Source organism: Bacillus sp. RC240, assembly GCF_044907945.1.
Lineage (GTDB): Bacteria > Bacillota > Bacilli > Bacillales > Bacillaceae_G > Bacillus_A > Bacillus_A mycoides.
Genome location: NZ_JBIYCT010000005.1, coordinates 115,344 through 173,014, shown reverse-complemented (window position 1 = coordinate 173,014; position 57,671 = coordinate 115,344). Strand labels below are relative to the sequence as shown.

General features: G+C 36.9%; 58 protein-coding genes and 1 pseudogene (2 of these 59 cut by a window edge). 21 read left to right on the top strand and 38 right to left on the bottom strand.

From position 1 onward, the window contains the following. From pyrG to ABH955_RS18180, 8 genes are all read right to left on the bottom strand, one after another. On the bottom strand, window positions 1-1,265 hold the 5' portion of the coding sequence (gene pyrG, locus ABH955_RS18215; protein ID WP_002016314.1) for a CTP synthase. 343 nt of this gene lie to the left of the window's left edge; the window shows 1,265 of its 1,608 coding nt (coding positions 1-1,265); the start codon lies at window positions 1,263-1,265; its stop codon lies beyond the left edge, outside the window. Between the two features lie 257 nt (window positions 1,266-1,522). Next, window positions 1,523-2,053: a DNA-directed RNA polymerase subunit delta gene (rpoE, locus tag ABH955_RS18210; RefSeq protein ID WP_002016316.1), complete on the bottom strand. Its 531-nt coding sequence runs from the start codon at window positions 2,051-2,053 to the stop codon at window positions 1,523-1,525. A 165-nt stretch (window positions 2,054-2,218) separates the two neighbouring features. Further along, window positions 2,219-2,848: a TetR/AcrR family transcriptional regulator gene (locus ABH955_RS18205; protein WP_002034889.1), complete on the bottom strand. Its 630-nt coding sequence runs from the start codon at window positions 2,846-2,848 to the stop codon at window positions 2,219-2,221. A 64-nt stretch (window positions 2,849-2,912) separates the two neighbouring features. Continuing rightward, entirely contained in the window at window positions 2,913-4,052 is a 1,140-nt protein-coding gene (gene acdA, locus ABH955_RS18200) for an acyl-CoA dehydrogenase AcdA (protein WP_002016320.1), read from the bottom strand. 22 nt (window positions 4,053-4,074) lie between these two features. Further along, window positions 4,075-5,205, bottom strand: coding sequence for an acyl-CoA dehydrogenase (locus ABH955_RS18195; RefSeq protein WP_215560122.1), 1,131 nt, complete (start codon window positions 5,203-5,205; stop codon window positions 4,075-4,077). A gap of 72 nt (window positions 5,206-5,277) precedes the next feature. After that, complete coding sequence (locus tag ABH955_RS18190; RefSeq protein ID WP_404454783.1) at window positions 5,278-6,129, bottom strand: 3-hydroxybutyryl-CoA dehydrogenase; 852 nt, start codon at window positions 6,127-6,129, stop codon at window positions 5,278-5,280. Window positions 6,130-6,178: 49 nt separating this feature from the next. Further along, window positions 6,179-7,462, bottom strand: coding sequence for an acetyl-CoA C-acetyltransferase (locus tag ABH955_RS18185; RefSeq protein ID WP_404442372.1), 1,284 nt, complete (start codon window positions 7,460-7,462; stop codon window positions 6,179-6,181). 9 nt (window positions 7,463-7,471) lie between these two features. Beyond that, window positions 7,472-9,583, bottom strand: coding sequence for a (Fe-S)-binding protein (locus ABH955_RS18180; RefSeq protein WP_219300812.1), 2,112 nt, complete (start codon window positions 9,581-9,583; stop codon window positions 7,472-7,474). 378 nt (window positions 9,584-9,961) lie between these two features. Here ABH955_RS18180 and cls point away from each other — a divergent pair, with 378 nt between their 5' ends. From cls to ABH955_RS18165, 3 genes are all read left to right on the top strand, one after another. Then, window positions 9,962-11,155 carry a cardiolipin synthase gene (gene cls, locus ABH955_RS18175; protein WP_215587108.1) on the top strand — a complete coding sequence of 398 codons (1,194 nt, stop codon included), beginning with the start codon at window positions 9,962-9,964 and terminating at the stop codon, window positions 11,153-11,155. 33 nt (window positions 11,156-11,188) lie between these two features. After that, window positions 11,189-12,142 carry a UV DNA damage repair endonuclease UvsE gene (uvsE, locus tag ABH955_RS18170; protein ID WP_404454789.1) on the top strand — a complete coding sequence of 318 codons (954 nt, stop codon included), beginning with the start codon at window positions 11,189-11,191 and terminating at the stop codon, window positions 12,140-12,142. Window positions 12,143-12,270: 128 nt separating this feature from the next. Beyond that, a complete protein-coding gene (locus ABH955_RS18165; protein WP_404491425.1) occupies window positions 12,271-14,949 on the top strand; it encodes a DUF4084 domain-containing protein in 2,679 nt (892 codons plus the stop codon). Between the two features lie 16 nt (window positions 14,950-14,965). On the opposite strand, the gene ABH955_RS18160 is transcribed toward ABH955_RS18165, so the two are convergent. Then, window positions 14,966-15,112: a quorum-sensing peptide PapR gene (locus tag ABH955_RS18160; RefSeq protein ID WP_002016329.1), complete on the bottom strand. Its 147-nt coding sequence runs from the start codon at window positions 15,110-15,112 to the stop codon at window positions 14,966-14,968. Between the two features lie 89 nt (window positions 15,113-15,201). Then, a complete protein-coding gene (locus tag ABH955_RS18155; RefSeq protein ID WP_002016331.1) occupies window positions 15,202-16,059 on the bottom strand; it encodes a helix-turn-helix domain-containing protein in 858 nt (285 codons plus the stop codon). A gap of 410 nt (window positions 16,060-16,469) precedes the next feature. Between ABH955_RS18155 and ABH955_RS18150 the strand changes: the two genes are divergently transcribed. Continuing rightward, complete coding sequence (locus ABH955_RS18150; protein ID WP_404491423.1) at window positions 16,470-16,793, top strand: bacillolysin; 324 nt, start codon at window positions 16,470-16,472, stop codon at window positions 16,791-16,793. Window positions 16,794-16,805: 12 nt separating this feature from the next. Here the strand turns inward: ABH955_RS18150 and ABH955_RS18145 are convergent, their stop codons facing one another. Genes ABH955_RS18145 through ABH955_RS18130 form a run of 4 tightly spaced genes read right to left on the bottom strand, consistent with a single transcriptional unit; the run spans window position 16,806 to window position 20,169 of the window. After that, entirely contained in the window at window positions 16,806-17,408 is a 603-nt protein-coding gene (locus tag ABH955_RS18145; RefSeq protein ID WP_404454796.1) for a response regulator transcription factor, read from the bottom strand. Beyond that, on the bottom strand, window positions 17,405-18,535 hold the full coding sequence (locus ABH955_RS18140; RefSeq protein ID WP_404491421.1) for a sensor histidine kinase: 1,131 nt from the start codon (window positions 18,533-18,535) through the stop codon (window positions 17,405-17,407). The genes ABH955_RS18145 and ABH955_RS18140 overlap by 4 nt, the downstream gene beginning before the upstream one ends. After that, complete coding sequence (locus ABH955_RS18135) at window positions 18,536-19,270, bottom strand: ABC transporter permease (RefSeq protein ID WP_016093649.1); 735 nt, start codon at window positions 19,268-19,270, stop codon at window positions 18,536-18,538. Continuing rightward, entirely contained in the window at window positions 19,267-20,169 is a 903-nt protein-coding gene (locus tag ABH955_RS18130; RefSeq protein ID WP_002034877.1) for an ABC transporter ATP-binding protein, read from the bottom strand. Before ABH955_RS18130 ends, ABH955_RS18135 begins: the two co-directional genes overlap by 4 nt. 157 nt (window positions 20,170-20,326) lie before the next feature. Between ABH955_RS18130 and map the strand changes: the two genes are divergently transcribed. The 3 genes from map to ABH955_RS18115 all read left to right on the top strand — a co-directional run bounded on the left by map (window position 20,327) and on the right by ABH955_RS18115 (window position 23,569). After that, complete coding sequence (gene map, locus ABH955_RS18125) at window positions 20,327-21,121, top strand: type I methionyl aminopeptidase (RefSeq protein ID WP_016121123.1); 795 nt, start codon at window positions 20,327-20,329, stop codon at window positions 21,119-21,121. Window positions 21,122-21,648: 527 nt separating this feature from the next. Then, entirely contained in the window at window positions 21,649-23,049 is a 1,401-nt protein-coding gene (locus tag ABH955_RS18120) for a M28 family metallopeptidase (protein ID WP_404491418.1), read from the top strand. Between the two features lie 145 nt (window positions 23,050-23,194). After that, window positions 23,195-23,569, top strand: coding sequence for a hypothetical protein (locus ABH955_RS18115; protein ID WP_404454806.1), 375 nt, complete (start codon window positions 23,195-23,197; stop codon window positions 23,567-23,569). A gap of 294 nt (window positions 23,570-23,863) precedes the next feature. On the opposite strand, the gene argS is transcribed toward ABH955_RS18115, so the two are convergent. Beyond that, the gene (argS, locus tag ABH955_RS18110; protein WP_002016342.1) at window positions 23,864-25,534 is read right to left on the bottom strand and encodes an arginine--tRNA ligase; all 1,671 of its coding nucleotides are present in this window, start codon (window positions 25,532-25,534) and stop codon (window positions 23,864-23,866) included. Beyond that, window positions 25,534-25,971, bottom strand: coding sequence for a YwiB family protein (locus ABH955_RS18105; protein WP_002089794.1), 438 nt, complete (start codon window positions 25,969-25,971; stop codon window positions 25,534-25,536). The genes argS and ABH955_RS18105 overlap by 1 nt, the downstream gene beginning before the upstream one ends. Window positions 25,972-26,119: 148 nt before the next feature. Between ABH955_RS18105 and ABH955_RS18100 the strand changes: the two genes are divergently transcribed. Continuing rightward, complete coding sequence (locus ABH955_RS18100; RefSeq protein WP_404491417.1) at window positions 26,120-27,160, top strand: S66 family peptidase; 1,041 nt, start codon at window positions 26,120-26,122, stop codon at window positions 27,158-27,160. A 25-nt stretch (window positions 27,161-27,185) separates the two neighbouring features. Here the strand turns inward: ABH955_RS18100 and ABH955_RS18095 are convergent, their stop codons facing one another. After that, the gene (locus ABH955_RS18095) at window positions 27,186-27,548 is read right to left on the bottom strand and encodes a YxeA family protein (protein WP_002130097.1); all 363 of its coding nucleotides are present in this window, start codon (window positions 27,546-27,548) and stop codon (window positions 27,186-27,188) included. Window positions 27,549-27,782: 234 nt separating this feature from the next. Between ABH955_RS18095 and ABH955_RS18090 the strand changes: the two genes are divergently transcribed. Then, on the top strand, window positions 27,783-28,820 hold the full coding sequence (locus ABH955_RS18090; protein ID WP_002130098.1) for a PTS sugar transporter subunit IIC: 1,038 nt from the start codon (window positions 27,783-27,785) through the stop codon (window positions 28,818-28,820). A 319-nt stretch (window positions 28,821-29,139) separates the two neighbouring features. Here the strand turns inward: ABH955_RS18090 and speB are convergent, their stop codons facing one another. From speB to ABH955_RS18070, 4 genes are all read right to left on the bottom strand, one after another. Then, entirely contained in the window at window positions 29,140-30,012 is an 873-nt protein-coding gene (gene speB, locus ABH955_RS18085; RefSeq protein ID WP_404491415.1) for an agmatinase, read from the bottom strand. Between the two features lie 220 nt (window positions 30,013-30,232). Further along, window positions 30,233-31,060, bottom strand: coding sequence for a polyamine aminopropyltransferase (speE, locus tag ABH955_RS18080; protein ID WP_000424693.1), 828 nt, complete (start codon window positions 31,058-31,060; stop codon window positions 30,233-30,235). Window positions 31,061-31,246: 186 nt separating this feature from the next. Further along, window positions 31,247-32,410 (bottom strand): MFS transporter, encoded by a 1,164-nt coding sequence (locus ABH955_RS18075; RefSeq protein ID WP_404491413.1) that lies wholly within the window; start codon window positions 32,408-32,410, stop codon window positions 31,247-31,249. Between the two features lie 5 nt (window positions 32,411-32,415). Beyond that, on the bottom strand, window positions 32,416-32,823 hold the full coding sequence (locus ABH955_RS18070) for a MerR family transcriptional regulator (protein WP_002016353.1): 408 nt from the start codon (window positions 32,821-32,823) through the stop codon (window positions 32,416-32,418). Window positions 32,824-32,975: 152 nt separating this feature from the next. Here ABH955_RS18070 and ABH955_RS18065 point away from each other — a divergent pair, with 152 nt between their 5' ends. Together ABH955_RS18065 and ABH955_RS18060 are read left to right on the top strand one after the other, a co-directional pair. Then, window positions 32,976-33,701, top strand: coding sequence for a glycerophosphodiester phosphodiesterase (locus ABH955_RS18065; protein WP_219300794.1), 726 nt, complete (start codon window positions 32,976-32,978; stop codon window positions 33,699-33,701). 100 nt (window positions 33,702-33,801) lie between these two features. Then, window positions 33,802-35,853 carry a transglycosylase domain-containing protein gene (locus ABH955_RS18060; protein ID WP_002167313.1) on the top strand — a complete coding sequence of 684 codons (2,052 nt, stop codon included), beginning with the start codon at window positions 33,802-33,804 and terminating at the stop codon, window positions 35,851-35,853. A gap of 32 nt (window positions 35,854-35,885) precedes the next feature. Here the strand turns inward: ABH955_RS18060 and ABH955_RS18055 are convergent, their stop codons facing one another. Together ABH955_RS18055 and ABH955_RS18050 are read right to left on the bottom strand one after the other, a co-directional pair. After that, entirely contained in the window at window positions 35,886-36,395 is a 510-nt protein-coding gene (locus ABH955_RS18055) for a YwhD family protein (RefSeq protein ID WP_404491411.1), read from the bottom strand. 25 nt (window positions 36,396-36,420) lie between these two features. Further along, window positions 36,421-37,095: a site-2 protease family protein gene (locus ABH955_RS18050; protein WP_002016358.1), complete on the bottom strand. Its 675-nt coding sequence runs from the start codon at window positions 37,093-37,095 to the stop codon at window positions 36,421-36,423. Between the two features lie 112 nt (window positions 37,096-37,207). Between ABH955_RS18050 and ABH955_RS18045 the strand changes: the two genes are divergently transcribed. Beyond that, window positions 37,208-37,393, top strand: a complete 186-nt coding sequence (locus ABH955_RS18045; RefSeq protein WP_001147171.1) for a 2-hydroxymuconate tautomerase — start codon at window positions 37,208-37,210, stop codon at window positions 37,391-37,393. A 39-nt stretch (window positions 37,394-37,432) separates the two neighbouring features. On the opposite strand, the gene ABH955_RS18040 is transcribed toward ABH955_RS18045, so the two are convergent. The 6 genes from ABH955_RS18040 to ABH955_RS18015 form a co-directional block, all read right to left on the bottom strand. Beyond that, window positions 37,433-38,737: an HD domain-containing protein gene (locus ABH955_RS18040; RefSeq protein WP_002089804.1), complete on the bottom strand. Its 1,305-nt coding sequence runs from the start codon at window positions 38,735-38,737 to the stop codon at window positions 37,433-37,435. 145 nt (window positions 38,738-38,882) lie between these two features. Then, entirely contained in the window at window positions 38,883-39,821 is a 939-nt protein-coding gene (locus ABH955_RS18035) for an ABC transporter substrate-binding protein (RefSeq protein WP_404454816.1), read from the bottom strand. Between the two features lie 202 nt (window positions 39,822-40,023). Continuing rightward, on the bottom strand, window positions 40,024-40,836 hold the full coding sequence (locus ABH955_RS18030; protein WP_000212073.1) for an ABC transporter ATP-binding protein: 813 nt from the start codon (window positions 40,834-40,836) through the stop codon (window positions 40,024-40,026). 15 nt (window positions 40,837-40,851) lie between these two features. Further along, the gene (locus tag ABH955_RS18025) at window positions 40,852-41,868 is read right to left on the bottom strand and encodes a FecCD family ABC transporter permease (protein WP_404454819.1); all 1,017 of its coding nucleotides are present in this window, start codon (window positions 41,866-41,868) and stop codon (window positions 40,852-40,854) included. Then, complete coding sequence (locus tag ABH955_RS18020) at window positions 41,865-42,920, bottom strand: FecCD family ABC transporter permease (protein WP_000388282.1); 1,056 nt, start codon at window positions 42,918-42,920, stop codon at window positions 41,865-41,867. The genes ABH955_RS18025 and ABH955_RS18020 overlap by 4 nt, the downstream gene beginning before the upstream one ends. Before the next feature lie 236 nt (window positions 42,921-43,156). Continuing rightward, a complete protein-coding gene (locus tag ABH955_RS18015) occupies window positions 43,157-43,381 on the bottom strand; it encodes a YuzB family protein (protein WP_002089811.1) in 225 nt (74 codons plus the stop codon). A gap of 289 nt (window positions 43,382-43,670) precedes the next feature. On the opposite strand from ABH955_RS18015, the gene ABH955_RS18010 reads away from it, so the two are divergent. Beyond that, complete coding sequence (locus tag ABH955_RS18010) at window positions 43,671-44,366, top strand: RsfA family transcriptional regulator (RefSeq protein WP_002089813.1); 696 nt, start codon at window positions 43,671-43,673, stop codon at window positions 44,364-44,366. Window positions 44,367-44,494: 128 nt separating this feature from the next. After that, on the top strand, window positions 44,495-45,340 hold the full coding sequence (lipL, locus tag ABH955_RS18005; RefSeq protein WP_404454822.1) for an octanoyl-[GcvH]:protein N-octanoyltransferase: 846 nt from the start codon (window positions 44,495-44,497) through the stop codon (window positions 45,338-45,340). Between the two features lie 69 nt (window positions 45,341-45,409). Here lipL and pta read toward each other — a convergent pair whose 3' ends face one another. After that, complete coding sequence (pta, locus tag ABH955_RS18000; RefSeq protein WP_002016367.1) at window positions 45,410-46,381, bottom strand: phosphate acetyltransferase; 972 nt, start codon at window positions 46,379-46,381, stop codon at window positions 45,410-45,412. Window positions 46,382-46,658: 277 nt separating this feature from the next. Between pta and hemQ the strand changes: the two genes are divergently transcribed. The 4 genes from hemQ (at window position 46,659) to gerQ (ending at window position 49,928) form a co-directional block, all read left to right on the top strand. Continuing rightward, entirely contained in the window at window positions 46,659-47,402 is a 744-nt protein-coding gene (gene hemQ, locus ABH955_RS17995; RefSeq protein ID WP_001287592.1) for a hydrogen peroxide-dependent heme synthase, read from the top strand. 195 nt (window positions 47,403-47,597) lie between these two features. Next, complete coding sequence (locus tag ABH955_RS17990) at window positions 47,598-48,875, top strand: serine hydrolase (RefSeq protein ID WP_404454827.1); 1,278 nt, start codon at window positions 47,598-47,600, stop codon at window positions 48,873-48,875. A 174-nt stretch (window positions 48,876-49,049) separates the two neighbouring features. Next, window positions 49,050-49,472, top strand: a complete 423-nt coding sequence (gene cwlJ / locus ABH955_RS17985) for a cell wall hydrolase CwlJ (RefSeq protein ID WP_002089824.1) — start codon at window positions 49,050-49,052, stop codon at window positions 49,470-49,472. Window positions 49,473-49,499: 27 nt separating this feature from the next. After that, window positions 49,500-49,928 (top strand): spore coat protein GerQ, encoded by a 429-nt coding sequence (gerQ, locus tag ABH955_RS17980; protein WP_002184497.1) that lies wholly within the window; start codon window positions 49,500-49,502, stop codon window positions 49,926-49,928. Window positions 49,929-49,960: 32 nt separating this feature from the next. On the opposite strand, the gene ABH955_RS17975 is transcribed toward gerQ, so the two are convergent. From ABH955_RS17975 to ABH955_RS17960, 4 genes and pseudogenes are all read right to left on the bottom strand, one after another. Continuing rightward, window positions 49,961-50,329, bottom strand: a complete 369-nt coding sequence (locus ABH955_RS17975) for a DUF423 domain-containing protein (RefSeq protein ID WP_404491409.1) — start codon at window positions 50,327-50,329, stop codon at window positions 49,961-49,963. 63 nt (window positions 50,330-50,392) lie between these two features. Continuing rightward, window positions 50,393-50,680: a YwdI family protein gene (locus ABH955_RS17970; RefSeq protein ID WP_001198367.1), complete on the bottom strand. Its 288-nt coding sequence runs from the start codon at window positions 50,678-50,680 to the stop codon at window positions 50,393-50,395. A gap of 6 nt (window positions 50,681-50,686) precedes the next feature. Further along, window positions 50,687-50,980: pseudogene (locus tag ABH955_RS17965) on the bottom strand (cation:proton antiporter regulatory subunit); the annotation flags it as partial. Further along, window positions 50,949-51,050 (bottom strand): ion channel, encoded by a 102-nt coding sequence (locus tag ABH955_RS17960; protein WP_002130114.1) that lies wholly within the window; start codon window positions 51,048-51,050, stop codon window positions 50,949-50,951. The gene ABH955_RS17960 and the pseudogene ABH955_RS17965, both read right to left, overlap by 32 nt. Window positions 51,051-51,221: 171 nt before the next feature. Here ABH955_RS17960 and ABH955_RS17955 point away from each other — a divergent pair, with 171 nt between their 5' ends. From ABH955_RS17955 to ABH955_RS17945, 3 genes are all read left to right on the top strand, one after another. Then, a complete protein-coding gene (locus tag ABH955_RS17955) occupies window positions 51,222-52,502 on the top strand; it encodes a purine/pyrimidine permease (RefSeq protein ID WP_404442631.1) in 1,281 nt (426 codons plus the stop codon). Between the two features lie 357 nt (window positions 52,503-52,859). Continuing rightward, entirely contained in the window at window positions 52,860-53,681 is an 822-nt protein-coding gene (locus ABH955_RS17950; protein WP_002068608.1) for a Cof-type HAD-IIB family hydrolase, read from the top strand. A gap of 209 nt (window positions 53,682-53,890) precedes the next feature. Beyond that, window positions 53,891-54,181, top strand: coding sequence for a DUF3817 domain-containing protein (locus ABH955_RS17945; protein WP_002144657.1), 291 nt, complete (start codon window positions 53,891-53,893; stop codon window positions 54,179-54,181). Window positions 54,182-54,224: 43 nt separating this feature from the next. Here the strand turns inward: ABH955_RS17945 and ABH955_RS17940 are convergent, their stop codons facing one another. The 4 genes in view from ABH955_RS17940 to ABH955_RS17925 are tightly spaced (at most 19 nt apart) and all read right to left on the bottom strand, a layout consistent with a single transcriptional unit that may run on beyond the window. Further along, a complete protein-coding gene (locus ABH955_RS17940) occupies window positions 54,225-54,902 on the bottom strand; it encodes a uracil-DNA glycosylase (protein WP_404491407.1) in 678 nt (225 codons plus the stop codon). 19 nt (window positions 54,903-54,921) lie between these two features. After that, a complete protein-coding gene (locus tag ABH955_RS17935; protein ID WP_002089839.1) occupies window positions 54,922-55,914 on the bottom strand; it encodes an ABC transporter permease in 993 nt (330 codons plus the stop codon). Next, window positions 55,907-56,824, bottom strand: coding sequence for an ABC transporter ATP-binding protein (locus tag ABH955_RS17930; protein ID WP_113936156.1), 918 nt, complete (start codon window positions 56,822-56,824; stop codon window positions 55,907-55,909). The genes ABH955_RS17935 and ABH955_RS17930 overlap by 8 nt, the downstream gene beginning before the upstream one ends. Next, window positions 56,821-57,671: the 3' portion of an SGNH/GDSL hydrolase family protein gene (locus tag ABH955_RS17925; RefSeq protein WP_113936155.1), read on the bottom strand. 31 nt of this gene lie beyond the right edge of the window; the window shows 851 of its 882 coding nt (coding positions 32-882); the start codon falls outside the window, past its right edge — the gene reads right to left on this strand; its stop codon occupies window positions 56,821-56,823. Before ABH955_RS17925 ends, ABH955_RS17930 begins: the two co-directional genes overlap by 4 nt.

The window sequence follows — 57,671 nt, the reverse complement described above, 5'->3', positions numbered from 1 at the left end:
TTTTGTTCTGGTAATAAATCGATAATTGCATAAGGTGTGTCAGGATTAATTTCAGAAGAGTTAGCTCCTTCTAATCCTAATACGTTACGTGCAAATTCGATTGATGCAAGTTGCATACCTAGGCAAATTCCTAAGAATGGAACTTTGTTTTCACGAGCATATTGAATTGCAACGATTTTACCTTCTACACCACGATCGCCGAAGCCACCTGGTACAAGGATACCATCTGTGTCGCCAACTAATTCTTTTACGTTCTCTGCTGTTACGTGCTCAGCATTTACCCATTTTACTTCTACATCTGTGTCGAATGAATAACCTGCATGACGAAGCGCTTCTACAACAGAAATGTATGCATCTTGAAGCTCTACGTATTTACCAACAAGAGCGATTTTTGTTTTCTTAGAAAGGTTACGTACTTTATTAACTAGCGCAGTCCAATCTGTCATATCTGCAGCTGGATTGTCTAACTTCAAGTGATCACAAACGATTTGGTCCATGTTTTGTTCTTGAAGAGATAATGGAACCGCATATAAAGTATCTGCATCGCGTGCTTCGATAACTGCTTTTGTATCGATGTCACAGAATAATGCAAGCTTGTCTTTCATGTCCTGAGAAACAGGTAGTTCTGTACGAACAACGATAATATTTGGTTGAATACCTAAGCTGCGAAGCTCTTTAACGCTATGTTGCGTTGGTTTTGTTTTCATTTCACCCGCTGCTTTTAAGTACGGGATTAACGTACAGTGAATGTACATTACATTGTCACGACCGATGTCGCTCTTAATTTGACGAATTGCTTCTAAGAATGGTAAAGACTCGATATCACCAACAGTTCCACCGATTTCTGTAATAACAACGTCGGCATTTGTTTCGCGACCAGAACGATATACACGTTCTTTAATTTCGTTAGTAATGTGAGGAATAACTTGAACTGTTCCTCCTAAATATTCACCACGACGCTCTTTTTGAAGAACTGAAGAGTAAATTTTACCTGTTGTTACGTTGCTGTATTTGTTTAAGTTGATGTCGATAAAACGCTCATAGTGACCTAGGTCTAAGTCCGTTTCTGCACCATCATCTGTTACGAATACCTCACCGTGTTGGTAGGGGCTCATAGTCCCTGGGTCTACGTTAATGTATGGATCAAACTTTTGAATAGTTACGTTTAAACCACGATTCTTTAAAAGTCTTCCAAGAGATGCTGCTGTAATACCTTTACCTAAAGACGATACTACACCGCCTGTTACAAAAATATACTTAGTCATGAAAATACTCCCTTCTACTTCGTTGTTATATAATCACCGTTGCAAAGCGCAACGTATGTAGATAACACTGTATCTATCTTATTGTTAGGCTCTTTTTATTTTCTAAACAAAAAACAAAAAAGAAAATTGCTCCCCTCATCACATAAAGTAATAAGTAGGGAGCAATTTTCTTTTATATTTACACTTTAAAAGTATTATCGTCTTTTTTTAAAGAGCCCAAAAATGATTCTACATGGACGATAATGAAAAGTCAAGAACTACCGCTCTTCCTCTTCTTCTTCTTCAGTTTCATCATACTCAAGTTCTTCTTCTGCGAAGTCTTCATTATCTTCTTCTAAATCATCAAGATCATCATCTTCATCGTCTGCGTCTTCGTCTTCAAGAACTTTGTCCAAATCTACTACATCTTCTTCTACTTCTTCTGCTTCTTCTTCTTCTACATCATCTTCTTCAATGTAGTCGTCAAAACCGTCTTCTTCAACTTTGCGTTTCTTCTTCGGTTTTGGCTGAGGCAGAATTTCTTCATCAATTTGCTCATATGGGTACCAGCTACGTAGCCCCCAACGATTTTCTCCTAAATTAATGAAACGTCCATCGATGTTTAAATCTGTATAAAATTGTGCGAGTTTCGTATTAACTTGCCCTTGAGATAGTCCCAGCACTTGAGCGATTTCTTGAACCAACTCGTTGAATGTCGTTGCTTGTCTTTTATTCCCTAAAACACTATGTACAACTTCAATCATTGAACATTCTTTTAGCTCTTCTGGTGAATATTGCTTAAAACCCACTTATGCGGCACTTCCTTTCTTCAAATATAAGCTTATATATAACGGTCTGCTTAAAAAAATCCATACTATTCATTATAAACAAAAGTCGCACAAATATGCTACAAAAAAAACGGGAAACTTTTATCCCGCTATTTACGGGCAATAAAATTATAATTTGTCCATTCTTTATTTCGGAGACATATGTGCTCCTTGCAGTACATACCTAATTTGCATTTCTGTATATTCTTCGAGAGTATACAGTTTTTGCAGGGCCCAACGTCTAAATCCCCACATTTGTCCTTGTATGAAAATATTATGTGCAAGAAGCTGTATCTCCTTTTTATTTAGTGTAAATGTCCCATTTTCCGTACACTGCTCTAAAATATCCTCAAACATCCCGACCATTTGAAACTCTTTTTCTAATACATATGGGAGTGATTCTTTCGGTAAAAAACGTACCTCTTGATACATAATTAATACTTCTTCTTGCAATTCATCCATCACTTTAAAATAATTCATTATCGCTATCTTTAAGCTTTCTATACTTCCCTTCTCTGTACACACTACTTCCTCTAACCGCTCTTTTACATGTTCATAAATACTATCACAAACTAAATATAATACATCATCTTTTGTGCGAATATACTCATAAAGTGTTCCGATACTAAATCCAGCCGCTTTCGCAATTTCTCTCGTTGTTGTACGCGGGAATCCTTTTTGCTTAAACAGCTGCACCGCACCTTTAATCATTTGTTCACGTCTTAACGCAACTAATTTTTCATCTTTCACTGACGCATGTACATTATGTTTAACCATCCCTTCACCTCTCTCTATTATTTTTGGAAGTAAAAAGCGTAGGAAAATACCTACGCTTTCGTTCCTACTTCGTTAACATACGAGAAATTACAAGCCTTTGAATCTCTTGTGTTCCCTCATATATTTGTGTAATCTTTGCATCGCGCATATAACGCTCTACTGGATAATCTTTCGTATAACCATAACCACCAAATACTTGTACCGCTTCAGTCGTTACCTTCATCGCTGTATCACCTGCAAATACTTTTGACATCGCTGACTCTTTCCCATACGGAAGCCCTTCGGATTCAAGCCAAGCCGCTTGATATGTTAAAAGACGCGCTGCCTCTACATCCGTTGCCATATCCGCAAGTTTAAAGCCAATTCCTTGTTGCGCTGCAATTGGCTTCCCAAACTGATGACGTTCTCTTGCATATTCTACAGAAGCATCTAAAGCGGATTGTGCAATACCGACTGCTTGTGCCGCAATACCATTACGGCCGCCATCTAATGTCTGCATCGCAACTTTAAATCCTTGGCCCTCTTCCCCTAGTAAATTCTCTACAGGAATACGGCAGTCTTCAAATATAATTTCAGTTGTTGGCGAAGAACGAATCCCTAGCTTACTTTCCTTCTTCCCAACCGAAAATCCTAGCGTATCACTCTCCACAATAAATGCACTCGTGCCGCGCTGCTTCGAATCAGGATCTGTTAATGCAAAAACAACATAAATATCAGCAATACCGCCATTTGTAATAAAGATTTTCGAACCATTTAAAATGTAATGGTCTCCATCTCGTTTTGCAGTCGTCCTCATTCCACCAGCATCTGATCCAGAGCTTGGTTCTGTTAAGCCATATGCACCAATTTTCTTCCCTTCAGCCATTGGGCGCAAAAACTTTTGTTTTTGCTCTTCCGTTCCAAATTTAAAAATTGGCCATCCAGCAAGTGAAGTATGTGCAGACAACGTTACACCTGTAGAAGCACAAACGCGGGATAATTCTTCAACGGCAATTACATACGCCAAGTAATCGCTTCCAATTCCGCCGTATTCTTCAGGCCACGGAATACCGGTTAAACCAAGCTCTGCCATTTGATCAAATAAAGCGCGATCAAACCTTTCTTCCTCATCACGTTCAGCTGCTGTCGGTGCTACTTCATTCCTTGCAAAATCCCGAACCATTTTTCTTATCATTTCATGTTCTTCTGATAATTTAAAATGCATTCCCGTCTCCCCCTCTGCCTTTTTATAAAGCTCGACTAATTACAAGCTTTTGTATTTCGCTCGTTCCTTCGTATATTTGTGTGATCTTCGCATCACGGAAAAATCTTTCTACTGGATAATCTTTCGTATAACCATAACCACCAAATACTTGCACCGCTTCAATCGCAACTTCAACAGCCGTCTTAGAAGCAAATAATTTCGCGATAGAAGCCTCTTTACCGCATGGTAATCCTTGTGCTCTTAGCGATGCTGCTCTGTATACAAGTAATCGCGATGCTTCTACACTTGTTGCCATATCTGCAAGTTTGAATCCGAGTCCTTGCTGCGCCGCAATTGGCTTTCCGAATTGCTCACGCTCTTTCGCATAATCAATCGCACATGAAAGCGCCGCTTCCGCGATTCCTAATGCTTGCGCTCCGATTCCAATTCGCCCAACATCTAAATTCGCCATTGCCACCTTAAATCCTTGTCCTTCTTCGCCAAGTAAATTCTCGGCCGGCACTTTCATATCTTCAAACGTAAGTTGCACTGTACGAGAACCAAGAAGACCCATCTTATGCTCATCTTTTCCAATGATTAAGCCTGGTGTATCTTTCTCTACTATAAATGCTGAAATCCCGCTTTTCCCCGCATCTGGATTTGTAGACGCGAAGACGATATATGTACTTGCTTCACCACCATTTGTAATAAAGACTTTCGATCCATTAATGATGTAGTGATCGTCTTTCTTTACAGCTCTTGATTTCAAACTACCTGCATCTGATCCTGCATTCGGTTCTGTTAGAGCAAATGCGCCTAAATACTCACCAGTCGCCAATTTAGAAACATATTTCTGCTTCTGTTCTTCTGTTCCAAAGTATAAAATCGGATTCATTCCAACTGACGTATGTACAGCTAAAATTACACCAACCGTTGCACTTACCTTTGAAATTTCCTCAATTGCTAGAATGTAAGAAATAAAATCCATTTCTGCCCCGCCATATTTTGCAGGCGCTGGAATACCCATTAGTCCAAGCTCACCCATCTTTTGCAAAATCTCTTTCGGGAACACCCCTTGTTCCATACTAGGAACAAAGGGTGCTATTTCCTTCTGTGCAAAATCTCGAACCATTTTCCTCATCATTTGTTGCTCTTCAGTAAAATGAAAATTCATGTACTTCGCCTCCGTTTGCTATATATCTTTTTAACAATCTGGTAAGACCACTACTTCAATAAAGGGAGGCCTTTATTCGTAAACGTAGAAACCACGACCCGTTTTACGTCCTAACCATCCTGCATTCACATACTTACGTAATAATGGACATGGGCGATATTTACTATCTCCTAATCCTTCATGCAACACTTCCATAATGTATAAACACGTATCTAAACCGATAAAGTCAGCTAACGTAAGTGGTCCCATCGGATGGTTCATACCGAGCTTCATTACGTCATCAATCGCTTCTTTCGTCGCTACTCCTTCGTATAACGCATAAATCGCTTCGTTAATCATCGGTAATAAAATACGGTTCGATACAAACCCTGGGAAATCATTTACTTCAACTGGCACTTTCCCGATTTTTTTCGTAATATCCTCAATCGTTTCGTACACTGCATCATCTGTAGCTAAACCACGAATAATTTCAACGAGTTTCATAACTGGAACCGGATTCATAAAGTGCATGCCGATTACTTTCTCAGGACGTTTCGTTACCGCTGCAATTTCCGTAATTGGTAACGATGACGTATTCGTCGCTAAAATTGCGTGTTCTGGAGCGATTTCATCTAAATTCGCAAAAATTTTCTTTTTAATATCCATTTTTTCAACAGCTGCTTCAATAATAAGATCAGCTTCTTTGACACTATTTAAATCGAGCGTCCATGTAAGACGATTTAAAGTCGCATCTTTCTCTTCTTCCTTCATACGGCCTTTTTCTACTTGGCGGGCTAAATTTTTCGAAATAACAGCTAGCCCTCTATCTAATTGCTCTTGCTTTAAATCTTGCACTTTCACATCATAGCCTGCCATTGCACACACTTGTGCGATACCTGAACCCATTTGCCCTGCACCAATTACAACAATCTTTTGTACACTCATTTTTTCTTCCCCCTTAATTGTTAATAAACTATATATCTTCTAATCTTAATTAGTGAACTTCAATCATCACTGCATCACCTTGACCGCCACCGCTACAAATAGAAGCAATTCCAATTCCGCCGCCGCGCTGCTTTAGTGCATGGATAAGTGTAACGATAATACGTGCTCCGCTCGCTCCAATTGGATGCCCCATTGCTACAGCACCGCCATTTACATTCAATTTTTCCGGATCGATCCCTGCGATTTCTGTACTTGCAATTGCTACCGCTGCAAAAGCTTCATTAATCTCAAATAAATCGATTTCTTCAATTGTCTTACCTGTCTTTTTCAGCAATTCATTAATTGCATAACCTGGTGTTCTTGGGAAATCCTTCGATTCTACCGCAATCGCCGTATGCGCCAAAATTGTCGCTAATGGTTTTCTTCCTTCTTGCTTCGCTCTGTCCTCGCTCATTAATACAAGTGCAGCACCGCCATCATTTAGTCCCGGAGCATTACCTGCTGTCACCGCTGACGTCTTATCAAATACAGGCTTTAATTTCGCTAATTTTTCAATCGTTGTATCCGCGCGTGGCGCCTCATCCTTAGCCACGACGATAGGATCGCCTTTTCTTTGCTGAATTGTTACTGGTACAATCTCCTCTTCAAAACGCCCTTCTTTATGTGCCGAAACCGCACGTTGATGGCTACGATATGCCCATTCATCTTGTGCTTCGCGAGAGATTCCATCTTCCTTCGCAACTTCTCCGCCATAAACACCCATGTGTATACCTGAAAATGCGCACGTTAAACCGTCTGCAACGTTTAAATCGATAACTTCGTTGTTACCCATTCTGTATCCCCATCTTGCCCCTCGTAAAATGTAAGGGCTGTTACTCATCGATTCCATTCCACCAGCTACAATCAGTGATTGGTCACCAGTGCGAATAATTTGATCTGCTAACGTAACTGCGCGAAGCCCTGATGCACAAACTTTATTTACTGTTTCTGTCTGCACTTCCCAAGGAATGCCGGCCGCTCTTGCTGCTTGGCGTGATGGAATTTGTCCTTGCCCTCCTTGGATAACCGTTCCAAATATAACTTCTTCAACATCACTAGCGGAAACATTCGCCCTTTCAAGCGCTGCCTTAATTGCGATTCCTCCAAGCTCTGTTGCTTTCACGTCTTTTAAAGTTCCTCCAAATTTTCCAACCGGTGTTCTTGCAGCACTTAAAATAACTGTTTTACTCATGTTTCTTTCCCCCATTTCTTTTTTTAGCACCGAGCGCTCGCTCGGTATCCTTGCGCCTAGAAGAGGTGCAATTATTGCACCTCTTTCTAAATTTGAATGCATTCCTACAAACTACATTGCTTCTTTCTTCTGTCCGATAACTGAGCGTTCTAAAATCTCTGTTACGTCCAAAGTTTGAACTGTTTCTTCAACTTCTTTCGCTTTCGTGCCGTCACTAATCATCGTTAAGCAATACGGGCATCCTGTACCGATAATTGACGGCTGTACAGCTAGCGCTTGTTCTGTACGAGCAACGTTAATACGAGAACCTGTCGTTTCTTCCATCCACATTAGGCCGCCACCCGCACCACAGCACATTCCCGTTTCACGGTTACGCGCCATTTCTACAAGGTTTACACCTGGAATTGCTTTTAGAATATCGCGCGGTGCTTCGTATACTTCGTTGTATCTTCCTAAGTAACAGGAATCATGGTACGTAACTGTCTCTTCAATAGAATGGACAGGTTTTAAACGACCTTCCTTCACCCACTGGGCTAGTAATTCTGTATGATGATAGACTTCTGCTTGTAAGCCAAAGTCCGGGTACTCATTTTTAAAAGTGTTATAAGCATGAGGGTCAATCGTAACGATTTTCTTCACTCCTGCTTTTTCAAATTCTTCAATATTTTTAGTCGCCATTTCCTGGAATACAAATTCATTTCCAAGGCGGCGCGGTGTATCACCAGAGTTCTTTTCCTTATTACCAAGAATTGCGAATGAAATGCCTGCTTCGTTCATTAGCTTCGCAAATGATATCGCAATCTTCTGACTGCGATTGTCATACGAACCCATTGATCCAACCCAGAATAAGTATTCAAACTCTTCGCCAGCTTTTGATTTCTCCTTTACAGTTGGAACTGTTACTTCATCGTCACCTTGGCGCCATGTTTCACGCTCTTTACGGTTCAGTCCCCACGGATTACCTTGACGCTCAATGTTTGTCATTGCACGCTGCGCTTCCGCGTCCATTTTTCCTTCTGTTAAAACGAGATAGCGGCGTAAATCAATAATTTTGTCAACATGCTCATTCATAACTGGGCACTGGTCCTCACAGTTACGACACGTTGTACATGCCCAAATCTCTTCTTCTGTAATAACGTCTCCGATTAAACTTGGGTCGTACGCTAGCGCTGTAGCCGCTGATTCTTGTTGTCCTTTTCCAGCTGCCATCATCGCTAACTGATTTCCTTGTGTATTATTAAAAGCAACAACTGGAACCCACGGTGCTTTTGATGTTACCGCTGCTCCTTTATCAGTTAAATGATCACGAAGTTTTAAAATTAAATCCATCGGTGATAACATTTTCCCTGTTCCTGTTGCCGGACACATATTTGTACAACGACCACATTCGACGCAGGAATATAAGTCGATAAGTTGATTTTGTCTAAAGTCTTCAATTTTACCAACACCGAATGTTTCTTGCGTTTCATCTTCAAAATCGATTTTTTCAAGTTTTCCTGGATTTGAAAGACGACCAAAAAATACGTTAACTGGTCCAGCAATTAAATGCGCATGTTTTGATTGTGGAACATAAACTAAAAACGTTAACAAAATTAGTAAATGCACCCACCAAGAGAAATAGAACACTGAAATGGCTACGGTTTCATTTAATCCCGAGAAAACGTAAGCGATTGCAGAAGCGATAGGTTCACTCCATGAAAGCTCCTCGCCGTGCCATATAATTCCCATCCCATTACCAAGTAGCACAGAAATCATTAAGCCACCAATAAAGATAAGAACAAGACCTGATTTGAAATTACGTTTCAAACGAACAAGCTTTTCAACATAGCGTCTATGAAAAGCCCAAAAGACTGCAATTAAAATAACGAGTGTGACAATTTCCTGGAAGAATGTAAATGCAGGGTATAGTGGTCCAAGTGGAAGATGCGATCCTGGTGCAAGTCCTTTCCAAACGAAGTCAATTGCTCCAAATTGGACAAGAATAAATCCGTAAAAGAACATAACGTGAATGATGCCGCTCTTTTTATCTTTCAGCAGCTTTTTCTGACCGAAAACATTGACCTTAAGAAGATCCCAACGCTCTTTAAAACGACGGTCAAATTCGATCTTTTTTCCTAATTGTATGTAGGCCATCCTTGTTCGTATAAGATATACAAACAAATACCCCGCATAAGCAATAACAGCAATGGCAGCCAGCCAATTAATGATTAGTAAGCTATTCATTTTATGCTACCCCTCTCTTTGTAAGCTCTCTTTCTTTTTTAGAATCTTCGAAAATATATAATTTTCTGAATTATATCCCCTATTCCCATTATATAATGAGTGAGCATTCAGTCAACAGTTTTTTGTTATACAACAACACATTTTTTAATAAAGCTGTTTATTTCGGTGAAACTATAAAGTGAAACTTTAATCGGCGGAGAGCTATTCATCCCCACTAAGTATTAGCCCTAACCAATCGGGCTTTTACGGGCGGCCCGAATCCCAACCAACTTCTTTGCTTTAGGTGGGCGTCTTACTGCCCGCAAATAGCGGGATACAGTGAAATTTTGATTTGTAAAAAATTGATGGTGAAAAGACCGTGAAGGAGGGAATTTACTTATGTTTTTCTTATCTCTCTTGTTATTAGGCAGCGCTCTCTGGATTACAATCGACCTTTCATATGGGAGAATTGTTCATTTAAAGCGTGTACGTTCTCGTTCTTTCCCTTTACGTCAAAGTGATTTTCGCCTTTATACATATGGAAATGATCTATACGATGCTCTCTTTACTGATATAAAACAAGCTAAACACCATGTGCACGTTTTATTTTTTATTGTAAAAAACGATGATATAAGTCGTACGTTTTTAAAGTTACTTATCGATAAAGCACAAGAAGGAATTGAAGTAAGACTTTTACTCGACCGGTTTGGAAGTCATTATTTATCAAAAGAAGCGATTTACTCCCTACAAAAACATGGTGTCTCTTTTTCATTTTGTCATAAAGTGAAATTTCCTTTTCCTTTCTTTTCTGCAAATCAAAGAAACCATAGAAAAATTACAGTTATTGACGGGAAAATTGGTTATATTGGTGGATTTAACATTGGCGAGGAATATTTAGGGCATAATCAAAGGTTAGGGTTATGGCGAGATTATCATTTACGTCTTACAGGAGAAGGGATACAAGATTTACAAAAACAATTTTTACATGATTGGCTCGACGATACAGACCAAAATTTATTAGATTCATCTCTTTATTTTCCTACGCAACAGCCAGGGACCGTTCTACATCGTTTCATCCCTACTGATGGTGCCTATTTACAAAATACATTTTTACATTTAATCGAAAGCGCGAAAAAAGAACTCTTTATCGGTACACCATATTTTATTCCTGGAAAAAAAATTATGAATGCATTATTAAAAGCGCGAAAACGTGGGGTTCAAATAACTATTCTCGTTCCACAAAAGGCTGATCACGCCCTCGTTCGAGAAGCAAAATTCCCATATTGCCGAAAGTTAATACAAGCTGGTTGTAATATTTACGCTTTTCAGCAAGGATTTTTCCACGCAAAAATTATTATAGTAGACGATCATACTTGTGATATCGGAACTGCTAATTTCGATATGAGAAGTATATATATTAACCATGAAATCAATTGCCTTTTATACGATAAACATTTCATACAAGAAGTAAAACGTAAATTCGAGGAAGATTTGGGACGCTCCTCATTACTTTCCTTTGAAGATGTCAGCCCCCTCTCCATTATCGATAGAGGAAAGGAATGGATAGGAACGATACTCGCGTTCTTTTTATAGAGAAATTTCAAGAGCCAAAGAGGTGCATCACATATGATAATTCGATTTGGATATGTCTCACATGCTACGGCATTATGGGACTGTTCGCCTGCCAAAACAATGACATTTACAAGCTGGAAAAACCTAAAAAAACAAGAGCGTGAAGATAAATTATATAATGTTACACTGCAAAATCTAGAACACACAATACGCATCCTTCATTACAATATTGCACACGAAATTCCATTATATCGTTTATCATCTTCTATCGTCCCGCTTGCAACACATCCTGAAGTTGAATTTGATTACATTCAAATATTTGCTCCACTATGGCGTAAAATAGGAGCATTAATTCAAGAACACAATTTACGCGTAAGTTTTCATCCCAACCAATTCACACTATTTACAAGCGACAAACCACATATTACAACTAATGCTATTACAGATATGACCTATCATTATAATGTGTTAAATGCTATGGGAATTGCAGATTCTTCCTACATTAATATCCATGTAGGTGGTGCGTATGGAAATAAGGAGAAGGCAATCGAACGTTTTCATGAAAACATACAAAAACTCCCTTACCATATAAAAGGACAAATGACTCTTGAAAATGACGATAAAACGTATACAACTTCTGAAACTTTGGCCATTTGTCAAAAAGAAAAAATCCCTTTCGTTTTCGATTATCATCATCACATAGCGAACCTTTGTAATGAACCGCTAGAAGAATTGCTTCCTATGATATTTAAAACTTGGTCACATACAAATGTCCTTCCTAAAGTTCATATTTCTTCTCCTAGATCAGAAAAAGAATTTAGGGCCCACGCAGATTATATTGATTTAGAATTTATTAAACCCTTTTTACACATTACAAAAAAAATTGATCATGATTTCGATATTATGATTGAAAGTAAACAAAAGGATTTAGCACTTCTTCAGTTAATAGATGAAATCTCTTCTATAAGAGGGATAAAAAGAAAAAATGGCGCAACGTTACAATGGTAAATTGTAACGTTGCGCTATTTTTTTCAAAAAAAAGTAATTTTTATAGTAAAAAACATCCCCGTTTGTATGCTATTATTTAGATTAGCATTTTCCCCTGAGATTCAACCTTATTGAAACGGAGTCATAATATGATTAATCAAAAAAAATATGTACAATTTGTCATGATGTATATAATTATATTTTCTCTTTGGATATTCCTTATCCCTAAGGATTTAAATATAAAAGAAATTGGAATTCTCTTCTTATTTTGTTTTGCTGCACTCTTTTCTTGCTATTGCTTATATAAAGCAATTAAAAAAATGAAGCGCGGTGATAAACTATTTTGGGTTTTACTACTATGTACTTGCATATGTGGACTAATTATGGAAATAACTTTATTTCTTCATTCACTTTCTATTTATGATCAAGTTATATTCTCATATGAATCACTACCTTTTTTCATCATACAATATATTTTGCTTTTTTCTGGCTTTGCTATAAAGTTTATAAAACATTACTCCATTAGGGGTCTTGCTCAATTTTCATTCGATAGCATATTCATTATTATTATGAATATTTATTTTACCTTAACCTTTATTTTAGATATTTCAAGCTTTCGTATGTTAACAAAGGACACGTGGATTTTGATTGGGTATTTTATCGCACAATCATTAGTAATTTACGCCGTTATTAGCCTATATAGAAGAGAACGGTATTCTTCTAGTAGAATCTCATTAATTATTGGCTTTACTATCATACTTGCATACGGATATATACACCTATTCCAATTAAAAATGGGAATGGGAACTTCTTCTGAAGTCTCTTATTTAATACATACTGCTTCGATTTTACTAATCGGTTTATCGTCCATACTGTACATTTTGGATAAACCAATGCAACATGAAACGAAAACGAAATATTATCGATTCGATTATGTACGCTTTATATTACCTTATTTTAGTATAATCATTACTTTTTCCTTTGTTGTTATTCAACCTTGGGATGATAAGTTCATGCTAATCGGTCTAGTATTATCACTAGTATTATTATTCCTACGACAACTTTACATGTGGAAAGATAATCAAGTATTAATCGATACGTATGAACAGTTGACTACACAACTAGAAGATGAAGTTGAAGAAGGCGTATCTGCCCTATCAAAAAGTGAACAACGTTATAAATCTTTATTCGAAGATCATCCTGATGCTGTTTTTTCTTTAAATATGAACGGGATTTTTCAACAATCTAATAAGGCTTGTGAAAGTTTATTTACAGCCTATTATTGTGAAGTAACAAGCTATTCTCTTCAACACTTCATTGATCCACAAGATCATGAATTATTGAAGAAATCTTTACAAATTACAAAAGAAGGTAGACCACAAACTCTAGAAATTCGTACAAAAGAAAAAGAAGGCTATTATTATCACCTTCACATTACATTCATCCCTATTTTTATAAATAAAGAAGTTGTTGGGATGTTTGGTATAGCACGTGATATTACAACTTTATATGAAAAACAAAAGCAAGTAGAGCATATGGCTTTCCATGATGCACTTACAGGACTACCGAATCGACGGAAATTCGAAAAAGATTTAAAAACGATTTTAAATCTAGCTCAAAACAACACTAATGACGTTGCGGTTATGTTCCTCGACCTAGATCGATTTAAAAAAATTAACGATCGACTCGGCCATGATGTCGGGGATTTATTATTAATTGAAGTAGCAAAAAGATTACGTGGATGTTTACGTTCAAAAGATATCGTTGCCCGCCAAGGCGGAGATGAATTTACGATTCTATTACCAGATATGTACTCTGAAAAAAGTGCTTCTTTTATAGCTGAACAAATTTTAACTATCTTAAATAAGCCTTACTTTATTAAAGATGAAGAACTTTCTGTTACACCGAGTATCGGAATTGCAATGTACCCTGACTATGGAACCGATGTAACCGAATTAATGAAAAATGCAGATATGGCTATGTATCGAGCAAAAGCAAATGGAAAAAACAGATTCGTTTTCTTCTCAAAAGAAATGAGTATTGCGCAAAATGAAATACACTTCCTAGAAGGTGAGCTTTCAAAAGCACTACAACAAAATGAATTTTTCCTTGAATACCAGCCACAAGTAAACACAAAAACAAAACAAATTATCGGTTTCGAGGCGTTAATTCGTTGGAAACACCCAAAACTCGGAATTGTATCACCTGCCCAATTCATCCCTCTAGCAGAGGAGACAGGATTTATTATTGAACTTGGTAATTGGATCTTACGTACAGCCTGCTTAGAAGCAAAGAAGTGGCATAACCAAGGGTTTTCTCACTTAAAGGTTGGTGTGAATTTATCTGTTGTTCAATTTAACCGTTCAGATTTAATCCCAACTATTTCAAAAGTCTTGGAAGAAACCGAACTAAAACCGGAAGCACTAGATATTGAGATTACGGAAAGTATCGCGATTAATCAAAATCATTCTGTAATTGCTAAACTAGAAGAACTTCAAAATCTCGGTATTCAAATTTCAATTGATGATTTTGGAACTGGTTATAGTTCTTTAGCTTATTTAACGAAATATCCAATCAATACATTAAAAATTGCTCGAGAATTTATTTGTGGAATTACAAATAGCCCTTTAGAAGAAGCGATTATCGCTTCCATTATTAAGCTATCGAAAGAATTAAATTTAGAGGTTATTGCGGAAGGTGTAGAAACAGAAGAACAATGGAAGTTTTTACATGAACAAAACTGTGACCATATTCAAGGATTCCTCTTTAGCAAACCTGTTTCTAGTAAAGATGTTTGGATGTTACTCCACAAAAAAACAACCGTCTAAGTAAGACGGTTGTTTTTTAGTACTCAAAAGGTACATCTGAAGCTAATTGTATCTCTTGATCATTATAGGAAATCACTTGACTTTTCTCTAAAGCTGTATCTCCTAGTGAAATACCCCATGCCATCGCTAACGTTAATAGACTACCAATAAGTAGTTTTTTCATATTCCATCACCCACATTTTTTCTTTAAATATATCATGAAAATTTATCCATATCGTATGCAATTATGCATATTTGTTTTTTAGGTCTTTTTTATTTCTTCATTTTTTTTATAAGTGATTCTTTTAATGCATGGATTCCTAATATATCGAAAAAGAAGCACGCTTTTTCATAAGCATCTTCAATTTCTGCTCTATCACACTCTAGCTTTTCTAGGCATTCACCTTTTTGATAGTATAACTGTCCAATCAATGTCATACTATTAATTTGACACGATAGTTCAATGGCTTTATTTACGTGACAAAGCGCTTCTTCATATTGATTATCTAAGTATAATGCTTTTGCATGATTATGTCTCACCTTCACATCAAACTCTTTATTATCATGCAATGCCTCTAATTGTTTTAATATATTTTCAAATAACTCAATACTCTTCTTAAAATAGCCATTTTCAGCATAAATGTTTGCAATTGCGTTTTCAATATAAAGATTCTGATATACATCTATTCCTACCAATTGTTGATTGAGCAATTTCTTTAATTCTAAAATACAATAATCGTAATCGATTTTTTTCAATATGTAAGCAGCTACATGATATTGCCATTGAAGAAATTGCTCAAGCTCGGGATGATATTCTTCCTTCTTCAACTCATTCCATACCCTATTATAAATTTCTTTATATTTCTTTTGCTTACAAAGCATAATAATTTGATCTTTTAACTGCTTATTCCTCTCAATATCAGAATAAATGAGTACCTCATAAAAATGAATAATGGGAACTTGTAATTTCGCCGCAATACCTTGCAATATATCCATACTTGGGTATACCGCGCCCGATTCAATTCGGCTCACTTCCGATTGGTGACATATATTATCGGATAACCGTTTTTGTGTTAATCCTCTCATCACCCTAATTTTCTTTATTTCGCTTCCTAATTTTTCTGCGTGCATACTTACTCACCATCCCATTATAACAATCTAATTTTTTAAGTTGTCATACCACTACAATAATGTGAATTCGACAATTTTTGATATGAAATAATGCATAATATATATAAAATTCGGCAAATTTTTCATACAATCCATCTCACATAATATAATAGACTAGTAATTTTATAGATAAATTATAGAAAATTTGCCCGTGCTTTCGTTACATTCGGTCTTCTTTATCCTTTATCAGCAGAAGCTATTCACACCCAAGAATTAGATAAAAATGAAGTAAAAGTTGAAATTGCTCAGCCTAGTTTAACGATAAAAAAATTAACACAATCTCAAAATAATACGAAAAAAATATGGCAAAAAAGTATTTAAAAGATGAGATAAACGAGGCTAAAGCCCAACAAGAGTGAGTGACAACTGAAATGAATGTAGATTCCCGACCTACAAATAAAGATACAAAAGCAAATAAAACCGAAGTTCGCCTTGCACAAATTCACAAAAACTATAAAGTATATGGTCAAGATCTCATTGTAAAAGTAGATAAAAATGGAGTAATTACAACTGTTAGTGGCAAAGTTGTCCAAAATTTAGACCAACAACCTAATCTTACTATAACAAATTTTTTGTCGAAAAATGAAGCAAAATCTACATTACGTACTACACTTCAAATTCCAAGCGACTCAGCTGAGACGGAATTCTCTAGTGAAACCGTTGTTTATAAGAAAAAAGAAGTTTACCACTCATAGGTAAACTTCTTTTTATATCCATCCCTTTTCTTCCGCAATTGTAATTGCCTCAATTCTATTTTTTGCTTCCAGTTTCGCTAATACTTCAGAAATATAATTACGTACTGTACCAGGCGAAAGATAAAGCATCTTAGCAATTTCATTTGTAGTCTTTCCTTCTTTCGCAAGTAAAAGCACTTCTTTTTCACGTTCTGATAACGGATTTTTCTCCTGCCATAAGCCAAACATTAACTCCTGAGAAATCTCTCGCTTCCCTTTCATAACATTTCGAATTGCTGAAGCTAAATCTTCACTCGGGCTATCCTTTAATAAATACCCGTGAACACCAGCTTTCATTGCCCTTTCAAAATAACCAGGACGCGCAAATGTTGTTAAAATCATTACTTTACAAGATGATTTTTCTTTCTTTAAAATTTCAGCAACATCTAAACCACTTTGGATCGGCATTTCAATATCCATAATACTTATATCTGGCTTTAACGATTCAATTAATTTTAACGCTTCTTCACCATTCGCAGCTTGCCCAATTACTTCAATATCGTCTTCTAAATCAAGTAGGGCTCCTAATGCACCACGAAGCATTCGTTGATCTTCTGCAATAATAATTCGAATCATGCCCTCACCTCATCTTTTCCTGTTCTAATTACAATTGGAACTTTCACCGTTAACAGTGTCCCTGGATTGATCGTATCCAGTTCAACTATTCCATCAATAAGGGAAATCCGATCCTTCATACCTCGAATACCGTTTCCATCATGACTTTGATTTTCCAAACCTACGCCATTATCTTCTACTTTCAAAATTAACTCACCCTGTGATTCTAATATAGAAACTGTACATGCCTTTGCCTTACTATGCTTCACGACATTCGTAACAGCTTCACGTAAACACATACCTAAAATATTTTGCTCAATTGGCGATAGCGAACTAGAATTAGCCTCTTGCTTTACTTCCAATTCAATATTGGCTGCTTGCAAAATCGCTTTTATTTGCTCAAGTTCTTCTTCCACTGTAATCATACGCATATCAGAAATTAACTCTCGCAACTGTTTTAAAGCGGTACGAGATGTTTGTGTAATTTCCTTCGCTTCCATACTTGCACGATCTGGATTTTTCACAATTAACTTCTCCACGAGCTGACTTTTCAAAGTAATAAGAGATAATGTGTGTCCTAACGTGTCATGAAGATCTCTTGCAATTCGCTGGCGCTCTTCACGTTTTACTAAGTCTTTAATTTGCTCGTTCGCTTCATTTAATTGATTCTTTAACATCTTTTTTTGATTAAAATTACGCATTCCAAATGGTGTAAGTAGCATTAAAATAAACATCGGAACGATATTCACTAAACTCGGGATTGTTAGTTGATTAACATTTACAAATATAAAAGCTCCAAGCATTACAACTAATAAACATAACAACACACGAAATGCCTTCTTACTTGGCGCAAATCCCATCGCACTCGCCGTAAAATATCCGAACAATATCATGAAGGGATTATAAAATAAAGCAAATGAGAATGTGAGCACCATTTGAATACACGCCCACAAAATGAACGTTTTGTTAACAAAATAAAGTTGACGGTATGTGACGGTGAAGACTATCAACATACCGATCCCTATTACAAGCTTCCATCCTGATACTTGCGTTAAATTATAGATTGGAAATAATAAATACACGAGCCACATATATGGGAAGAAACCCATCTGTTTCGGAAAAACTTCAAACCTCTTCTTCTCTATCATTTATACCGCTTCCTGTCTTTTTCTTATATATATTGATACTACAACAAATATAAGGAAATAACCTCCTAGTACCGCGATATTTTCCCACCCAATCGATTTTCCAGCTACAATGTCCCATGCACCGCTTCCAAAGTGGTATGTTGGTGTCCATTCACCGATAGATCTTAATATTTTCGGGAACACTTCAATTGGCATCCATAACCCGCCAATTACAGCTAGACTCATATTTAAAATATTGGCTAAACCAGCTGCTGCATCCGCCTTCTTAATTGAACCTATTACTGTTCCAAGGGCTAAAAATGGTGTCACGCCTAGTAATAGCCATAATCCTGCACCAATCCATTGGCCTATCGTCAACTCAACATTATTAATTAATATTCCTGCCATAAAAATAACTAAGATTGAAAAAGCATTCACTACTGTTTGAGCAATAATTTTAGCTGCTAAATATGCTCCCTCTGGAAGTGGTGTAATTTTTAACAAATGTGTCCATCCTTGCCCTTTTTCCTGAGAAAGTCTCACACCGAAACTAAAAAGGGCAGTCCCTACAATACTGAAAGTCGCCATTGAAATTAAATAATGTGCTTTCCATGCATCTCCGTTTTGCGGGACTTGAACAACATTTGTAAAGATGTAGTAAAACATAACTGGCATTAATAATGAGAAAAAGATGAATAATTTATTGCGGAACGTACGTAAAACCTCTATTTTACATTGCATCCATAATGCTCTCATGCGATTTCCCCCTTCTGATTTGCGACAAACTGTTCAAATGCTTCATCGAGACTTCCACGTTCAACTGAAATATCTGTTACAGGTAAGTTCTTTTGATAAATTGCTTGTAACGTGGCATCGGTATCCTCCGTTGTTAAAATAATCCGCCCCTCATTTGACTGTACTCCTGTTACATTCGGCAATTCCTTTAGCAGGCCCGTAGGGATACTTTCTTTTGAATAAAACGAGATCGTTTTTCGAGAAATCGTCGCTTTCATTTCATCCGGCGTACCATCTGCGATAATTTTTCCGTTTGCGAATAATAAAATACGGTCCGCTAACGCATCTGCTTCTTCTAAATAGTGCGTCGTTAAAATAATCGTTTTCCCTTCACTTGCTAACTTTCGAATCGTTTCCCAAAACACTTTTCGAGACGTAATGTCCATCCCTACAGTTGGTTCATCTAAAAATAATAAATCTGGATTTCCCGCAAGTGCGAGTGCAAAATTCAACCTTCTCTTTTGACCACCTGATAACTTTTCACATCTTTGCTTTCGCTCTGATTCTAAATTCGATAGCTGAAGTAATGTTTCTTTCGCTACTGGATTCGTATAATAACTACGGAATAACTCAATTGCCTCTTCTACTGTGATGCTGTCAATAACGCTTACTTCTTGCAACATCGCACCGAGGCTATTACGAACATCTCTATGCTTCGGGCTCTTTCCAAATATCGAAACATTCCCTTCTGTCGGATCTTTTAATCCGAGCATCATTGAAATTGTCGTTGTTTTCCCCGCACCATTTGGGCCGAGTAATGCTACTATTTGCCCTTTATTTACATGAAATGAAACGTTATTTACTGCTTTTTTATGTTTAAATGTTTTAGAAACACCATTTACTTCAATAATCTTTTCCATCTCTCCACCCCCGCCGTTTCTTATATTTACATTGTATGCGTTGGAAAAGTTAGGAAACAGTATGATGCGTCATGACATCCATATGACAATTGTCATGTATTCTTTATGAGAGGAATCAGCCTGCATACCGCATGCGAGTAGCAGTACAAAAACAAACATGATACAATCGGATAAGACATATATTCGAGGAAGGACAGTGGTTTTCATGATTATTCGTAATGAACAAGATTTAGAAGGTTTACGAAAAATCGGCCGCATCGTTGCACTTGCACGCGAAGAAATGAAAAAACAAGCGAAGCCAGGTATGACAACGAAAGAGCTTGATTTAATTGGTAAAAAAGTATTAGACGAGAACGGTGCTATTTCAGCGCCTGAAAAAGAATATAAATTCCCAGGTGTAACTTGCATTAGTGTAAACGAAGAAGTTGCTCACGGTATTCCAAGCGATCGCGTATTAAAAGAAGGCGATTTAGTAAACGTAGACGTATCGGCAGCACTTGACGGATATTATGCAGATACAGGTATCTCATTTGTTCTTGGTGACGATGAAGAAAAAGAAAAACTTTGCCAAGCAGCAGTAGACTCATTTTGGGAAGCAATGAAAAAAGTAAAAGCTGGCTCAAAACAAAATCAAATTGGTCGTGCTGTTTCTAACTTTGCACATAAAAGTGGATATAACGTTATTCAAAACTTAACTGGTCACGGTATTGGTCTTAGCTTACACGAAGCTCCAAACCACATCTTAAGCTACTATGATCCAATGGATAATGCGCTTCTAAAAGACGGTCTTGTTATCGCTGTAGAACCATTCATCTCTATGAAAGCTGATCATATCATTGAGCGCGGTGATGATGGTTGGACATTCGTTACACCAGATAAAAGCCTTGTTGCACAATGTGAACATACAGTTGTCGTCACTCGTGGCGAGCCAATTATTTTAACTCAACTATAATCAAAAATAGCCGTTTTGTAGATTCCTTCTACTAAAGCGGCTGTTTTTGATTATGTAACATCCCCATAAACAGAAAGCTTATAAAAATAAAAAGGTGATACATCAAAGTATCACCTTTTTAACGGGGTGAGGCTGTCCAAAAGTACGGAAAACTCTTGAACAGCCTCGTATTTTCATATGGATGCCTTACATATATCACTGATGATAATTATGAAATGCGGAAACATAGTTATCATCACATGATTCAAACAAAAGAAAAGAAATCCTATAACGGATCTCTTTTCCCTACATAATCTAAAGTTTGGGTACACTAGATTCATGCAATGTAGGAGCCTTCCAAACAGAAAGCGATCCTTCATTTAAAATGATAGCATACATATCTCCGCTAAAAATATGCAAATATGCATATAGCGTTTTTTATTTCTCAACATACATTTATTGAAAATTCATACATATAAAGGTAAAATATAGTCGTTATCCGTCTTCTTTTGTCAGTCAGAGAGAATAGAAGAATGGGAGAGGAAAAAATGAGAAAATCACTGAAACAAAAAATAGTAAGCTCCTTGCTTGCTGTATCACTCGCCGTTAGCTTAGCTCCAATCGGACAAGCAAAAGCTGATTCCACGTCAGAAATTACACAGACTCCACCTATTACAAAACAAGTTGATGCAAACCGCGCCATCGAGCATATCCGTTTCTTATCCGAAACAATCGGTCCCCGTCCAGGTGGTACAAAATCAGAAGAATGGGCTTCTCGCTATGTTGGTATGAAGCTTAAATCAATGGGATATGAAGTAGAGTACCAACCCTTTCAAGTGCCGGATCAATACGTTGGATTTATCGAATCACCATTAGGGACAAAGCGTAATTGGCAAGCTGGTGCTGCTCCAAATGCACTAATTTCTACAGAAGCTGTTACAGCTCCGCTTATCTTTGTTCAAGGTGGTACAAAATTAGACGATATTCCAAATGAGGTAAACGGAAAAATTGTTTTATTCGAAAGAGGTGCAACAGTAGCAGATTATAATAAACAGGTTGAAAATGCTGTTAGTAAAGGGGCAAAAGGTGTTCTTTTATACAGCTTAATTGGCGGACGCGGAAACTATGGACAAACTTTCAATCCTCGCTTAACTAAAAAACAGGCTATCCCTGTCTTCGGTCTTGCTTATGCTCAAGGAAATGCATTTAAAGAAGAAATCGCTAAAAAAGAGACAACAATTCTTTCCCTAAAAGCGAGACATGAATCTAATTTAACATCCTTAAATGTCATCGCTAAAAAGAAACCAAAAAATAGTACAGGTAATGAAAAGGCCGTCGTTGTAAGTTCACACTACGATAGTGTCGTTGGAGCACCTGGGGCAAATGATAATGCTTCTGGTACAGGATTAGTATTAGAACTGGCTCGTACTTTTCAAAATGTAGAAACTGATAAAGAAATTCGTTTTATTGCTTTTGGTTCTGAGGAAACTGGCTTACTTGGCTCTGATTATTATGTTAATAGTCTGTCCCAAAAGGAACGTGATCGAATTTTAGGTGTCTTTAACGCAGACATGGTTGCAACAAATTATGATAAAGCAAAAAATTTATATGCTATGACTCCTGATGGTTCTACAAACCTTGTAACAGATGCTGCCTTGCAAGCAGGTAAACAATTAAATAATAATCTTGTTCTTCAAGGAAAATTCGGCTCTAGTGATCACGTACCATTTGCTGAAGTGGGTATTCCTTCTGCACTATTTATTTGGATGGGCGTCGATAGTTGGAATCCATTAATCTATCATATTGAAAAGGTATATCACACACCTCAAGATAATGTATTAGAAAACATTTCGCCAGAACGTATGAAAATGGCATTAGAAATCATCGGAACAGGCGTTTATAACACACTCCAAAAACCTGTTAATCAAATAGAACAAAAAGCGGCTTAATAATACGTAAAACCATCGATCTCTTCGGTGGTTTTTTATTGAGAAAAAATATATATGCATAAACGCATATTTTCTCCTATTAATTATCGTATACAATGTTAACTGTAACGAAAATGATTACAACTAATAAGGAGGCTTTTCTACTATGAAAAAAATTATTCTAGCAGGCGCATTGACTTTAGCAGGTGTTACAGGAGCTACCGCTTTTATTCCTGAAACAAAGGCTGCTGCAGCTACTCAAGAACAGAAATTCACAAAATTTTATTCTATTCAAACTGGCAGTAGCTCTGAAAAAGAACCAATTTACCTTAAAAAAGGACAAGAGCTAACAATTCATCCTAATAGTAAAACCCCTAGTTACAGCATTTACGATACAAATAATAATCTCATCGGACGTTATTCTGATGGTTATGGGAGAATTTTTACCGCAAAAACAGATGGGAATATGTATGTTCAATTTCATGCACCTTTCGTTTACTACAGTCCTGTTAGCTTTTCTGTTACTTATACAATTCAATAGAAAAAGGGCCTCTTACAAGGCCCTTCTTTATGAAACAAATCCAATACTCGATCTCTCCATCTTTTCTTCCATCGTACCCCCCTGTCACTTATATAAGACGATGCAAGCTCTCCTTTTGTTGGATAATTTTTTTTATTATTCCATATAAAAAAGCAATCACAACATCATGTGATTGCTTTTTATTTAAAACGAACACTCGGCTCCGCTTTTCTTTATGTCTAGCTCTGCCTCCTAGCCCCTTCTGTCTAAGAACCTTAGCCTTCGGGACTAAACAGTCGGCTCCGCTTTTCTTTATTACATTTTTTCTGGTGCAGATACTCCTACGATTGCTAATGCATTTTGAAGTGTCGTGCGTACTGCTTTCATTAATTCGTAACGAGCTTTACTTAATTCTAAGTTATCTTGGTTTAATACTTTTTCTGCATTGTAGAAGCTGTGTAATGCTGCAGCTAATTCAAATGCATAGCTTGTAATGCGGTGTGGCAGACGTTTTTGCGCTGCATCCGCAACTACAGCTGGGAATTCACCAAGTTTTTTCAGTAACTCTACTTCTTTCTCAGAAGTAACAAGTTTGTAATTTACGTCTCCGCCTGTAGCTAATCCTAACTCTTCACCTTGACGAAGGATACTGCATACACGAGCATGTGCATATTGTGCATAGTATACTGGGTTTTCATTAGATTTTGATACAGCTAAGTCCATATCGAAGTCTAAATGAGAATCACCGCTACGCATTGCGAAGAAGTATCGCATTGCGTCCACGCCTACTTCTTCCATAAGCTCACGAAGTGTAACTGCTTTACCTGTACGCTTACTCATTTTCATTTTTTCACCATTTTGGTACAGTTGTACCATTTGGATGATTTCTACTTCAAGTGTTTCTTTATCGTAACCTAGTGCTTGAATAGCAGCTTTCATACGAGGAATGTAACCGTGGTGGTCAGCACCCCAAATGTTGATTAGCTTATCGAAACCACGCTCTAATTTATCACGGTGATAAGCGATATCTGGCGTTAAGTATGTGTAAGAACCGTCATTTTTAATTAATACACGGTTTTTGTCGTCACCGTAAGTCATTGAACGGAACCAAGTTGCTCCGCCTTCTTCAAAGATTTCGTCACGCTCTTTTAATACAGCAAGAGCCTGATCAATTTTTCCGTTTTTGTATAATGATGTTTCTGAGAACCACACATCGAAGTTAACACGGAAGCTTGCTAAATCTTTTTGAAGTTTTGCTAACTCATATTTTAAACCGTATGAACGATAGAATTCATAGCTTTCTTCTGCATCAGCTTTTGCATAACGATCGCCAAACTCTTCAGCTAAGCGTTTACCAATTCCAATGATGTCCGCACCATGGTAACCGTCTTCTGGCATTTCTTTCTCTAAACCTAAAGCTTGCATGTAACGAGCTTCAACAGAAAGAGCTAAGTTATGAATTTGGTTACCAGCATCATTAATGTAGTACTCACGAGATACATCATATCCTGCTTTTGCTAATACGTTACATAAAGTGTCACCTACTGCCGCACCACGTGCATGTCCTAAGTGAAGATCGCCTGTTGGATTCGCAGATACGAACTCAATTTGTACTTTTTCACCTTTACCAGTATTCGTTTCACCGTATGCTTCACCAGCGTTGACGATTGTTGGGATTAAGTCTGTTAAGTAGCTATTATCCATGTAGAAGTTAATGAAACCAGGACCAGCGATTTCAATTTTTTCAATAGAAGCTTTTGCTTTATCGAAGTTTGCAACTAATTCTTCTGCAATCATACGAGGTGCTTTTTTCGCAACGCGTGCAAGTTGCATTGCCATATTTGTAGAGAAGTCACCATTTGTTTTATCTTTTGGAGATTCTAATACAACGTTTGGAATTTGTTCTTCTGTCGCTAGTTCTGCCTTTAATACAGCAGCTTGAATTTCTTCTTTAATCAATCCTTTTACTTGTTCTAAAGAATTCATTATTTTGCCTCCTTCAAATTAAGTGTAATTGTATATCTGCCAGCTTCTTGTTCACTTAGAAGCAATGCGTACGTTAAGAAGAGTTGTCCTTTTTTCTTTTCATCCGACCATTTAAAAAGAACGTTATCAGTTTTCGTTTGCAATGCAAACGTACCAAGTTCACTCGTATACGTACCAGTTGTCCATTCACCTTTCACATGCGTCTGACGCATAGAAATAGCACCTGAGCGCATAATGAGAACTTGTTCATCTTGAATTTTAATAATTGTTTTCACTTCGCCTTGTTCGTTCGGCTCTTGGAATGTTATATATGTACCTTGACCTTTTACATAGTATTGACCATTTGCTTCAAAAGCAACGGTTTCCTTCCTCGCCCCTTCACGGATTTCTGTTACGAAATGAACGTGTACCGGCAAGCCTGCAAGTTGTTTCTTCACGTCTTGCACACCCTTCAAATGTTATAGATATTAAATACTACTTATAATAAATCACTTTTCCTATCATATCAAAAAAAGACTCTGTCTGTCTGCTGAAAAATCAGGAAAACTCCTTTTCAAAAAATAATTCACCTTCACTTTATTTCATATGTTAAAATATTTTTTAAATCTAAATATTCTTTCATTTCAAGGGGTGAATTTGGTGCTACCAACAAAGTTAAAAAAAGGTGATGAAATAAGGGTTATTTCACCATCTTGTAGTTTAAGTATTGTCTCAAATGAAAACAGAGACCTTGCTATAAAAAGATTAACCGACATAGGCTTTCAAGTTACATTCTCAAAATATGCTGATGAGATAGATCGATTCGCTTCCTCTTCTATTTCTTCACGAGTTCAAGACCTCCACGAAGCATTTAGAGATCCTAATGTAAAAGCCATTTTGACGACACTTGGCGGATACAACTCTAATGGTTTATTGAAACATCTCGATTATGATTTAATTCGAGAAAATCCGAAAATTTTCTGCGGTTATTCTGATATTACCGCTTTAAGTAACGCGATTTATGCTAAAACAGGCTTAGTTACATATTCAGGTCCTCACTTCTCTTCATTTGGAATGGAGAAAGGACTCGATTATACGACCGATTACTTTTTAAAGTGCTTAACTTCTCATGAACCTATTGAAATACTACCAGCTGAAACTTGGAGCGATGATTCTTGGTATATGGATCAAGAAAATCGAGAATTTATTAAAAATGAAGGATATGTTTCAATTCAAGAAGGGGAAGCGATGGGAGATATTATTGGTGGCAATATGAGCACATTTAATTTACTGCAAGGTACACCATATATGCCAAGCTTAAGAAATAAAGTTTTATTTCTTGAAGAAGATAGTTTAACGGGAAAAGCTACACTTAAAACTTTCGATCGATATTTACATTCTCTTATGCAGCAAACTGATTTTGAATACGTAAAAGGCATCGTTATAGGAAGAATGCAAAAAGGAACAGAATGTATGATAGAGGACATTCAAGAAATGATTGCTTCAAAGCCTGAACTTGCTCATATCCCTATTATTGCGAATGCCAGTTTCGGACATACAACTCCAATCTTTACTTTCCCAATTGGCGGAAGGGCAAAAATCATTTCTAATAAAGAAAGTTCAGCTATCACCATTTTAACGCACTAAAAAAGGAGCGAACGATTCGCTCCTTTTATGGTTTTTCTATTTTTTGCAACGCTTTTTGCGGGATTGATTCTTTCGAGATTTCAGCCCATCCTTTTCCCTGCATACCTTTTGCATAAATTTTTATAAAAGCACCCGTATGCAATTCACGGTTCACCATTCTTTTAATAACTTGTAGCTTTCCATCTTCTGTATACCCTTTAAATGTATACAAATATTCATCGTCTTTTTTCTCACTTTTATCTATAACAGCATAATAATCTTGTATTTCTTTATTTGAAAAGAAGTTGTCTACAAAAGCATGCACACCTTCTGTTTTCGTGTTTAAATAATATGCTGTTCCACCTAAAATAATGGCGAACACAGCTAAAACTTTAATTACCAATTTCATAAATGCGCCTCCTGTTTGCACTGCTTTCTCACTAGCCGTATGTCTATACCTGTATTATACGAAAAAAGGCATACTATACTCTATCGAAATGCCTTACACTTTCCTTACATTATTGTAAGAGTTTTTCACCTTACAGCGATTTCCCAATAAAAAATTTTTCCGTTTAACAAACTTTTATATTATTATTGAATGATACAAATTTTTATTACAAAAATCAAAGGAGACAATTTTCAAATGGCTATCTTGCAAGGTTTAGCACTATTACTTGTTGTACTTTGTCTATTTACACTTTTCAGTTACCGTGCGCCTTACGGAATGAAAGCAATGGGCGCTTTAGCTAATGCAGCAATCGCAAGTTTTCTTATTGAAGCATTTCACCGTTATATTGGTGGAGAAATGTTTCATAATGACTTTTTACAATCAGTAGGAGTAGCTTCTGGTAGCATGAGCGGTGTCGCAGCGGCAATTTTAGTCGCATTAGCAATCGGTGTCTCACCCGTATACGCTGTTTTAATCGGTATCGCTACTAGCGGATTCGGTATTTTACCAGGATTTTTCGCTGGATACGTTTGTGCCTTCGTCGTGAAGTTTCTCGAAAAGAAATTACCAGCTGGTGTAGAGTTTTTAGCAATCCTATTTATCGCTGCACCAATTTCACGCGGAATGGCCATGCTTATGGATCCACTCGTTAACGCAACACTTGGTAAAATCGGTTCTATGATTTCAGTTGCAACTACAGAAAGTCCTATCATTATGGGTATTATGCTTGGTGGATTAATAACAGTTATTTCTACATCTCCATTAAGTTCTATGGCACTAACTGCAATGCTTGGATTAACTGGTTTACCAATGGCAATTGGTAGTCTTGCCGTAGCAGCTTCTGCCCCAATGAACTTCATTTTCTTTAAACGACTAAAAATCTGTTCAAAGAAAGATACAATCGCCGTGGCAATCGAGCCGTTAACACAGGCCGATGTTGTCTCAGCAAATCCAATTCCTATCTATATGACAAACTTTGTTGGCGGTGCGCTTGCCGGTATTATTACGTCGCTATTCCAGCTCGTTAATAATGCACCAGGGACAGCATCACCAATTCCAGGACTTCTCGTACTGTTCGGATTTAATGATGTAATAAAAGTAACGATTGCTGCCGTATTATGTGGAATCGTTACCACTATTGTTGGATACGTCGGTTCCATTGTGTTCCGCAAATATCCAATCCGTTCTGCTGATGAAATTCGCGGAATTACTTCGGAAGAGAAAGTTGCGTAAAGAAAGGGAGCTATTCTCATCGTTTGAGAATAGCTCTTTTTTATGTCGCGTGACGGTAAGTGAAATTATATTGAACACAACTCCGCATATATAGACGTTTCGACAAAGGATATCGACTTAACTACTAAATAAGACAATAATAACCTACCTATTAATAAAAGAAGCCGGCTCAAAACACTTTTTGAGTCGGCTTCACTTTTACTTTATCCAGCTACAGCAGCTAGAATCTCCGGCCATTTCACACTCTCATTCGAAGCCAAAAGCGCTTCTCGGTCGAGCATTCCAATGACCTGCGATTCTGAACAAGCTGCCTCCGCTTTTACTTCACCCAGCCGAGCAGCATTTCCCGCACGAATTTGCTTGCTGCGATTGGTGTTTGATCACTATGATCGTAGACCGGAGCTACTTCTACTAAGTCTGCTCCGACTACTTGTATATTTGAATTTGCAATTGCTACGATGGACTCTAATAGTTCTTTAGATGTGATACCTCCAGCTTCTAATGTTCCTGTTCCAGGAGCATGAGCTGGGTCTAATACGTCGATGTCAATTGTGACATAGACTGGGCGTCCTGCGAGTTTCGGTAATACTTCCTTTAACGGTTCTAATACGTCAAATTTATATAAGTTCATACCTACTTCTTTTGCCCATTCGAATTCTTCCTTCATTCCAGAACGAATACCGAAAGAATATACGTTTTCCGGACCAATTAAATCGCACACTTTACGAATTGGTGTAGAGTGGGATAAAGGCTCTCCCTCATATGACTCACGTAAGTCAGTATGAGCATCCATATGGATGATTGCTAAATCCGGATATTTTTTTGCCATTGCCTTAAAAATTGGCCAAGACACTAAGTGCTCTCCGCCGAGACCTAGTGGAAACTTACCGGCACCTAATAGTTTTGTTACATATTCTTCAATCATGTCTATGCTGCGCTGTGGATTCCCAAATGGTAATGGGATATCACCCGCATCAAAATATTTTACCTCTTCTAGTTCACGATCTAAATACGGACTATATTCTTCAAGACCGATTGATACTTCACGAATACGTGCAGGGCCAAAGCGAGATCCTGGACGGAAACTTACTGTCCAATCCATAGGCATCCCGTAAATAACTGCCTCTGACTCTTCAAAACTTGGATGACTTTTAATAAATACTTTACCTGAATAAGCTTCATCAAAACGCATATTCTTTTCCTCCTTATGTGGAACTTAAGGTATCCCAACCTTTCACTATTTCTCAAATTTGGAGCGCATTGCTCCTCTTTCTCGATTTACCGGGGTCTTCTTTTTTAACGATAAGAAGACTATTTTATATATAGGAGTGTAAGTAGCTAGCATGTTCAAGTCTTCTGGACAAACACCTTAAATGAACTACTTACACTTTATTTGTTCAAACTCGATTTTCTTACTTAATTAAATCGCCAACAAATTTCGGTAATGCGAATGCTGCATTGTGTAATTCTTTTGTGTAATATTTCGTTTCGATTTCATGGAAACGCTCTTCACTTACTTCTAATGGATCATGTTTTTTAGATCCGATTGTGAACGTCCAAAGTCCACTTGGATACGTCGGAATGTTTGCTGTGTATAGACGAGTAATTGGAAAAATCTCTTTTACGTCTTTAAACACAGTTGTAATTAGTTCTGGTGTAAACCAAGGGTTGTCCGTTTGGGCAACGAAAATACCATCTTCTTTTAACGCTTTTGAAATTCCAGCGTAGAAGCCTTTTGTAAATAGGTTTACTGCTGGGCCTACTGGCTCAGTAGAATCTACCATAATTACGTCATATTCGTTTTCGCTTTCTGCGATGTGTAGGAAACCGTCTCCTACTTTTACTTCTACACGCTCATCATCTAATGCACCTGCAATTGATGGTAAGTACTGCTTAGAGTACTCAATTACTTTTCCATCGATTTCAACAAGAGTTGCTTTCTTCACGCTTGGGTGTTTTAACACTTCACGAATAACACCACCATCGCCACCGCCTACTACTAATACGTTTTCAGGGTTTGGATGTGTAAATAAAGGTACGTGCGCTACCATTTCATGATAAACGAACTCGTCCTTTTCTGTCGTCATAACCATGCCGTCTAAAATAAGCATGTTTCCGAACTCTTCCGTTTCAACCATATCAAGCTTTTGAAATTCTGTTTGCTCCGTATGTAATGTGCGGTTAATACGCGCCGTAATTCCAAAATGCTTTGTTTGTTTTTCAGTGAACCATAGTTCCATCGTACAATCACGCCTTTCGCTGCAAATTTATAATGGGGACATCATTAATGTCCCCTACCAAAAATAAAACAAAACATCCAAAAAGTATAGTTAAAAGTAAAAAAATACCGAAAATATATTTTAGTCAGAGGGTTCTAACATATATGTAAAAAGGGTTTGCTCTGTAATAGGAAAGAAAACCCTTTCTTAAGAAAGGGCTTCTGTCTCTATTTCTACCGGTTTACGAATCGGAATTAAGATCATTACGCAACCAACTAACACAACAATTCCACCGACTAAAAACGGACTTTGTGGTGAAACTGTATGACCGATGACTCCTGATAAAATTGGAGCAATCGCGCCCCCTAACCAACGAACGAAGTTATAAACACCTGATGTAACAGATCTTTCATAAGGTGAAATATCCATTACATAACTTGTAAATAACGCGTTATTTAAGCCTGATGCTAATCCTGATAGAACGATTAATACGATTTGTAACCACATAATTTTAACGAAGAATAGTGCAATTAAGAAAATCGCAAATACGAGTAAACTACCTTTTAACAATGTTTTCGGTTCATATTTACCTTCTAGCTTATGCGCTAAAATTGCTGATCCGTAAGCTAATGCTAATCCCCATCCGCAAAATACAAATCCTAATTGAATAGCAGATAAATGCATAATAAGTGGTGAATATGCTAACACGACGAAAAATCCGTAGTAATATAACATCCCGGAAATGGCACCTTGCATAAACGGTTTATACTTCACTAGGTTAATTAATTCACCTACGCCCGCTGCTTTACGCTTCACTTTTCGCTCCGGTTCTTTTACAAAAAAGAAAACTAAAATAAATGCTAAAGAAATTAAAATACTCGTCGCAAAAAATGGGTAACGCCAAGAATGTCCACCTAATATACCACCTAACAATGGGCCACCTGCCATCCCTAAACCGATAGCTGCTTCATATAATCCTACTGCTTCATGAACTTCTTTACTTAATGCAATTAATAATGTCATCGCCGTTGCGAAGAACATCGCATTTCCTAATCCCCACCCCGCGCGGAAAAGAGATAATTGAGCAATCGTTTGCGATATACCACATATAAATGCAAATACAGTTACAATCGCAAGACCGATTGTCATCATTCGTTTATCACCAAATCTTGATGCAAATATTCCAGCTGGTAACATCATAATTGCCATCGTTAAAATATAAGCTGTAAATAACATCTCGACTTGCCAATGCGAAGCACCAATTTGTTCAGCAATACTTGGTAAAATTGGGTCGACTACTCCTATACCTGAAAAGGCAAGGAAGGTAGCCACCACTGTAATCAATCTCCCTAATTTTTGTTTGCTCTCCATTTTGATTACTCTCCTTTTGTATTCTCTAAAAATGTAACTGCACGGCTTAAACTATCCTCTAGCTCTGCTTTAACACGCTGCATTTGCTCCATTTTTTCGTCTAACGTTTGCACTTGTTTTTCAAGCATCTCTTTAATTTCTTGAATCACTTCACGGTCACGCGGATTCTCACTATTTCTTCTTTGTTCCATTCTTTCTTTTAACGATAAGAAATGTTGCATTTCTTGAAGCGTAATTCCTAGTACTTCTTTCGCTTCCACAATCCTTTTAATTCTCGCAATGTCCTCGTCTGTATACAGGCGAATGTTCCCCTCACTTCGTTCTGGGGGATGAATTAAACCAATTTCCTCATAATAACGAAGTGTACGCTTTGTTAAACCAACTTGCTTTGTTACTTCATCGATTTTATACATGTTTATTCCTCCCTTCACTTGATTGTTACATTTTACGTTAACGTTAACTTTTATGCAACTGTTAGACTTTTGTAAATGTTTGTCCTATTCAATTGTATTTTTTCCAAGGCAGTTTCATAATGAAGAAAAAGAGATGATAAGGAGATTTTCACATGAATAAACCACTTATTTTCGCTCACCGCGGGGTAAAAGGGACACATCCAGAGAATACGATGATTGCCTTTCAAGAAGCCGAACGCATTGGTGCTCATGGAATTGAACTTGATGTCCATTTATCAAAAGATGGTGAACTTGTCGTAATTCACGACGAAACCGTCGATCGTACAACAAATGGCATAGGACTTGTTTCTGAAAAAACTGTAGAGGAATTACAAGCTTTAGATGCTGGTAGCCATAAAGATCCTTCTTTCCATGAGGCGAAAATCCCAACATTACGAGAAGTATTTATTTGGCTCTCTACAACAAATTTACAACTTAACATTGAATTAAAAACAGATGTTCTTCATTATCCAAATATTGAAGAAAAAGTTGTTGCTCTTGTTCGTGAATATCATCTATCCAATCAAATTGCATTTTCATCATTTAACCACGATTCCGTTTCATTATTAGCAGAAATTGCTCCAGAAATTCCAAGAGCGATTTTGTACGATACACCACTTGCAGATCCTATTGCTGAAGCAAAAAGGCGCGAGGCGACTGGATTACATCCAAACTTTCAATTATTAACGAAAGAGTTTGTCCAATTAGCACAGGGGCAAGGATACGTTTTTCGTCCTTACACCATTAATGAATATAAAGATTTACAAACTATGATTGACTATGGTGTAGATGTCATCATTACCGATTGGCCAGCACGTGCCTTTGAGCTCCTTTCTTAATTGAAGGGGCTTTTTTGTTTTCAAAATTTCATTGTTTAAAATAAACGAAAACCCTCAATACTAATACAATAATGCTTGTATTAATGAGGGGCTGAAAAAGATGGATCAAACTATGAATCCAAAACTTAAAAAATATAAACGTCTTTTCTTCACCGTAATGTTTTCTTGTGTTCTTTTTTTCGTTTTTTCCTTTTTTATTATCATTATAGCTGCAAAAATTATGGGGCCTCCCCCTGTTGCAGTGCCGCAAACGAGTGTCTTTTACGCTAATGATGACACTGTTATAGGACAAAGTAATGAAACACAAAAGCGCTATAATGTATCTCTTGATGAAATTTCTCCTTATGTAAAAGAGGCAACACTATCTATTGAAGATCAACGATTCTACAAACATCATGGATTTGATATAAAGCGCATTGTTGGTGCCATTGTTGCCGATTTAAAAGCAATGGCAAAAGTACAAGGTGCTAGTACTATTACACAACAGTATGCTCGTAACCTATACTTAGATCATGATAAAACGTGGAAGCGTAAACTATTAGAGGCAATGTATACCGTTCGCCTTGAAGTGAACTATAATAAAAATCATATTTTAGAAGGATATTTAAATACAATTTATTACGGGCATGGTGCTTACGGAATCGAAGCTGCTTCTCGCCTGTATTTCGATAAAACTGCAAAAGAATTAACATTAGCAGAAGCTAGTATGCTCGCAGGCATTCCGAAAGGACCTAGCTTCTACTCTCCCTTTTTAAAAGAGGAGCGTGCTAAAGGGCGTCAATCTCTCATACTAGATGAAATGGTAGAACAAGGTTATATTACAAAACAGCAAGCTACCTCAGCAAAAAAGGAAACACTTACTTTTGCTTCATTGGATACGAAAAAAGTTGCAGAGGTCGCGCCTTATTTCCAAGATGCTGTACAAGCTTCCCTTCTTCGTGATATCGGATTAGATGAGCAAGCCTTACAGCGAGGTGGCTTACGTATTTATACAACGCTAGACCCTAAATTACAATCTGTAGCAGAGCAGGCTGTAAAAAACCATATACCTGAAACAACAAACATCCAAACTGCCCTCGTCTCTATGAATCCAAAAACGGGTGAAGTGGCTGCCCTTGTTGGTGGAACTGATTATAATACGAGTCAATTTAACAGAGCTACACAAGCCGCTCGTCAGCCCGGCTCTACATTTAAGCCATTCCTATATTACGCAGCCTTAGAACGAGGATTCACCCCTGCTACGCGCTTAAAAAGCGAATATACTGTATTCACTTTAGGTGACGGTGTTTCCAAATATAAACCGAAAAATTATAAAAACTATTATGCAGACGACTTTGTGACAATGGCACAAGCACTCGCTGTTTCTGATAACGTATATGCTGTGAAGACAAATCTATTTTTAGGCGAAGACATTCTTACAAAAACAGCGAAGCAATTCGGTATTACTAGCGCATTAAAAGATGTTCCGTCTCTTGCTCTCGGCACATCTCCTGTAAAACCAATTGAAATGGTCAATGCTTATAGCATGTTTGCAAACGGCGGGAAAGAAGTAAAACCAATCTTTATAAGGCGCATCGTTGATCATGAAGGAAATATGCTATACGACGCTCATTTAGAAAGTAAACAAGTTCTAGATAAAAGCAAAGCCTTTGTGATGGAAGAAATGATGGCAGGTATGTTTAATAAAAAACTAAGCAGTTATGCCGCTGTGACCGGTCAATCGATGTTATCAAAACTATCAAGAACATATGCTGGAAAGTCTGGTTCTACAGAAACTGATAGTTGGATGATTGGATTTACCCCACAACTTGTAACAGGGGTTTGGATTGGATACGATCAACCTAAATCCATTTCAAACGTAGCAGAACAAGGATACGCAAAAAAAATATGGACCGATACAATGGAAAAAGGATTAGATGGACAGCCTAAACAAGAGTTTAAACAACCAGCAGATGTTGTTGCAGTCGATGTTAATCCTGAAAACGGTAAGATTGCTACAAAAAATTGTCCCATTTCTGTGAAAATGTATTTCGCAAAAGGTACAGAGCCAACAGAGTATTGTATGGATCACGTTGATGATAAGGAAGAGTTCGAAAAGGTTAGTGAAGAGAAGAAAAAGACGGGTTGGTGGAAAAAATATCTCCCGTGGTAAAAAAATAGCTGACGGAAATCCGTCAGCTATTTTTATTCGCCTAATAATGCGTGGCGCAATTCTTCACTAGATTCGTTCCAAATTGCTTTATTATGCTCTTTTAAGAATGTACCAAGTACTTTTTTAGATGATTCATCCATATGATCAATCATGATGTGACGCTTTAGGGATTTATCCATTTTATTTACATGCTCTGGAAGTGATTTATATCCGCGGCGAATTTCACGATCAACTGTCATTTCACAGGCTGTTGCACCTGCGTAATAAGCACCGTTTGGTGTTCTTTCAATTGTTACCCAAACAAGCCAAAACGGTTTTCCGTTTGGAACTTCATCTTTATTTGTTAAAAACTTAATTCCTTTTTCTACTGTACTACGCGCATGCATCGCACCGATATCAACGAACGCAGTTTTCTCTAATACATCAACAAATACAGGAGAAATATTTTCTAAACTTAATGCCCCAACGCCAAAACCACCATGTCCATCTGTTGAATCATTTTTCACGATATTAAAACCGATTTTTTTCTTTTTCTCTGTCATATGTAAACTCCTCCTCGCTTAATGATTAAAAAAGCCTGAAAATAGGCGCAATGATATTTTGTAAAAATACTAATACATATGGAATAACAACATTGAAAATAGGTTGAATTGTGTAATTGCTAAGCGGTGTAATAACAAGAATTAATAACGCAATTGATCCATACTTTTCATACTGTGTCATTTTCGCACGAATATTTGCTGGTGCTAAATCTTCCACAACGCGATACCCATCAAGTGGCGGGATTGGTAATAAATTAAATACAAGTAAAACAATATTAAGCATAATAAAAATTTGGAAAAATTGATCCAGCGTATCTGCTACTGCAAGTGGCATCGCATCTAACACACCAAACGTTATTAAGCTATACCAAATAATTAAACCTATTGCACTTAAGATAAGATTACTTATCGGTCCCGCAATAGAAACTAATATTCCCGCAAGACGCGGTCTTTTAAAGTTATACGGATTAACAGGTACTGGTCTTGCCCAACCGAATCCAAGAATTAGTACAGCAATCATACCGATAGGATCTAAATGAGCCATCGGTGATAATGTTAAACGTCCTTGCTTTTTCGCTGTATCGTCTCCAAATTTATATGCAACATACGCATGTGCAAATTCATGCACAGATAGCGCAATAATAATCGCCATTGCTACCAATGGAATTTGTTGCAATGGGTATCTAAATAACTGATCCATAACTCATCTCCTCTTCCATATGTCAAAAAAAGAAATTATTTGTTTTTCCGATTGTTCTTCCTCATAATCCGCTATAATAAGAGTGTAACTTACATAAAAGGAGCGATTATACATGCCATACGTAACAGTGAAAATGCTAGAAGGACGCACAGAAGAACAAAAGAAAGCTCTTGCTGAGAAAGTAACAGCAGCAGTAAGCGAAACAACTGGTGCTCCTGAAGAAAACATCGTTGTTTTCATCGAAGAAATGTCTAAAAACCATTATGCAGTTGGCGGAAAACGCTTAAGCGACAAATAATTTCAAGTTTTTTCATAAGAAGCAGCTCTTAGCTGCTTCTTATTTCTTTCCTTCTAACAACTCGATAATTCTCTCTTTATATTTTCCTTTTCTTCCATCTTCATAGATTAAATCATGCGGATAGAATAACTTTTGATCCGTTCTCTTCTTACCCGTAATCGCCTCAACAATATCCGATTCACGCGAAAGCTCTCTAAGTTCCCCATTCGGCATAAGGAGTAAGATTGGCAGACGCTCTTCTTCTTCTCCTGCACGGTAAAAGTCATACGGTAAGTCTGATGTTGAATCAACAACTAAATAATACTCTGGATCTAGTCCAATCTTCTTAAATAAGCTACTTAATTCCATCCAATTATCTAAACCGTGCTTATCTGTAAACTCTACATATTTAAATAGATTTCGATTCATAAAACGACGGCATAAGTCACTTAAAATTGGATCTTCTTCCTCTTGCCATACTTGGAAGTAATAATACATTACGTTCTCGTCTAACTTTAAATAATCCTCTACTGTCACTTCTTCTTCAAATAAAGAATAGAAATGAACAGGATGATATTTAAACGCATAATACTTCTCATGCAACGATTTAGCTCGGTGTAAAATCTTCGTTAAAATAACTTCTGCACTACGTGTTACCGGATGAAAATATACTTGCCAATACATTTGATAACGGCTCATAATATAATGCTCTACAGCATGCATACCACTATTTTTAATGACAACTTGATTACCGTACGGGCGCATGACACGCAGTATACGTTCCATATCAAAATTCCCATACTTTACGCCAGTAAAATATGCATCTCTTAATAAATAATCCATACGATCAGCATCAATTTGGCTTGAAATCATACTAATCGCTAATTTATTAGTAGATGTTTTCGCAATTACATCTGCTACCTTTTGCGGAAACTCCTTATCAACACGGCTTAACACATCGTTAATTTCCGTATTGCCAACGATAATCTTTTGCGTAAATTTCTCATGATCTAACGAAAATACTTTTTCAAACGAGTGAGAAAACGGGCCGTGACCGACATCATGAAGTAATGCCGCACATAAACATAATAATCTATCTTCAGCATTCCAATTTGGTCTGCCATCAAACACATCATCAATCATACGACGAATAATTTCATATACACCTAACGAATGAGTAAAGCGACTATGCTCTGCACCGTGAAATGTAAAAAATGTCGTTCCAAGCTGCTTAATACGGCGCAAGCGTTGAAATTCTTTCGTTCCGATTAAATCCCAAATAACACGATCACGCACGTGCACATATTTATGTACTGGGTCTTTAAACACTTTTGTTTCGCTGAGTTTGTCGTTTAAATATACCACCTTCCGACATCCCCCTTTCTTTACTGCATTCTTACTATATATTATAAACGATATAGGAAACAGAAAGAAATGAAAGACTGTATTAATTCCTTGTATATAAAGAAAAATCACTTTTACCGAAGTAAAAGTGATTTTTCTTTATATATTATTTTCCTAAAACAAACTCAGCAACTTCGTCTAAGATCATTTCTTTACCTAGTGGGAAGTATCCTTTATTTAGGTCTTCATTGCTAATTGTAAATACGTGGTTGTTTTTAACAGCGTTCATGTTTTTCCAAATTGATTCTTCTTGGAATTCTTTTAAGCGCTGAGAACCATCACCCGTTGTAAATACGAATAAGTAATCTGGGTTGTAATCAATTAAAGCTTCTTTTTGTACTTGTACTAGCGGTTTATCAGTTGGTGTACCTTTAACTGCTGGTAATTTTAAGTCATTAAAGATTACGCTACCGTAACCGTAGTCACCGTATACGCGGAATGCGTTTGGATATGCAGCCATTTTCATGAATGTTGCATCACCAGTTTTAGCGATGATTTTGTCATGTAATTTGCTTGCTTTTTCATCATACTGTTTGAACCATTCTTTTGTTTCTTTCTCTTTACCTAAGATTTGACCTACTTCTTCGAATTTTGGACGCCATTGGTCTAATGGAGTTTTTAACATAACTGTTGGTGCAATTTTAGATAATTGATCATAAATTTTTTCTTGACGATTGTTTACAATAATTAAGTCTGGTTTTGCAGCAGCCACTGCTTCGATGTTAATTTTATCGCCCCAAGCAGAACCAACTGGTTTAACGTCTTTTAATTTATTTACAATATGTGCATCAATTTTTTCTTGAGATGTATTAGCAGTAATAATTGGTTTCATACCAAAGATTAATAATTCTTCTGTTGAACCACTAAGGTCAGCAATTTTCTTTGGATTTGCAGGAATTTTAATTTCCCCTTTTGCGTGTTGTACAGTGCGCTCTTCAGTCTTCGCATCTGCTTTCTTTTCTTCTTCTTTGTTAGAACAAGCTGCAAATAGTACAGAAGTAACAACTAGTACCATTGCTAATAGTGCCATTTTAAAATTCTTCATATTCCGACTCCTTCTAGCTGTATTTCTCTTATAATTTGCATGTAACTATAAGAAACGAAAACAACATTTAATTAATATATTTTTATTAACTGTTGTTTATAACCCGTTCTAACGGGCGTTCAACTTCCCATCCGTGGGTAAGAAGCTCAACGTCCATTAGAACTCCCCCTCTCACCTCTTTAAGAGGGGGAAATTCTATTAATTATGCTTTTTTACGCAATTGATTATTAATCATCGCTAAATCGTATGTTAAACAAATTGGTTTACAGTTTACTGGACATGGAACGATTTGAGCTTCGATTTCAAATACGTTACGAAGCGTTTCACTTGTCATAACTTCATCTGGCGTTCCTTGTTTCATTAACTTCCCAGCTTTTAATGCAATCATATGATCAGAGAAACGAGAAGCATGATTTAAATCGTGAATAACCATAACAATCGTTCTGCCTTCTTCTTTGTTTAACTTCTTCAGTAAGTTTAATACCTCAAGTTGATGAGCCATATCTAAGTATGTTGTTGGTTCATCTAACACGAGTAAATCTGTTCCTTGTGCAAGAGCCATCGCAATCCATACACGCTGACGCTGACCACCTGATAAAGCTTCTGCTGGGCGATTTGCAAATTCTGTCATCCCCGTCACTTCAAGTGCCCAATGAATGTAGCGATAATCCTCTTCTTTCAATGTTCCAAATCCTTTTTGATGAGGAAAACGTCCATATGAAACAAGTTCAAACACAGTAAGGCCTGTTGGCACTTCTGCAGTTTGTGGTAAAATCGCCATTTTCTTTGCGATTTCTTTCGTTGGCTGTTTCTCAATTGCTTTTCCATCAAGATAAACAGTACCTCGTTTTGCTTTCAAAATACGAGAAGCCGTTTTTAATAATGTGGATTTCCCACAACCATTTGGTCCAATAATCGTTGTAATTTGTCCTTCCGGAATTTCAACTGTTAATCCATCTATAATTAACCCTTCATTATACCCAACAGATACCGCATCAACTGCTAAAGTTGCCATACAAAAAGCCTCCCTTTATTTTGTCCTCATAAGTAAATATATGAAATATGGTGCACCAATTACAGAAATAACAAGACCGACCGGTATTTCTGAAGTTGGTAACACACTTCTTGAAATTACATCTGCAAATAAAAGCAAGAACGTTCCTATTAATGCAGCCGTTGGTAACATAATTTGATGTTTACCACCAACGAGGCTTCTCGCTAAATGCGGAGCCATTAAACCGATAAAACCAATACCGCCCGCAACAGCGACAGATGCACCAGCTAAACAAACTGCAATAAATAATAATTTACGTCTTTCCTTTTCTACGTTTACACCAAGACCAACTGCTGTAGAGTCGCCTAAATTCATTACATTTAATATGTGCGCTTTACTAATGGCAAGTGGTAAGAAAATAACCATCCAGGGGAGTACACTTAGTACGAACTTCCAATCTGTTCCCCATAAACTTCCTGCCAACCAAATCGTTGCAAAACGGAAGTCGTTCGATGTCATCTTCATAGAAAAAATTAAACTAACAGCACCAAATCCGGCTGCAACAGCGATACCAACAAGAATTAATCGAGTGGATGAAATGCCGTCTTTCCATGCTAGTAAATAAATAATAACCGCTGCTAATATCGCACCAACTAGCGCAAAGAATGGAAGGATAAATACAGATAAAAATGTACCTGTTCCAACTTTTCCAAAGAAAAAGTAGACGAAGACAACAACTGTTAATCCCGCTCCAGCGTTAATACCTATAATACCTGGATCAGCAAGTGGATTTCGTGATAACCCTTGTAAAATTGCACCTGACATAGCTAATGCAGAACCGACTAATATAGCAATAACCATACGTGGCATACGAAATTCAAATAAAATAACAGATTGATCTTCTGCACCTAATCCAACCAATGACTTTAATACATCCATTGGAGGTATTTTAAATGTTCCTGTATTTAAGCTTACTAAAAATACAGCAACGATTAATCCTACTAAAATCGTTAAAATAGAAACGTTCTTTTTTGTTAAGACACTCGTCCTCACATCTTTCCTCTCCCTTCGTTACGTGCTAAGTAGAGGAAGAATGGAACTCCAATTAGCGCTGTAATTGCTCCAATTGGCGTTTCAAATGGCGGATTAATAACGCGAGATAACATATCTGCACATTCAATTAACAATCCACCTAAGACCGCAGAACATGGAATAACCCATCTATAATCTGAGCCTACAAGGAAACGAGTCATATGTGGAATTACAAGACCAACAAATCCAACTGATCCTGCCATAGAAACCGCAGAACCCGTTAATACAAGAACAAGTACTGTTCCGATAAATTTAATTAATGTCGTATTTTGACCTAGCCCAATCGCGATTTCTTCACCAAAGCTTAAAATGGTAATATATCTCGACATCATAATTGCTATAATGAGACAAACAAGACCAATCGGTACTAACATATTAATACTTTGCCATTTCACTCCAGCAACACCGCCTGCATTCCACATACTTACCTCTTGGGCAAGGTTGAAATACAATGCAATTCCAGATGAAATTGCCCCTAATAAAGCACTAATTGCCGCACCAGCTAAAGCTAATTTCACAGGCGTTAATCCACCTGGTGAAGAAGACCCAATACCATATACAATGCTCGCTCCAAACGCAGCTCCAATAAAAGATGCAATAACAAACATTAAATAAGGTGAATTAGGAAAAAATGCATACATAATTGCAATCCCGAATACAGCACCATCTGTAATCCCCATTAACGATGGGGATGCAAGTGGATTTCGTGTCATACCTTGCATAATTGCTCCTGATACCGCTAAAAAGGCACCTGCAACTACGCCCCCTATTGCTCTAGGCATGCGAAGTTCTTGAATTACGTTATGATGCGTTATAGACCCATCAAACTGAAATACAGCTTGCCAAACGGTCTTTAAACTAATATCTGCTGCACCAAACGAAATAGAAACTGCCATGCTTAAAGCTAACAAAATTGTACCTGCTATTAAAATAATAGAAGCAACGAGCGGTCTGCTCTTAATCTCTTTAACATTCACATCTTGCTGTTCTATACTCCTTGCGCTCGCTTCCATCCCTCAACCATCCTAACCAACAACATATATTTAATAAAATGAAATTTATTCTCAAATAATAATAAAAAAATTAGGTGAATTGACCTTTTTCCTGATAATGATTCTCAGAATCAGACACTTTCTATTCTACCTACCACGTCAAAAGACTGTCAACCATTATTTTGAAATACGAATTCATACAAAACGCTATCTTATGGACATAAAAAAGAAGAGTAATCTGTTCACTCTTCTTTTTCTTACTTATTTAACTTTGCTTCAATTTTTATAATTAATTCGTCTTCTGTTGGAGCCGCAACTGGACGATTATTTACAAACGCGAATGATTTTTTACGACCAGGGCCACAGTAAGACTGACATGCAACCTCGATCGTTGCACATGAATCTACTTTTTTTAACTTCGGAATCAACGTTTTAACGTTCGTTGCCTGACAATCATCACACACACGAAATTCGTTTCCCATTATATATAACACTTCCTCTATTTTAAACTTTTCACAAGTACATTTAAAAATAAACACTAAATGGTATTTTACCGCTCTTTGAAGCTTGTTGCAAGTCTCCGGGCGTAGCTCTATTCCTATATAAAGCTACCTATTTTTTATATTTTCTCCTTCAAAAGCTTTCATCATTCATAGCCACATTTCTTCTCTTCATTGAAATCTACCATATTTTTAAAAGCTTTGTATAAAAGCTCATTTTTTTGCCCATTATAAAAATAGGAAGTTCATAAAAAGAAAGGGAGTTGAATCTATGAAAGTAAGACAAGATGCTTGGACAGACGAGGACGATTTATTACTTGCTGAAACGGTGCTTCGCCATGTTCGAGAAGGAAGTACTCAATTAAATGCTTTTGAAGAAGTAGGAGATCAGTTAAATCGCACATCTGCTGCTTGTGGTTTCCGCTGGAATGCTGTTGTTCGCTATAGCTATGAACAAGCTCTTCAACTAGCAAAAAAACATCGTAAAGATAAAATGCGTGCTGCGGGCGGTGAACAGACAAAAAAACGTTTGCTTTACACACCACCAGCTTCAGCGGCGGCGATAACTGATTATGAAGAATACGTACCGTATGAAACAGCTGTTCAATATACAGAAGCTACTCCATATCAAGAGCCGACTGTCCCTGCTCCAAAAAGCTCAATAACAATGCAAGATGTTATTTACTTTTTACAAACAGTTGGATCTTCAAATATAAAAGTAACAGCTCTTGAAAACGAGAATACGAGATTGAAACAAGAAATTAAAACGCAAATTCTGCGAAATGAAGAGCTAGAAAAGAAACTAGAAAAATTAGAACAACAATCTCATACTGTACAAGAGGATTACGAAACGCTTATGAATATTATGAACCGTGCTCGTAAATTAGCAGTAATGGATGATGAGGAACGCTCGCAAACATCTTTCCGCATGGATCGAAACGGTAATTTAGAAAAAATTGCAGAATAAGAAGGATGCATGCAATGCATCCTTTTTATTCTTTCACCTCTAAACTTTCCCTTTATATATGGGAAAACCCCTTTCTACATTTTTTGCTATAATAGAGATTGTCATTTTAAAAATAAGGGGTTAGTTATATGAGCAATTCCCGTTCGATTTTATCTCAGCCAGAGTGGCGTATTGTGGATCAGTCTAGTTTAGGACCAACATTTCATGCACTTCAGTCATTCGCAATGGATGACACGTTATGCACAAGTATCGGAAAAGGCCAATCCGCTGCAACAATGCGCTCTTGGGTTCATCACAATACAATTGTTCTTGGCATTCAAGATTCACGCCTACCACATTTAGAAGAAGGTATTTCCTTTTTAAAAGAAAACGACTTCAATGTTATCGTTCGTAATTCTGGTGGACTTGCTGTCGTACTTGATGAAGGTGTTTTAAATGTATCACTTTTATTTCAAGAAACAGAAAAGGGTATCGATATCGACCTTGGATACGATACGATGTGGCATTTAATTAAGGAAATGTTAAAAGATTACGATGTTACTATCGAAGCAAAAGAAATTGTTGGTTCTTATTGTCCTGGTAGCTACGATTTGAGCATTCGCAATCAAAAATTTGCTGGTATTTCTCAGCGTCGTATTCGCGGAGGCGTTGCTGTACAAATTTACTTATGTGCGACAGGAAGCGGATCTGAGCGTGCCGCACTCGTTCGTGATTTTTACAACGTAGCAATTCAAGGCGAAGAAACAAGATTTACGTATCCCGAAATTGTACCGAGTACGATGGCTTCACTATCTGAATTACTCGGTGAAACAATTACAGTGCAAGATTTAATGATGCGCCTTTTAAAAACGTTGCAACAATTCACTCCAAAGTTAACATCATCTCAGCTAACAGTAGATGAAGTTCCTTTATATGAGACGAATTTACAACGTATTATTGACCGTAATAATAAGGCACTTGGTTTAGAAAAATAAAAACCAAAAAGACCACCCTCATTTCAAAAGAAATAGGATGGTCTTTTTTCATATTAATTCGTTATAAAATTAAAGTGCTTGAGCTGCTGTAATTAAAGCTAACTTGTACACTTCTTCTTCGTTACATCCACGAGATAGATCATTTACAGGCATATTTAAACCTTGTAAGATTGGTCCTACTGCTTCGAAGTTACCTAAGCGTTGAGCGATTTTGTAGCCGATATTACCAGCTTCTAAGCTTGGGAATACGAATACGTTAGCATCACCTTTAATTGTAGAACCTGGAGCTTTCTTCTCAGCTACAGATGGTACGAATGCAGCATCGAATTGGAATTCTCCATCTAAAGTTAATTCAGGAGCCATTTCTTTCGCAATGCGAGTTGCTTCTACAACTTTTTCTGTTTCTGGAGATTTCGCAGAACCTTTTGTAGAGAAGCTTAACATAGCAACGCGTGGGTCAATGCCGAATAGTTCAGCAGTTTTCGCACTTTCGATACCAATTTCAGCTAAATCTTGGCTGTTTGGTGCAATGTTAATTGCGCAATCAGCGAATACATACTTCTCTTCTTCACGTACCATGATGAATACGCCTGAAGTTTTTGTAACGCCTGGTTTTGTTTTAATAATTTGAAGTGCTGGACGAACTGTATCAGCTGTAGAGTGAGCTGCACCACTTACTAAACCTTGTGCTTTGCCCATGTATACAAGCATTGTACCGAAGTAGTTTTCGTCTTTAAGAATTTTACGAGCATCTTCTTCTGTTGCTTTACCTTTACGGCGTTCAACGAAAGATGCTACCATTGCATCCATCTCTTCGTATGTAGCTGGATCGTAAATATCAACGCCTGCTAATGTTAAGTTCATGCTAGCAGCTTTTGCGCTAATTTCTTCTTTATTACCAACTAAAATTGGTTTTACTAACTCTTCTTTTGCTAAACGCTCTGCAGCGCCTAAAATTCTTTCATCAGTTCCTTCAGGAAGTACGATAGAAATGCCTTTTCCTTGAACTTTTTCTTTTACTGCTGTAAATAAATTGCTCACGAATAAACCCTCCTACAAATGTTAAAAACTCTACCTTTAAGAATACTTCTTTTCAGCTATATTTTAAACTTATAGCTCCCAAAAAATAGATAAAATGAAAATGATTATATTTTCATAAAATTCAGCCGAGAAATAATGCCTACTTAAGCCTTATTTTCTCCCGTTTTCCAGTAAATATAAATGTGACAGTTTTATGCGCCGAAACTTTATGTAGATGTTTTTAATCCTATATATGCTATAGTTAACGTGTAAAATATCATTAACTGAGGTGAATAGAATGAGTGAAGCAACAACAACGTTAGATGGCTGGTATTGTTTACATGATTTACGTTCTATTGATTGGGCAGCATGGAAAACATTATCTAGTGACGAACGCGGACAAGCAGTGTCTGAATTTTTAAATGTCGTTGAAAAATGGAACGAAGTAGCTACTGCAAAAAAAGGCAGTCATGCAATGTATACAGTTGTTGGTCAAAAAGCAGATATTATGCTTATGATCTTACGTCCAACAATGGAAGAGTTAAATGAAATCGAAACAGAATTAAATAAAACAACATTAGCTGAATATTTAGTTCCTGCATATTCTTACGTATCTGTTGTTGAACTAAGCAACTACCTTCCAGCTGATGAAGATCCATACCAAAACCCACAAATCTTAGCTCGCTTATATCCTGAGTTACCAAAAGCAAATCATATTTGCTTCTATCCAATGGACAAGCGTCGCCAAGGTGATGACAACTGGTACATGCTTCCTATGGAAGAACGTAAAAAAATGATGTACAGTCACAGTAAAATCGGTCGCCAATACGCAGGGAAAGTACGCCAAGTAATTTCAGGATCAGTCGGATTCGACGATTTCGAGTGGGGCGTAACATTATTCGCTGACGATGTTCTTCAATTTAAGAAGCTTATATATGAAATGCGCTTCGATGAAGTAAGTGCCCGTTACGGTGAATTCGGTACATTCTTCGTTGGGAACATTTTACCAGACGAAAAAGTAGAGAAATTTTTACACATATAATAATGAAAAAGGAACGAATTTCGTTCCTTTTTTTATTATCCTCTATATTTACCCACAAAAAACTTCTTTTCTATGCAAATTTGAACAAAAATCGACAAATTCTTTTCAATTTCCTTACAAAATTGTAACCTTTCTATATCCAAATTTATGCTAAAATGGTACGAGCTATATGCTAATAACGATGCGAAGGTGATAATGTATATGAAGAAAATCTTGTCTATTTTACTAGTGTCTCTATTGTCAATTTCTTCCTTAGGAGTAACAACATCCCATGCAGAAGAAAAAATACATATAGAGGCAGCTGCTGCACTGCTATTTGATGCGGATACAGGAAAAATACTGCATGAACAAAATCCAGATGAATTACTAGCTATCGCTAGTATGTCAAAATTAATTGTTATTTATGCCGTATTAGAAGCAATTAAAGAAGGAAAAATCACTTGGGATACGAAAGTAACTATTTCTGATTACGCTTATGAAGTTTCACGTAATAATGAATTCTCTAACGTGCCGTTCGAAAAGGGACGTCAATATACTGTAAGAGAATTATACCATTCTATCGTTATCTTCTCTGCAAATGGATCTAGTATTGCTTTAGCAGAATTACTTGCAGGAAGTGAAAAGAACTTCTTAAATCTCGCAAATGAACATGCGAAAAAACTAGGGTTAAAGAAATATAAATTTGTAAACGCTACTGGGTTAAATAACGCTGATTTAAAAGGAAAACATCCTGAAGGAACTGATCCGAATGGAGAAAACTCCATGTCAGCTCGCGATATGGGTATTCTTTCAAAAACAATTATTACAAAGTATCCAGAAATGCTAGAGGATACAAAACAAAGATTTAGAAACTTCCCAGATAATCATCCAAAACCAATTCGTATGGAAAATTGGAACTGGATGTTACCAGGTGCTGCTTTCTCTTATGAAGGAGCAGATGGTTTAAAAACAGGAAGCTCTGATACCGCTGGGTATGGTTTTACCATTACAGCAAAACGCGGTGATTTACGTCTTATTTCTGTTATTATTAAAACGAAATCAATGGACGAACGTTTCACAGAATCTCGCGCATTAATTGAGTATGGATTTAATAACTTCGAAAAACAGAAATTAAAAATAGATAAAAACAACAAAATTTCTGTAGTAAAAGGAAAAGAAGACTACGTAACAGTTGCACCAGAAAAAGAAGTGACAGTAGTTACTGCAAAAGGTAGCAAATCACCTTACAAAATTTCTACTGAAGCAGATAAATCACTTGCTGAAGATGGGCATTTAGTTGCTCCTATTAAGAAAGATGCAAAGGTAGGTTCAATCGTCTTAGAACCATCTGATAAATATGGTTTCTTAGACGGAAATAAAAGTATAAAAGTTACTGCAAAAACGACTGCAGAAGTAGAAAAAGCAAATTGGTTCGTATTAACAATGCGTTCAATTGGCGATTTCTTCTCAAATTTATGGTCTAAAGTATTTTAATGATGAAAAGCTAGCTCACGCTAGCTTTTTTTATTTTCCCCTCTAGATGTAAAACTTCGTTTGGTTGTCATATCTGCGTCCTTTTTCTCATACGTATGAACTAGTAATTGTTCCACACTTCATCTAAGAAAAACCTCTTTCCAAAGGGTATTCCAAAAAGAGAGGTGACACATAATGGGTGTTATCGCACATACAGAAGAAGATGTAAAGTTATTAGCTAGACTCATGCGTGCTGAAGCTGAAGGAGAAGGACAACAAGGCATGCTAATGGTTGGAAATGTCGGTGTAAATCGTGTCCGCGGAAATTGTTTAGATTTTAAAAAAGTACGGAACTTACGTCAGATGGTTTATCAAAATCCTGGTGGTTTTGAAGCTACTCAAAAAGGGTATTTTTATCAACGAGCAAGAGAACAAGATATTGCCTTAGCCCGTCGAACAATTCAAGGGCAACGTTTTTGGCCTGCAAATTTCGCTTTATGGTTTTTTAGACCTGAAGGTCCTTGCCCACCAACTTGGTATAACCAGCAAAACTCTGGACGTTTTAAAAAGCACTGCTTCTTCCAACCATCCGGGGAGGATTGTCCAAGCGTATATTAAGGAATGAAAATGAGGAGGGATTTTTGAATGACACAGCAACAAAACCCGTACTACGGAACAGGTTTTTATCAACCATCTGGAACTTATGTGCAACCGCAACAAATGACCGCGCAGCAACAGCAACAACAGCAAGCGATGCAACAACAAGCTGCTCAGGCTCAACTTGCAGTTTCTCAAGGTATGTTACCACTAGAGCAATCGTATATTGAAAACATCCTTCGTTTAAATAAAGGTAAGCCAGCTACAGTTGTAATGACTTATGAACGCGGTAGTTCGCTTGGTACACAATCTTATACAGGGATCATCGAGGCAGCTGGCCGTGATCATATCGTAATTAGTGAGCCGAAATCTGGAAAACGCTTTTTACTACTAATGATTTATTTAGATTATGTAGAATTTCCAGGAGAAATTACGTATTTACCTGGTCAACAAGCAACTTATGCTCCAAGACCATAAAAAAAAAGCTGGCGAATGCCAGCTTTTGTTTTTTATAACCCTTTTACAACTGCAGTTCCGACTAAAATCCACGCCACAATAAACGCTACACCACCAAGGGGTGTAATTGGACCAAAGAATTTAATACCTGTTATACTTAATGCATAAAGACTGCCTGAGAACATAATAATCCCAGCTACCATAAGCCAACCCGCAGTGCTTAAAAGTGATGATTGCATTTTGTCCATTAATAGAGCAACTACGAATAAGCCACCTGCATGAAACATTTGATATGTAACGCCTGTCTTCCACACTTCTAACATTTTTGCAGAAATTTTATTTTCTAAACCATGTGCTCCAAAAGCCCCTAATGCAACAGATAGCCCCGCTGCAATACAACCTAGTAAAAAGAAAATTTTCATCTTAATTCCCCTTTTTATTTTTATCATAAGCAATTTTCACATATAATCCAAACGATTTAATCCCTAAAAATCAAATAAAGAATTACCATTTGCACCTTCTTCTTTTATATACACAGGTTCTCCAGAAACTGGCATAACCGGTTGAACTGTTGTTATAGGCTGAGATCCGATTATTTGTGATTGAACTTGTGGTTCTCTATACGTAGAAGGCTCAACTTGTTCATCTAATAATAAATCACATAATGCACGCACAACTAATAAATGCTCTTTTGATTTTTGTCCTTCACTACTTTTTGCCTTTGCAATTTCACTCGCCATTTTATTTAAAACCTTATCGCTAGATACTTGCATTCCTTGTCACCTCTTACTTTGTAGTTCTTTCTCAAATTGCCTCAGTTTCTCCACTGAACCAAATACTATTATCATATCATGTTCTTGCAGTTTTTCCTGCCCCGTTGGATTATGGATAATATCCCCATCTCTTAAAATCGCTAAAATTGTTACACCAAATTGATTTCTCACATTACTCTCTAATAACGATTTACTAGCTAAGTTAGAATCTTTACCAACTTGAATTTCTTCAATTACAAATGATTGCTCTATTCTATACAATACTGTATCAATATAATGCACTGTTAACGGATTCGCAATATCCAACCGTTAATACCGTAATCATCGTCATCCAAAATGCTTGAAACAGGCTAATCTCTTCAATTGTCATAAATCATAGCATTCCTAGAATTACAACAAAAGTCATACATATAATCGCTATCCATAATTGCTTCCGTACATTCATATTATGTTTCAACTCTTTTCTCTATCTACAATCTTTGCCAGAGGAAATGAAATACGTATATACTAGAAAACGGAATCTATGAAAGAGGTTGATATAATGAAGCTATTTCTTTCTGCCTTACAATGGGCACTATTTATTTTAGCTGGAAGTCTTATTGTACCAATTAGTGTCGCAACTAGTTACGGCCTTGATGGCGCTGAAGCTATCGCGTTTGTACAAAGAACATTATTTGTTCTCGGTTTTGCCGGTCTCTTGCAAGCTATATTTGGTCATAAACTTCCTATCCAAGAAGGTCCTGCAGGCCTTTGGTGGGGAATTTTCTCCTTGTATGCAAGTTTAGGCGTCGTATTATTTGGATCAAGCAATGAAACACTTAAGGTCCTTCAGTACGCTTTCCTATTAAGTGGCATCATTTGTATTATTCTTAGTGTTTTTGGACTTATTGATAAACTAGTTCGTTACTTTACACCGACAGTAATTGGAACGTATTTATTCCTTTTGGTCGCACAACTTAGTGGCTCCTTCTTAAAAGGCATGTTTGGCCTTGATGGACAACATACAGAAGTACAGCCAAAGGTATTTATTCTTTCACTCATTGTTATTTTACTATCTTTTTTCATTATGAAGCTACCTATTATTGGACAATATTCCGTTCTTTTCAGTATCGTCTGCGGCTGGATATTATTTGCGTGCTTCGGATTATCTAATCCAGTAACACCTGTGACAGATATAATTCTTCTTCCATCTCTGTTTGTTTTCGGAATGCCTCGCATTGAATGGAACATGGCAATTACGGTAGTTTTCGTCACACTACTACTTCTAACAAATATGTTAGCAAGTATTCGCGTTGTACAAAAGGTTGTTTCTAAGTATGAAGAAAATGCTCCAGATCGCTTCAAACAAGCTGGCATTATAACAGGAATAAATCAATTGCTAGGCGGTCTATTTTCAGCCATTGGCCCTGTTGCCATTTCTGGATCCGCAGGGTTTATTGCAACAACAAATATTTATAAGCGCCTTCCATTTATGTTAGGGTCAAGCTTTATCATTCTTGTTAGTATATTCCCAAAGATTACTTCATTCTTTGCAGCCATCCCCATTGCAGTTGGGTATGCTGCAATTTATCCTGTATTTGCAAGCATGATTGGTCTAGCTTTCCGCGAATATGACACTGTACAAAATAAAGAACAATTATTTAAAGTAGCAGGTCTTTCAATCTTTACAGGAGTCGGCGTTATGTTCGTTCCAGCAGGAGCGTTTTCTACGCTACCACCATTTTTAGCATCATTTTTAAGTAACGGTCTTGTTCTTGGATCTGTAATGGCTATCTTGCTGGAAATATTATTTTCTCGTTCGCACGAAAAACAACCATCGTAAATTGGAAAACTTCCATTATTGCACTCTATCTTTAGAGTTGTTACGATAATGATAAAGTGAAACTTTAATCAGTGGGGGGGTGTTCATCCCCACTGATTATTAGCCCGCACCAATCGGGCATTTACGGGCAGTGGATCCCCCATCTAACTTCGTTGCTCCAGCTAAATTTTGAGTTGGGAGTCTTACTGCCCGCAAATAGCGGGATAAATTATCATGGGCAACACGCTCATGATAATTTATACTAACAATGCAGAACTTCTCCTAGTTTCATGCAAAGAAGTTCGATGTCTTACTATATATTCCCCACTATCTTCATAAAAATTTATTTCTATTTCAACAAAGAAAGGAATTTTCTATATGACTTATAAAATGATTGTTTTAGATTTAGATGATACTTTATTACGCGACGACCATACAATTTCACCTCGTACGAAAGAGGCTTTAATGACAGCACAAGAGCAAGGAGTTAAAGTTGTACTTGCTTCTGGGCGCCCAACGTTTGGTATGCGCAATGTTGCAAAAGAACTTCGTTTAGAGGAATACGGTAGCTTCATTCTATCTTTTAACGGCGCAAAAATTATTAACTGTAAAACAAATGAAGAAATCTTCAGTAGCACGCTATCTCCTGAAATCGTTCACAACCTATTTGAAATTAGTAAAACTGAAGATGTATGGATTCATACTTATATTGGCGATGATATCGTAACAGAAGAAAATAATCCTTATACTAAAATTGAGGGCGAAATTACTGGTATGCCAATTATTGAAGTAGATGATTTTAAAACTGCTGTTAAAGAGCCTGTAGTAAAAGTATTAATGAATAAAGAAGCTGAACGCCTTGTTGAAGTAGAAAAGAAACTACAAAAACAACTAGAAGGTCAATTAAGTGTTATGCGCTCTAAACCATTCTTCTTAGAATTTACTGAACATGGTGTTACGAAAGGAACGAGCTTAAACCAATTAATCCAAAAACTTGGTATTAAACGCGAAGAAGTTATCGCAATGGGCGATAGCTATAACGATCAAGCGATGATTGAATTTGCTGGTCTTGGCGTTGCGATGGGCAATGCACCAGATGATATTAAAGAAATTGCAAACTATGTAACAGATACAAATATGAACGATGGCGTTGCTAAAGTTGTAGAGAAATTTGTACTAAAAAGCAAAGCGCTTGTTTAATATTTTCATTCATAAAACCTATTTGAAGTCAAATACTTCAAATAGGTTTTTATTTAAATTGCAATGCTTTTGTGACTATATTTTGAACTTTGCACTATTCTCGTAGTGTAAACTTTCTTTTTGTATATAATTAAACAAAATAGACTATTTCATTTTGAAAAAGAATACAAATTTACTATATACAAGCATACATTAAAGGAGGCTACTTCATGTTATCTACACCAATCGGAAGATTAAGAGCAATCGGCTTAATTGAGGGGATTTCTTTCCTATTACTATTATTTGTAGCAATGCCATTAAAATATTTTGCAGGGTTTGCAACAGCTGTTAAAATTACAGGTATGGCTCATGGCGTTTTATTTATTCTATTCATCTTTGCGGTAATTCAAGTAACAATCGTACACCGTAAAACAATTTTATGGGCACTTGGTGCACTTGTTGCATCAGTTATCCCATTTGGTACTTTTGTACTAGATGCAAAACTAAAAAATGAACAGTAATAGTAAAAAGGTAGTTAACAATCGTTAGCTACCTTTTTTGCGTTTATATATTCGGAATTTGCCAATCGATTTCTTTTTCATCCATGTTAGATAAAATCTCATTTACTTTAGAGTACGGCTTACTTCCAAAGAAACCACGTCTTGCTGATAATGGACTTGGATGTACGGACTCAATAATATAATGATTCGTATTCGTAATTAACTTTTTCTTCGCCTGAGCATGGCGTCCCCATAATATGAAAACAACTGGCTTTTCACGTTCATTTAATAGCTCAATTACGCGATCTGTGAAATGCTCCCATCCTTTTCCTTTATGAGAATTCGCCTCACCTTGACGAACCGTTAACACAGTATTTAATAGTAAAACCCCTTGCTCCGCCCATTTTACTAAATAACCATTATTCGGAATTTCATAACCGTATTCATCTCGAAGTTCTTTGTACATATTTAGCAATGATGGCGGCGTTTTAATACCAGGTTGTACCGAAAAGCTTAAACCATGTGCTTGATTCGGTCCATGATATGGGTCTTGTCCTAAAATAACAACCTTTGTATTTTCATAACTTGTATACTCTAGAGCGTTAAAAATATCTTCTTTCTTTGGATAAATCACATGCTCCTCATACTCTTCTTTTAAAAAGTTAGCTAAATTTTGATAGTATTCTTTCTCAAATTCTGGCCCCAGTAATGGTCCCCAATCATTCTGCAAAATGTTTTCCATGCCTTCACTTCCTATCCAATTAATTCACCATATCCTGCCTTGTAAATACTACAAACGAAATGATAAGAGATACTACTGCCCAAACCGTTAAATTTATTAAAGAAAATCCCATTGATAACCCTTGTAATGCAGGAAGTTTTCCTGATAAATAATCCGTTAGCGATAAGTTGACACTAAAAATGTATTTCGCACCTTCCCAAGACGTTGCGAATGAACTTAAAATGCCGCCTGCAATTAACGCAGCTAACATAACGCCCATACCAGCTGGTGTATTACGAATTAAAACAGAGACCATAAATGATATAGTTCCAACAACGATAGCAACAAACCAAGCTAGTCCGTACGCCATTAAAATGTATTGCCACTGCGGAATAAGGTGTACAAAGTTTGTATTTAATGTTTCCTTATCAATGACGAATCCTGTTAGCACAGGTAAATTCCATCCAGAGTATCCAAATACAAGCCCTGATAATGCGTAAGCAAACAAACCGACAAGAAGCAATATGAGCGAAATGAAAAATAACATCGTCACATATTTACTAAGGAGTATTTTCCAGCGCCGAATTGGCCTCGTCAGAAGCATTTTCATCGTACCATCGCTTCGTTCTCCTGAAACAATATCAATGGCGACAATCATAACGAGCAATGGAATAAATAACGTTATTCCTTGTTCAATAAACGCCCTCACAAATGTCGGTGCTCCTGGCGCAGTCGGATTAATATTATGATCTAAATAATATTGTTGTTGTTCCACTCTTACTTTTAACCAATCCCGCCATTCTTCTGGCAATCTAGAATTGTTCAAGCGGTTTTGTGAATCAACAATTTGTTGCTGTAATGATACTTTCCAATCAGTCGTACCAAGCCTTTTTTGCGTCGTTTCTATTTCACGATACTGAGCATACACAAAAAGTGGAATCAAGATTGCTAAAATAAGCATGACAACAACAATCCGTTTCTTACGATAAATCTTTTCTGATTCATTTAAAACTAGATTCGCAAATTCACGCATGTTGCTCACCCCTTGTGAGTTCAATAAATAAATCTTCTAGCGTAAATACAAGCTCTTTGACGCTATGTACATCTATCCCGTTTTCTACAAAGTGCTTATTCCAAACATTAATAGACGCAACATCCATACGACATAATAAACGCTCATCTTCTACACTAACTTCCTCTATCTCTTCAGCAGCGTCTAACATGTCTTTCGCTTTGGAAATCGGTGTAACGACCCATTCCACACGATCACTCGCTGTTTTGATCAACTCTTCAATAGGTGCAACTGTTATCATTTTTCCTTTATGAATAATAGCAACACGGTCGCATATCAGTTGCACTTCACTTAATAAGTGACTCGAAATAAATACACTCATATTTTCTTCTTTTACAAGCTTATGTATAAATTCCCTAAGCTCTCTAATCCCAGCTGGATCTAAACCATTCGTCGGTTCATCTAATATGAGCAATTTCGGGTTTCCAAGTAGCGCCTGTGCAATTCCAAGGCGCTGCTTCATACCAAGGGAATATGTTTTTACCTTATCGTGAATACGCTCATCTAAATGAACCATTTTTGCAATTTCAACAATACGTTCATCTGATATATCACCAAGCATGCGCGCAAATTGCTTTAAGTTTTCCCATCCCGTTAAATATGTATAAAGCTCTGGGTTTTCAACGATACTTCCAATTTGACGCATCGCTTCTCTGAAATTTTCCTTAATAGAATAACCACCGATAGAAATAGTACCTTCTGTCGCTTTAATCAGTCCGACTAACATTCGAATTGTTGTCGTTTTCCCGGCTCCGTTCGGTCCTAAAAAGCCAAACACTTCTCCTTGTTTTACATCAAATGAAATGTCCTCTACAAGAGTCTTCTTTCCAATTACCTTCTTCAAGTCTCGTACAGAAAGTATCGTCGTCATTTTACCCCTCCTTGCTCTAGTTTTAATTTACTTACAACATTTTGGACTAAACGCTCCGCCATATATGTGTAACCTACTTCATTCGGATGAAAATGATCTGAGTATAATAAATCTTTCCCACGATTTTGGAATAAATCAAATGTCGGTGTAATATATACGTTTTTATCATTTAATGCTAACTTCTCTAAAGAAGCGTTCCAATCAACAACAATATTTGATGAACCTCTCAAATCTTCTACATCTTCAAAAGGATTGTATAATCCTAACCAAAAAATAGGGCTATCTGTGTTTAATTTACGAATTTCTTCTATAATTTTCTTCGCTTCATTTTGAAACGTTTCCGTATCAGGACGATACGTCTCTAAATCTATCTTTCCGAGCGATTCCCATCCTGGGAACAAATCATTTCCTCCAATTGTTAAAACAATTACATCTGCTTGCTTAATTGAATATTGAGCTCCGCTGCTTTCGATTTGTTTTAACAAATCGGGCATTTTCGCACCACTAACTGCCAAATTGCTTAGTGCAACTTTTTGTTTATAATCTTTTTGTAAATTCTCTTTCATTCGTCCAATATAGCCAATTCCTTCTTTATCACCAACGCCGCGCGTTAACGAATCACCTAAACTAACTACTTGTAACGTTCCTGTTTTCTTTTTCTCTTTTTCCACTACGTCAGTCTTCGTAATTAATTTTGAAGCTTTCGGATTTAATACATCATTTACACCCGAAACAAAACCATATGCAAATAAACAGAAAGACGCAATTGTAATGAGTAGAATTACTTTTACTAATTTTGATCTCATATCAAAACCCCTTTTAGCCCCTATAGATTGTCCATAATTAT

Bases quoted from the DNA above. Each gene is read 5' to 3' on its own strand.
- ABH955_RS18090 (WP_002130098.1), top strand. From the start codon at position 27,783: ATGGCTATCTTGCAAGGTTTAGCACTATTACTTGTTGTACTTTGTCTA.
- ABH955_RS18065 (WP_219300794.1), top strand. From the start codon at position 32,976: ATGAATAAACCACTTATTTTCGCTCACCGCGGGGTAAAAGGGACACAT.
- ABH955_RS17930 (WP_113936156.1), bottom strand. From the start codon at position 56,824: ATGACGACGATACTTTCTGTACGAGACTTGAAGAAGGTAATTGGAAAG.
- lipL (WP_404454822.1), top strand. From the start codon at position 44,495: ATGAGCAATTCCCGTTCGATTTTATCTCAGCCAGAGTGGCGTATTGTG.
- ABH955_RS18115 (WP_404454806.1), top strand. From the start codon at position 23,195: ATGAAAAAAATTATTCTAGCAGGCGCATTGACTTTAGCAGGTGTTACA.
- ABH955_RS17955 (WP_404442631.1), top strand. From the start codon at position 51,222: ATGAAGCTATTTCTTTCTGCCTTACAATGGGCACTATTTATTTTAGCT.
- speB (WP_404491415.1), bottom strand. From the start codon at position 30,012: ATGCGTTTTGATGAAGCTTATTCAGGTAAAGTATTTATTAAAAGTCAT.
- ABH955_RS18045 (WP_001147171.1), top strand. From the start codon at position 37,208: ATGCCATACGTAACAGTGAAAATGCTAGAAGGACGCACAGAAGAACAA.
- argS (WP_002016342.1), bottom strand. From the start codon at position 25,534: ATGAATTCTTTAGAACAAGTAAAAGGATTGATTAAAGAAGAAATTCAA.
- ABH955_RS17940 (WP_404491407.1), bottom strand. From the start codon at position 54,902: ATGGAAAACATTTTGCAGAATGATTGGGGACCATTACTGGGGCCAGAA.
- ABH955_RS18150 (WP_404491423.1), top strand. From the start codon at position 16,470: ATGAATGTAGATTCCCGACCTACAAATAAAGATACAAAAGCAAATAAA.
- ABH955_RS17935 (WP_002089839.1), bottom strand. From the start codon at position 55,914: ATGCGTGAATTTGCGAATCTAGTTTTAAATGAATCAGAAAAGATTTAT.
- ABH955_RS18020 (WP_000388282.1), bottom strand. From the start codon at position 42,920: ATGGAAGCGAGCGCAAGGAGTATAGAACAGCAAGATGTGAATGTTAAA.
- ABH955_RS18165 (WP_404491425.1), top strand. From the start codon at position 12,271: ATGATTAATCAAAAAAAATATGTACAATTTGTCATGATGTATATAATT.
- ABH955_RS18120 (WP_404491418.1), top strand. From the start codon at position 21,649: ATGAGAAAATCACTGAAACAAAAAATAGTAAGCTCCTTGCTTGCTGTA.
- cwlJ (WP_002089824.1), top strand. From the start codon at position 49,050: ATGGGTGTTATCGCACATACAGAAGAAGATGTAAAGTTATTAGCTAGA.
- ABH955_RS18095 (WP_002130097.1), bottom strand. From the start codon at position 27,548: ATGAAATTGGTAATTAAAGTTTTAGCTGTGTTCGCCATTATTTTAGGT.
- ABH955_RS18160 (WP_002016329.1), bottom strand. From the start codon at position 15,112: ATGAAAAAACTACTTATTGGTAGTCTATTAACGTTAGCGATGGCATGG.
- ABH955_RS18050 (WP_002016358.1), bottom strand. From the start codon at position 37,095: ATGGATCAGTTATTTAGATACCCATTGCAACAAATTCCATTGGTAGCA.
- ABH955_RS18070 (WP_002016353.1), bottom strand. From the start codon at position 32,823: ATGTATAAAATCGATGAAGTAACAAAGCAAGTTGGTTTAACAAAGCGT.
- ABH955_RS18190 (WP_404454783.1), bottom strand. From the start codon at position 6,129: ATGAGTGTACAAAAGATTGTTGTAATTGGTGCAGGGCAAATGGGTTCA.
- ABH955_RS17990 (WP_404454827.1), top strand. From the start codon at position 47,598: ATGTATATGAAGAAAATCTTGTCTATTTTACTAGTGTCTCTATTGTCA.
- cls (WP_215587108.1), top strand. From the start codon at position 9,962: ATGTTTTTCTTATCTCTCTTGTTATTAGGCAGCGCTCTCTGGATTACA.
- ABH955_RS18185 (WP_404442372.1), bottom strand. From the start codon at position 7,462: ATGCATTCAAATTTAGAAAGAGGTGCAATAATTGCACCTCTTCTAGGC.
- ABH955_RS18195 (WP_215560122.1), bottom strand. From the start codon at position 5,205: ATGAATTTTCATTTTACTGAAGAGCAACAAATGATGAGGAAAATGGTT.
- ABH955_RS17975 (WP_404491409.1), bottom strand. From the start codon at position 50,329: ATGAAAATTTTCTTTTTACTAGGTTGTATTGCAGCGGGGCTATCTGTT.
- ABH955_RS18030 (WP_000212073.1), bottom strand. From the start codon at position 40,836: ATGGCAACTTTAGCAGTTGATGCGGTATCTGTTGGGTATAATGAAGGG.
- ABH955_RS18015 (WP_002089811.1), bottom strand. From the start codon at position 43,381: ATGGGAAACGAATTTCGTGTGTGTGATGATTGTCAGGCAACGAACGTT.
- gerQ (WP_002184497.1), top strand. From the start codon at position 49,500: ATGACACAGCAACAAAACCCGTACTACGGAACAGGTTTTTATCAACCA.
- ABH955_RS18035 (WP_404454816.1), bottom strand. From the start codon at position 39,821: ATGAAGAATTTTAAAATGGCACTATTAGCAATGGTACTAGTTGTTACT.
- ABH955_RS18055 (WP_404491411.1), bottom strand. From the start codon at position 36,395: ATGACAGAGAAAAAGAAAAAAATCGGTTTTAATATCGTGAAAAATGAT.
- acdA (WP_002016320.1), bottom strand. From the start codon at position 4,052: ATGCATTTTAAATTATCAGAAGAACATGAAATGATAAGAAAAATGGTT.
- map (WP_016121123.1), top strand. From the start codon at position 20,327: ATGATACAATCGGATAAGACATATATTCGAGGAAGGACAGTGGTTTTC.
- uvsE (WP_404454789.1), top strand. From the start codon at position 11,189: ATGATAATTCGATTTGGATATGTCTCACATGCTACGGCATTATGGGAC.
- ABH955_RS18140 (WP_404491421.1), bottom strand. From the start codon at position 18,535: ATGATAGAGAAGAAGAGGTTTGAAGTTTTTCCGAAACAGATGGGTTTC.
- ABH955_RS18130 (WP_002034877.1), bottom strand. From the start codon at position 20,169: ATGGAAAAGATTATTGAAGTAAATGGTGTTTCTAAAACATTTAAACAT.
- ABH955_RS18060 (WP_002167313.1), top strand. From the start codon at position 33,802: ATGGATCAAACTATGAATCCAAAACTTAAAAAATATAAACGTCTTTTC.
- ABH955_RS18100 (WP_404491417.1), top strand. From the start codon at position 26,120: ATGTTAAAATATTTTTTAAATCTAAATATTCTTTCATTTCAAGGGGTG.
- ABH955_RS18155 (WP_002016331.1), bottom strand. From the start codon at position 16,059: ATGCACGCAGAAAAATTAGGAAGCGAAATAAAGAAAATTAGGGTGATG.
- speE (WP_000424693.1), bottom strand. From the start codon at position 31,060: ATGGAACTATGGTTCACTGAAAAACAAACAAAGCATTTTGGAATTACG.
- ABH955_RS18010 (WP_002089813.1), top strand. From the start codon at position 43,671: ATGAAAGTAAGACAAGATGCTTGGACAGACGAGGACGATTTATTACTT.
- ABH955_RS18135 (WP_016093649.1), bottom strand. From the start codon at position 19,270: ATGAGAGCATTATGGATGCAATGTAAAATAGAGGTTTTACGTACGTTC.
- ABH955_RS18075 (WP_404491413.1), bottom strand. From the start codon at position 32,410: ATGGAGAGCAAACAAAAATTAGGGAGATTGATTACAGTGGTGGCTACC.
- ABH955_RS17970 (WP_001198367.1), bottom strand. From the start codon at position 50,680: ATGCAAGTATCTAGCGATAAGGTTTTAAATAAAATGGCGAGTGAAATT.
- ABH955_RS18145 (WP_404454796.1), bottom strand. From the start codon at position 17,408: ATGATTCGAATTATTATTGCAGAAGATCAACGAATGCTTCGTGGTGCA.
- ABH955_RS18180 (WP_219300812.1), bottom strand. From the start codon at position 9,583: ATGAATAGCTTACTAATCATTAATTGGCTGGCTGCCATTGCTGTTATT.
- hemQ (WP_001287592.1), top strand. From the start codon at position 46,659: ATGAGTGAAGCAACAACAACGTTAGATGGCTGGTATTGTTTACATGAT.
- ABH955_RS18205 (WP_002034889.1), bottom strand. From the start codon at position 2,848: ATGGTTAAACATAATGTACATGCGTCAGTGAAAGATGAAAAATTAGTT.
- ABH955_RS17960 (WP_002130114.1), bottom strand. From the start codon at position 51,050: ATGACAATTGAAGAGATTAGCCTGTTTCAAGCATTTTGGATGACGATG.
- ABH955_RS17945 (WP_002144657.1), top strand. From the start codon at position 53,891: ATGTTATCTACACCAATCGGAAGATTAAGAGCAATCGGCTTAATTGAG.
- ABH955_RS17950 (WP_002068608.1), top strand. From the start codon at position 52,860: ATGACTTATAAAATGATTGTTTTAGATTTAGATGATACTTTATTACGC.